This window comes from Streptomyces sp. NPDC059582, from assembly GCF_042735715.1.
Lineage (GTDB): Bacteria > Actinomycetota > Actinomycetes > Streptomycetales > Streptomycetaceae > Streptomyces.
This window is the reverse complement of the sequence record NZ_JBHWCC010000011.1, coordinates 111,279-168,019: the sequence shown is the minus strand read 5'-3', so window position 1 is coordinate 168,019 and position 56,741 is coordinate 111,279. Positions and strand designations below refer to the sequence as shown.

Here is a 56,741-nt window from a genome sequence, read left to right as displayed (position 1 = left end):
GACCTTGTGCAGCTGGCCACGGACGGCTCCGCCGGGGAACTCGGCGGTGTGCAGGTTGGCGTAGAACGCGCCGGGATCGGCCTTCAGCGCGCTGAGCAGCCCCGCGTCCTTGACCCTGACGGTGCCGACCACACTGTGGCCCTTGCCTTTGCCCCTGCCGCTACCGCCGTCGAGCAGCTTGCCGAAGTCGACCTTGACGCCACCGTTGACACCCTTGGCGCCCTGGTGGATGTGCAGGAGGGTCGGCCTGCCGGTACCGCGCCAGGTCACGGCCACGGACACCTTGTCGCCCTTGATCCTGATGAACTCCAGCGCGGCCCCGTCCTTGTCCCCGACGGCCGGCCCACCCGCGACGGGCACCTCACCGGCCCCCCGGAGACTCGCGGCGAGGACGGTTCCCCCGCCGAGGCTTCCACTCTGCGTGACCACACCGTCGCCGACGTGGCCCGCGTGGTCGGCACCTCGCCCCCCGGCGGCGAAAGCCGGAATGACCGCGGCCGCGACCCCACCGACGGCGGCCACCGCGACAGCGGTGACGATCAGACTCTTACGACGCTTCGAAAACGTCCCGTTCACACCCATGACGCGACTTCTCCCCGTATCCCAGCCAACGCCCCCTGCGTCAGCTTCTGGGCATGAGTACGGAGCGGATCTCAGATTGGACTCAGTCCAGGTTTGTGAGGTGGGTCACATGGGAGGGTGTACTGCGGGGCAGGGACGGGACGGAGCGGGATGACGCAGGAGCGCCCTGCCGGGCAGCCGGGACGCCGGAGTCCGGGAACGCCGGCACGCGGAGCCGGAGTCCCGGTGGGGCGCAGGGGACGGAGTCCCGCCGGGGTCCGGGGCGGAGCCCCGGAACGGGGGTCACTTCCCACCAATCGAGTCGGACGGGTGGGCGGGTGGGTGGGTGGGTGGGCAAACTCCCCTACCCCGCCCGATGCACCACCGCATCACACAACTCCACCAGCGCCCGCTTCGCTCCACACTCCCGCAACGGCGCCAACGCGGCCCGCGCATCCTCCGCATACCGCACGGTGTCCCGCCGCGCCTGCTCCAGCGCAGGATGCGCCCGCAGCGCACCCAACGCCTCCGCCAGCCGCGCGTCATCACTCAGGTCGGAGTCCAGCAGCTCGCACAGAGCGACATCCTCCGCCAGCCCCAGCCGTGCCGCCCGCTCCCGCAGCCGCAGCACCGGAAGCGTGGGGATGCCCTCGCGCAGATCCGTCCCGGGCGTCTTCCCGGACTCGTGGGAGTCCGACGCGATGTCGAGCACGTCGTCGGCCAGCTGGAAGGCGACCCCGAGCCGCTCCCCGTACTGCGTCAGCACGTCCACGACCGTCTCGTCCGCCCCGGACATCATCGCCCCGAACCGGCACGCCACCGCCACCAGCGACCCGGTCTTGCCACCCAGCACGTCGAGGTAGTGCTCGACCGGATCCCGACCGTCCTGCGGCCCCGCCGTCTCCAGGATCTGCCCGGTCACGAGCCGCTCGAACGCCTCCGCCTGCACCCGCACCGCCTCCGGCCCGAGGTCGGCCAGGATGTGCGAGGCCCGCGCGAACAGGAAGTCACCGGTGAGGACCGCGACCGAGTTGCCCCAGCGGGTGTTCGCGCTGTCCACCCCGCGCCGCACCTCGGCCTCGTCCATGACGTCGTCGTGGTACAGCGTGGCGAGGTGGGTCAGTTCCACGACCACCGCCGACGGCACGATCCCCGGCGCATGCCGGTCCCCGAACTGCGCCGCGAGCATCACGAGCAACGGCCGGAAGCGCTTCCCGCCCGCCCGCACCAGATGCTGCGCGGCCTCCGTGATGAAGGGGACCTCGCTCTTGGTGGCCTCGAGCAAGCCTTCCTCGACAGCCGCCAATCCGGCCTGGACATCGGCTTCCAGAGCCTGGTCCCGCACGCTCAGCCCGAACGGCCCGACGACGGTCACGAGGGGTCTCCTGTCTGCTGGTGTCTACTGGCGCTTACACGGTTTGTCGATAGGTCGCTGCCCTCACTCAAGTCAGCGTATCCGGTCACGTTTCGATCACCGATAGCCCCCACGGTTACAGGCCAGGCGGTACCGGATCACGCCCGGTATGTCGCCGATCGGACGACATGGGCACACCGCATCGGATTCCCGCCGGTACGACGGGAACTGTCGGCGCACCAGAAAGCAAGGATCCCCGCCCCGCGCCCCGCACCACGCCGCCCCGGGCGGACCTCGCCCAGGTCAGCACCGACACGGGACGACATCCGACCCGGCGCAACGGATCGCCGCACACCGTCACCTGACCGGCCGAAGGCACCCGCTCATCCGCGCCCGCGCGGCGCCCCCGTACGCGCAGGTGCGACACCCCAACAAAGTCGCCCCCCGACAGCGACGCCCCGGCGGCGACCACCGGAACCACCGACGCCACCGACGCCACCGGAACCATCGGAGCCACCGAAGCCACCCTCCACAGAGGACAGCGAAGGCGGAGAGGGTCGAGGCGACGGAGGGGACGGGTGCCGGCACTCCACACCCACCCCGATCAATACCGACCAAATCGGACTAATCCAAGATAAAGGGGCCACCTCAACACCGATGTCCGATTTGCCACGATTAATTAATGAATCCCTCTTGTCGGCAAATGATCCAGCCCCCCAGAGTGCGTGAATTGGGTCACTCGACCCTAGATGGGGGAATATCCACCCCCCACCCCACCGCCCTTCTGCCGCAAGCGATTTGACCCTTGGCAACCGCAAAGGATCAAGCACTCCATATGCCTCAGACCAAGGTCAATCGGTGTGAGATGTGAATTCGGTACTTGTTTCGGACATGTGCTCTCGCATACGTTCCGGGCAATCGGGCGGACGCCTAATCCTGCCGCCGCCCTTCACCACCATCGACGAACTCATTCGTACGGCAGGAGCGGGGGAACCCAGGCAAGCCGCCGGTTCGGACATCGCACCGGAACGGCTAGGGGCTAAGTCGCATCGCCGAAGGGCGCTACGACCGGGCACCTCCCCGCCCGAGCCCGACAGCTCACCTCGCAGGCGCCGGAGAGGAACCTCGACATGCTCGCTATCGGTCAGACTCGTCGCGCCCGTTTCGTCCGCACGCTCGCCGTCGCCGGCACCGGCGCCGCCGTACTCGCTCTCCCCCTCCTCGGCGCGACCTGCGCCTCCGCGGCCACCACGTCCGTGACCTCCAAGCCCGTGACCGCAGCCACGTACAACAAGAACCTCGACGGCTGGATCCGGCAGTCCCTCTCCGTCATGGCGAAGCACAAGATCCCCGGCACCTACAAGGGGATCTACCGCAACGTGATCCGCGAGTCCTCCGGCAACCCGCGCGCCATCAACCTCTGGGACTCCAACGCGGTCAAGGGCATACCGTCCAAGGGCCTGCTCCAGGTCATCGACCCCACGTTCGCCGCGTACCACGTGGCAGGCACGTCGTTCGACATCTACGACCCGGTCGCGAACATCACGGCCGCCTGCAACTACGCCGCCAAGCGGTACGGCTCGATCGACAACGTGTTCAGCGCGTACTGACCGGTCCGATCACGGAAAGAGTCTCTCGAGGACGACGGCGACCCCGTCGTCCTCGTTCGACAAGGTGATCTCGTCGGCCACCGCCTTGAGCTCGGGGTGGGCGTTGGCCATCGCCACCCCGTGGGCGGCCGAGTCGAACATGGGGATGTCGTTGGGCATGTCGCCGAAGGCGAGGGCCCGTTCGGCACCCAGGCCGAGGTGCTCGGCGGCCAGCGCCAGGCCGGTCGCCTTGGTGACACCGCACGGCTGGAGCTCGACGGTCCCCGGACCCGACATGGTGACCGTCGCCAGCGACCCCACCACGGATCGCGCTGTCGCCGCCAACTCGTCGTCGGACAGGGCGGGATGGCGCAACAGGACCTTGCTGATGGGGTCGCACCACAGGTCGTCGCGCCGTCCGACCCGCACCGCGGGCAGGGTCGGGTGGGGCATCAGATAGCCGGGTTCGATCAGCGTGAGGCCGTCGACCCCGTCCTGGTCCACCGCCGCGTACACCTGCCCGACCTCGGCCTCGATCTTGCCGAGGGCGGTCTCGGCCAGCTCCCGGTCGAGAGTGACCGACCACAGCAGCCGGTCCGCGCCGGCGTCGTACAACTGCGCGCCCTGCCCGCACACCGCGAGCCCGGTGCAGCGCAGCTCGTCGAGCAGCGGCCGCACCCTCGGGGCCGGGCGCCCGGTCACCACGAGATGCCGGGCACCGGCGTCCACCACCCGCGCCAGCGCGGCGAGGGACCGGTCGGAGAACGTGTCGTCGCCGCGCAGCAGCGTTCCGTCCAGGTCGGTGGCGATGAGTGAGAATGCGAGGGGAGCGGCCATGATCAGAGAATACGGACACCGCGCCCCCACGACTCACCCCCGTTTCAGCCCCAAGTAGTGCGCGCGGGCTCCTTGATGGTGGTGTTGACGCGGTTGAACATGTTGGTGAGCGAAATGGTCAGAGACTCCTTTCCGGCCCCTCCTCAGCCGTGCGCCGCCGCCAGGTGCTTCGCCAGCCGCGGGGACGCGAACTCCGTACCGCACACGAAGCGCATCACCGGGCCGTACGAAGCCGCCGCCGGGAGGCCGGTGAAGTACAGACCGGGCACGGACGACACATAGCCCGCGCCGAGCTTCGGAGTGCCCCGGCTCACCGCGAGCGCGGTGCGCAGCTCATGGCCGAGGAAGTCCATCGCGGCTATGTCCACCCGGTATCCGGTCGCCGCGATGACGTGGTCGGCGGACAGCTGCCGGGTGCCACCCGCGTGTGGGGCGACCGTCAGCGTCGTACGGTCGTCCGCCGCGGCCGCCCCTACTATCCGCGCGACCTCGCTGACCTGCACCTTGCCCTCGAAGCGGTCGCGCAGCCACCATGCGCCGAGCGGGCCGAGGACCCGGCGGACCAGGTAGTGGCGGGTCTGGGCCGGGAGGTAGCGATAGGGGTGCGGGTAGTAGCTGAGCGCCCACAGCGACCAGGCCCGGCCGAAGGGGGACTCGGGGCGCAGCTTCGGCTGGTCCCACGGAGGTGCGCCGAAGGCCACCCGGCCGCGGCCGCGCGAGACGACGCGCACCTGCGCGCCCGCTTCCGCCGCGAGTGCCGCCGTCTCCAGCGCGGACTGGCCGGCGCCGACGACGATGAGCTCCTTGCCGGAGAACCTGCTGAGGTCGTGGTGCTGGGAACTGTGGGAGACCCGGCCGGTGGGCGCGGGGCCGTCCGCGGCGGCCGCGGCCAGCTCCGGCGGCAGATGGGACAGACCGGACAGGCCCGTGGCCACGACGACCGCCCGGGCGGTGAACAACTCGCCCGAGTCCAGCTTCAGTTCGAATCCGGAGCCGGCCGCCCCGCCGTCGCCACCCGCTCCACCTGCTCCACCTGCTCCATCTGTTCCACCGGCCTTGCGGTCGACGGAGACGACCCTGACGCGCTCCAGCTCGGGCACCAGCTTCTGCTGGAACCACTCGCCGTAGGCGATGAAGCTCTCGGCGGGGATGATGTCCTCGTCCGTCACCAGTCGGCGTATGCCGGCCGCGTCGCAGTAGTCGACGAGGTCGTGGCCCTGCTGCGGGGCGTCGATGTTGGAGGCCACCGGCGTCGACTTCAGGAGCATGCCCGCGGGCATGTGGTCGCGCCAGCTCACCATGGGCTCGCCGAAGACGCGGACAGGGATGCCGCGCGCCCGCAGATGGGCGGCGGTCGACAGGCCGAACGGCCCGGCGCCGATGATTGCTACCGGTCGGATCACGAAGTCCCTCCCCAGGACGTCACTTCGTCACTTCGTGGTGGTGCTGCCGCCGCGGCGGTTGGTGCGCCACAGCTGGTACAGATGCTTCGCGCCCGGCCGCACGAAGCGCGCGAGCATCGTGAAGAACGGCCGCAGGTCGTCCCCTGCCAGCCAGGCCAGCTCCGTCCCGCTCGCCCGCGCCGGTGCGTGCGGCGTCGTATAGCCGCTGCGGCGGTAGGCGAGGAGAGCGGGCAGGTCGATGTTCTCCACGATGTACCGGTGGCCGGCTCGCTGTTCCCCCTCCGGAACGGTGCGGCCCGTCAGGTCCAGATGCATGGCGCGGACCACGTCCACACCCGACTCGTTCTCGAAGAGCCGGAACTGGGCGCCCATACGCGGGTTGAAGTCGAGCAGTTTGTACTGACCGTCGCGCCGGTCGAAGCGCAGGTCGAGGTCGATGATTCCGGTGAAGCCGATCTGTTTGATGAAACGTGTGGCGAGGTCCGCGAGTTCCGGGTTGTCGACGACATACGCGTTCGCCGTCATGCCCGCGTGCGGCGGCCAGGAGCGGACCTTCACACCGGTGAACATCGCCAGCGGGATCGAGTCCCGGTCGAAGTAGGCGTGCACGATCCAGTCCTCCGCCTGCTCCCGCGGCAGGTACTCCTGGAGGATCACGCCGGGGTCGCCGTGCCGCTCGCCCCAGTCGTCGGCGAGCGCGAGCAGGCCCTCCCGGGTGGCGATCCTGGTCGTGCCGTTCACAGCCGGTCGTTTGCGCCGTACGAACGCCTCACGGTTCTTGGCCACCACCGGGAAGCGGGCCTTCTCGGCGAACGCGACGATGTCGTCGTAGGACTGCGGGAAGGCCGCCGACGGGCTCGGAATGCCGTGTTCCACGCACAGTTCGTGCAGGCCCTGCTTGCTGGCCAGGTGGCGCGGCAGGCCGGGCTCGACCCGTGGGAAGAGAAAGCGCTCGGCGAGGGCGTCCTGGTGCTCGGCGATCAGGACCGCGGCCTCTTCGTCGGTCGGGACGAGGACGGCGGGCCGGCCGATGCGACGGCCGATCCGCAGGAGTCCCTCCACCAGGTACTCCGGCTCCTCGGTGCCGGTCGTCGGCCAGACGAACGCGCGCTCGAGATAGCGCGAGGCGGCGGCCGGCGTGTAACGGTCCTCGGTTATCGCATACATCGGGACGCCCAGGCGGCCCAGACTGCGGATCGCTCCGACCCCACCGTGGTGCAGCGGATAGTCGCCGAATTTCACGATCAGACCCGGCACATCACGATCGGCCTCGAAAGGCATGCTGCTGGTGCTCCCGGCCACGGGTCCCCCCACGTGTCCCCCCTACGGACCGGACCCACCCCGTCCGTGTCCCCCAAAGGACGCTAAGCCGGAATTGGCGCCTCCCACAACCCCAAAACGGACATTGCAAACTCTTTAGACACTGCCCAAGACAGGCAACTCAGCCGTAACGTGTGCCGCGGTCGCATGGAACACACCATGTGGCACGACCAAACGGAACGCACCGCACGCATCCGAGAGTGAGGCAGCACCCATGCCCCCCTTCGACGTCCCCGAGGGCGATCCCTTCGGGCCGCACAACCTTCCGTACGGCGTCTTCTCCCCCGCGGGTCCGGACTCCGACGAGCGCAGGGTCGGTGTCCGCCTCGGCGACCACGTCCTCGACGCGGGGGCCGCGGCCCTCGCACTCGGCTCCCCGTACGCCTCCGTGCTCGCCCGGCCGACCCTGAACCCGCTGCTGGCGGCGGGCCGCACGGTGTGGTCGGACGTGCGACGCGCACTGACCGGGTGGGTCACGGTGCCGGCCCACCAGCGGGCCGTCGAGCCCTTCTTCCACCCGCTGTCGTCGGTGACCCTGCACCTGCCCTTCGAGGTCGCCGACTACGTCGACTTCTACGCCTCCGAGAACCACGCCCGCAATGTCGGGCAGATCTTCCGCCCGGACGCGGTGGACTCCCTGACCCCGAACTGGAAGCACCTGCCCATCGGTTACCACGGGCGGTCCGGGACGGTCGTGGTGTCGGGCACGGACGTCGTACGTCCGTCGGGCCAGCGCAAGGCCCCCAGCGACGAGGCACCGGTCTTCGGCCCGTCGGTCCGGCTGGACATCGAGGCCGAGGTCGGCTTCGTGGTGGGAGCGCCGTCGCAGCAGGGCCGGCCGGTGGCGCTCGGCGACTTCACGGACCACGTCTTCGGCCTGTGCCTGCTCAACGACTGGTCCGCCCGCGACATCCAGGCCTGGGAGTACGTCCCGCTCGGTCCCTTCCTCGGCAAGTCCTTCGCCACCTCGGTGTCGGCGTGGATCACACCGCTGGACGCGCTGGACGCCGCCCGGGTGGCGCCGCCGGCGCGCACACACGCGCTGCTGCCGTATCTGGACGACACGGACGAGGAGCCCGGCGGCTACGACCTGCGCATCTCCGTCGCGATCAACGGCCAGGTCGTGTCCGAGCCGCCCTTCTCCACCATGTACTGGACCGCCGCCCAGCAACTCGCCCACATGACCGTGAACGGCGCCTCGCTGCGCACGGGCGACCTGTACGGGTCGGGCACGGTCAGCGGTGCGCACGAGCGTGAACGCGGCTCCCTGCTGGAACTGACCTGGAACGGCCGCGACCCGCTCGAACTGCCCGACGGCAAGCGGGCCTTCCTGGAGGACGGCGACGTGGTCACCATGACGGCCTGGGCTCCCGGACCGGACGGACTGCGGGTGGGGCTCGGGGAAGTGACGGGACGCGTGGTGCCGCGGGACTGACCGACGGAGGTCCGGAGCGCGGGTCCTGAGCGGTCCGGGGCGCAAGGTCCGGAGCGCAAGGTCCGGAGCACGGAGTCCGGAGCACGGAGTCCGGAGCACGGAGTCCGGAGCACGGAGTCCGGAGCACGGAGTCCGGAGCACGGAGTCCGGAGCACGGAGTCCGGAGCGCGGAGTCCGGAGCACGGAGTCCGGAGCGCGGGTCGTGGGCCGCGAGGCACGTAGGTGCCGGCGGGCGGCCCGGCCGAGCCGGGGAGTCCTGGCCGTCCCCGGGGCCAGTCGCCCAAGGACCCTGACTCCGGCCTCCGGCGCCCTCATACTGGCGGTGGGCGGACGACACGCATGCCGGGTCCGCCTCCGCACCGCCCGACCGCACCCCCGTTCCACTCGCATCCACTCGCACCCCCTGACAACCACCCCCTCCGATCAGGATCCGGAGCCCGTGGCATGACCCTCTGCCTGCTCCTGCTGAGCCTCGTCGCCCTGGTGGCCGCCGTGCCGGTTCCGCGCGCGCTGACCCGGGCGGTGTGGCCCGAGCGGGAACCCGTGGTCGCGCTGTGGGTGTGGCAGTGCCTGGTCGCCACCGTGCTGCTGTGCTGTCTCACGGCCCTCGTGCTGAGTGCCGCCGCCGTCTTCCACACCGTCCGCGTCCAGGTCTTCGCCCCCGCGCCGCGCGCCGTGACCGAGGCGTACGACCTCTCGGCCACACCGCCTTGGGCGACGGCCCTGACCCTGCTGCTCGCCTGCGGTGCCGCCTGGACCACGGCGATGCTCGCCCGCGAACTCGTCGAGGCCCGGCGCCGCCGTTGCCTGACCCGCGCCCATCTGCGCGAACGCGCCCCCGACCTGCCGGCCGGCCTTCCCGCCGCCCGGGGGCCGTTGCTGGTGCTGGAGGACGAGTACCCCGACGCCTCGTGGCTGCCCGGCCACCCGCCCCAGCTGGTCGTCACCACCGGCGCCCTGCACCGTCTCACCGCGCGCCAGCTCGACGCCGTCCTCACCCACGAACGGGACCACGCCCGCGCCCACCACGACTGGCTGCTGCATCTGTCCACGGCACTGGCCACCGGCTTCCCCCGCATCCCCCTCTTCGCCCACTTCTGCGACCAGACCCACCGGCTGGTGGAGCTCGCCGCCGACGACACGGCGTCCCGCCGCTGCGGCCACCTGACCACCGCGCTGGCCCTCATCGAGCTGAACCAGCACCGCGGAGTGCTCTCCTGCGCCTCCAGCCACCGTCTCCTGGGCGAGCGGGTCGACCGTCTGCTCGAACCGCCCCCACGCCTGGGCCGTCGGGACCGGGCCCTCACGACGACGGTGGCGGCACTGGTCCCGCTCCTCCCGCTGCTGATCACGTTCGCACCCGGGCTGACCGCGCTCGGCTGACCCGACAGCCGCTCGTCGAGCCCACGACTCGCCGTCTCGCCGGGCGGCCGTCGCCATTCACCGGGCGGCCCCCGATCGACGAGCCGACCCCGGATCGCCGGCCGCGCCCCCACCGCCGAGCTACGTTCCGTCGCCGAGCCCCAGCCCGTCACCGAGACACATCCCGTCGCCCAGCTACATCCAGTCGTCGGGCTCCGGCTCGGCGTCCATCTCGGGCCAGTCGTCCGCACCCGGATCGGCGTGGGCCGCCGTGGTCGGTTCCGCCTGGGGCGTCCCGCCCAGGCCGGCCAGCACCGCGACGACACCTTCGCCGTAGGTGGCCAGCTTCTTCTCGCCGACCCCGCTGATTCCGCCGAGCTGGGCCACGCTCGTGGGCCAGGCCGTGGCGATCTCGCGGAGCGTGGCGTCGTGGAAGATGACGTACGCCGGGACACCCTGTTCGCGGGCCTGTTCCGCACGCCAGGCGCGCAGGGCCTCGAAAGCGGGCAGCAGTTCCTCGGGCAGTTCGATCGCGGCGGCCTTGGCCTTGCGCTCGCCCCGGCCGGAGGAGGCGGTGCGCTCGGTCACCGGCTTCTTCGGTTCCTTACGCAGCGGCACCTCCCGCTCGCGTCGCAGCACCGAACCGCTGTCCTCGGTCAGCACCAGCGTGCCGTAGTCCCCTTCGACCGCGAGCAGCCCCTGCGCCAGCAGCTGCCGTACGGCACCACGCCACTCGCCCTCGGTCAGCTCCTCGCCGATGCCGAACACGGACAGCTGGTCGTGGTCGAACTGGATCACCTTGGCCGTGCGCCGTCCCATCAGGATGTCGACGATCTGCACGGCGCCGAACTTCTGTCCGCGCTCCCGCTGGAGCCGCACCACGGTCGACAGCACCTTCTGGGCCGCGACGGTGCCGTCCCAGGTCTCCGGCGGGACGAGGCAGGTGTCGCAGTTGCCGCAGCCCGCAGGGTCCGGGTCCTGACCGAAGTAGGCGAGGAGCTGTCCGCGGCGGCACTGGGCGGTCTCGCACAGCGCGAGCATCGAGTCCAGGTGCGCGGCGGCCCTGCGGCGGAACGCCTCGTCGCCCTCACCGGACTGGATCAGCTTGCGCTGCTGGATGACGTCGTTGAGTCCGTACGCCATCCAGGCTGTCGAAGGGAGTCCGTCGCGGCCGGCGCGGCCCGTCTCCTGGTAGTAGCCCTCGACCGACTTGGGCAGGTCGAGGTGGGCGACGAACCGCACGTCCGGCTTGTCGATACCCATGCCGAAGGCGATGGTCGCCACCACGACCAGCCCGTCCTCCCGCAGGAACCGCGACTGATGCGCCGCACGCGTGCCCGCGTCCAGCCCGGCGTGGTACGGCACCGCCTCGACACCGTTGCGGGACAGGAACTCCGCTGTCTTGTCGACCGAGTTGCGCGAGAGGCAGTACACGATGCCGGCGTCACCCGCGTGCTCCTCGCGCAGGAAGCTCAGCAGCTGCTTCTTGGGGTCGGCCTTGGGCACGATCCGGTACTGGATGTTGGGCCGGTCGAAGCTGGCCTCGAAGTGCCGGGCCGTCGGCATGTTCAGCCGCTGGGTGATCTCCTGGTGCGTCGCGCGCGTGGCCGTCGCCGTGAGCGCGATCCGCGGCACGTCCGGCCAGCGCTCGCCGAGCAGGGAGAGCGCCAGATAGTCGGGGCGGAAGTCGTGCCCCCACTGGGACACACAGTGCGCCTCGTCGATCGCGAAGGCCGCGATCTTGCCGCGGGAGAGCAGGTCCAGCGTGGAGTCGAGGCGCAGTCGCTCCGGCGCCAGGTACAGCATGTCGAGTTCACCGGCGAGGAACTCGGCCTCGACCGTCCGCCGCTCGTCGAAGCCCTGCGTGGAGTTCATGAACCCCGCGCGCACCCCGAGAGCCCGCAGCGCGTCCACCTGGTCCTGCATCAGCGCGATGAGCGGGGAGACGACGATGCCTGTGCCGGGTCTGACCAGGGACGGGATCTGGTAGCACAGCGACTTGCCGCCGCCGGTCGGCATGAGGACGACAGCGTCCCCGCCCGCGATCACGTGCTCGATGACCGCTTCCTGCTCGCCGCGGAAGGCCCCGTATCCGAAGACCCGGTGCAGCGTGGCCAGCGCCTCGCTGTCCGTCATGTCTGGCATCTCCCTGATCCCACCCGTCCCGCCCATCGTCCTGTCCCCCGCACGTCGTCCCTCGACCACTGCCTCCACGATAGGGGTCCGCACCGACAGCGCCGGAGTTATCCACAGGCTCGCCCCGTCTTCCTCGCTGACGTTCGGCCGTCCTTCCTCGCTCTCCCTCGCTCTTCCGCGCTCCCCCTCGCCGACCTTCGGTCGTCGATCGAACGGCTTCCGTCGTCCGAGCACGCGCGAGGGCCCCGGTCCCCCTCGTGGGTACCGGGGCCCGACGCAGGAGCGCCGCGGGTCAGCGCACGAACACCCCCGCCTGGTTCGCCAGGTCCAGGAAGTACTGCGGGGCGACGCCCAGCACCAGCGTCACCGCCACCCCCACCCCGATCGCGGTCATCGTCAGCGCCGACGGCACGGCGACGGTCGGGCCGTCCGGCCGCGGCTCGCTGAAGAACATCAGGACGATCACCCGGATGTAGAAGAACGCCGCGATCGCCGACGAGATCACACCGACCACGACCAGCGGGGCCGCTCCGCCCTCCGCCGCGGCCTTGAACACGGCGAACTTCCCGGCGAACCCGGAGGTCAGCGGGATGCCCGCGAAGGCCAGCAGGAACACCGCGAACACGGCCGCCACCAGCGGAGACCTGCGGCCGAGCCCGGCCCACTTGGACAGGTGCGTCGCCTCGCCGCCGGCGTCCCGTACGAGAGTGACGACCGCGAACGCGCCGATCGTCACGAACGAGTAGGCGCCCAGGTAGAAGAGCACCGAGGACACGCCGTCCGGCGTGGTCGCGATGACACCGGCGAGGATGAATCCGGCGTGCGCGATCGACGAGTACGCCAGCAGTCGCTTGATGTCGGTCTGGGTGATCGCGACGATCGCGCCGCCCAGCATCGTGATGATCGCAACGCCCCACATGACCGGCCGCCAGTCCCAGCGCAGGCCGGGCAGGATGACGTACAGCACCCGCAGCAGCGCGCCGAAGGCCGCCACCTTGGTCGCCGCCGCCATGAACCCGGTGACCGGAGTCGGCGCGCCCTGGTACACGTCCGGCGTCCACATGTGGAACGGGACGGCGCCCACCTTGAACAGCAGGCCCATGACCAGGAGCGCGGTGCCGACGAGCAGCAGCGCGTCGTTGCCCATGGTGCCGGCGAGCGCCGGATCGACGTTCGTGATCGTGCCGTCGACGACCTGCGAGATGGTCGCGTACGACACCGAGCCGGCGTAGCCGTACAGCAGGGCGATGCCGAAGAGCGTGAACGCGGAGGCGAAGGCGCCGAGCAGGAAGTACTTGACCGCGGCCTCCTGCGACATGAGCCGCTTGCGGCGGGCCAGCGCGCACAGCAGGTACAGCGGCAGCGAGAAGACCTCCAGGGCCACGAACAGCGTCAGCAGGTCGTTGGCCGAGGGGAAGACCAGCATGCCGGCGATCGCGAAGAGCAGCAGCGGGAAGACCTCGGTGGTGGTGAAACCGGCCCTCACGGCCGCCTTCTCACTGTCGCTGCCCGGCACGGACGCGGCCTGCGCCGCGAACGAGTCGACCCGGTTGCCGTGCGCCTGCGGGTCCAGGCGCCGCTCGGCGAAGGTGAAGAGGCCGACCAGACCGGTCAGCAGGATCGTGCCCTGAAGGAACAGGGACGGCCCGTCGACCGCGATCGCGCCCATCGCCGCGATGTGCGCCTTGGTGGTGCCGTAGCCGTTGGCCGCGAGCGCGACCACGGCCGCGAAGGCGGCGATGAGCGCGACCACGGACACGAACAGTTGTGCGTAGTAACGGGACTTGCGTGGCACGAACGCCTCGACCAGCACCCCGATGATCGCGGCACCCACGATGATCAGGGTGGGTGACAGCTGCCCGTACTCGATCTTCGGCGCACCGATCTTCGCGATCGGGTCGGCCGCGGTTGACGCGGTTGTCCACAGGCTGTGGACGGCTGTTGCGCTCACTTGGCCGCCTCCACCTCGGGCTGGGGGTCCTTCTTCTGTACGTCGGACATGGTCTGCTTGACCGCCGGGTTGACGATGTCCGTGAGGGGCTTCGGGTAGACGCCCAGGAAGATCAGCAGAACGATCAGCGGGGCGACGACCACGAGCTCGCGGACCCTGAGGTCCGGCATCCCCTCGACCTCCGCCTTCACCGGGCCCGTCATCGTCCGCTGGTAGAGGACGAGGGTGTAGAGCGCGGCGAGGACGATGCCGAAGGTGGCGATGATGCCGATCACCGGATAGCGCGCGAACGTCCCGACGAGCACCAGGAACTCACTGACGAAGGGCGCCAGACCCGGCAGGGAGAGCGTCGCCAGGCCGCCGATCAGGAAGGTTCCGGCGAGTACCGGAGCGACCTTCTGCACCCCGCCGTAGTCGGCGATGAGCCGGGAGCCGCGCCGGGAGATCAGGAAGCCGGCGACCAGCATCAGCGCCGCCGTCGAGATCCCGTGGTTGACCATGTAGAGCGTCGCGCCGGACTGGCCCTGGCTCGTCATCGCGAAGATGCCCATGATGATGAACCCGAAGTGCGAGATCGACGCGTACGCCACCAGCCGCTTGATGTCGCGCTGCCCGACCGCGAGCAGCGCCCCGTAGACGATGCTGATCAGCGCCAGTACGAGGATGGCGGGCGTCGCCCACTTCGAGGCCTCCGGGAACAGCTGGAGGCAGAAGCGCAGCATCGCGAAGGTGCCCACCTTGTCGACGACCGCCGTGATGAGGACGGCGACCGGGGCGGTGGCCTCCCCCATCGCGTTGGGCAGCCAGGTGTGCAGCGGCCACAGCGGGGCCTTCACCGCGAAGGCGAAGAAGAAGCCCAGGAACAGCCAGCGTTCGGTGCTGGTCGCCATGTGCAACGAGCCGTCCGCGCGGGCCTGCGCGATCTCCTGAAGGCTGAAGTTTCCGGCGACCACGTAGAGGCCGATCACCGCGGCCAGCATGATCAGACCGCCGACCAGGTTGTAGAGGAGGAACTTCACCGCCGCGTACGAGCGCTGCGTCGACGCCGTCTCCTCCCCGTGCTGGTGGGCACGGTCCCCGAAGCCGCCGATGAGGAAGTACATCGGGATGAGCATGGCCTCGAAGAAGATGTAGAAGAGGAAGACGTCGGTGGCCTCGAAGGAGATGATCACCATCGCCTCGACGGCCAGGATCAGGGCGAAGAAGCCCTGCGTCGGACGCCAGCGGCGGCTTCCGGTCTCCAGCGGGTCGGCGTCGTGCCAGCCCGCGAGGATGATGAACGGGATCAGCAGGGCGGTCAGCGCGAGCAGCGCCACCCCGATGCCGTCCACGCCCAGTTCGTACCTGACGCCGAAGTCCTTGATCCAGGCGTGGGACTCGGTGAGCTGGTAGCGGTCGCCGCCCGGGTCGAACCGGACCAGGACGACGATCGCCAGTGCGAGCGTGGCGAGCGAGACGAGCAGCGCCAGTGCCTTGGCGGCGTTGCGCCGGGCGGCCGGTACGGCGGCCGTGGCCACCGCCCCGACGGCCGGGAGCGCCGCCGTCACTGTCAGCAGAGGAAAGGACATCGGTATCAGACCGCCCTCATCAGCAGGGTCGCGGCGACGAGGAGTGCCGCACCGCCGAACATCGAGACCGCGTACGACCGCGCGAAGCCGTTCTGCAGTCGGCGCAGCCGTCCGGAGAGCCCGCCGACCGAGGCCGCCGTGCCGTTGACGACGCCGTCGACCAGGGTGTGGTCGACGTACACCAGGGAGCGCGTCAGATGCTCCCCGCCGCGTACGAGGACGACGTGGTTGAAGTCGTCCTGGAGCAGGTCGCGGCGGGCTGCCCGGGTGAGCAGCGACCCGCGCGGGGCGACGACCGGGACCGGACGGCGGCCGTACTGGGCGTACGCGACGGCGACACCGACGACGAGCACGACCATCGTGGCCAGGGTGACCGTCGTCGCGGTGAGCGGCGAGTCGCCCTCGGCGTGCCCGGTGACGGGCTCCAGCCAGTGCAGGAAGCGGTCGCCGATGCTGAACAGACCGCCCGCGAAGACCGAACCGAAGGCCAGCACGATCATCGGGATCGTCATGGACCTGGGCGACTCGTGCGGGTGCGGCTCGTGGCCCTCCGCGTCCGGCTGCCAGCGCTTCTCGCCGAAGAACGTCATCAGCATCACGCGCGTCATGTAGTACGCCGTGATGGCCGCGCCGAGCAGGGCCGCGCCGCCGAGGATCCAGCCCTCGGTGCCGCCCTTCGCGAAGGCCGCCTCGATGATCTTGTCCTTGGAGAAGAAGCCGGACAGGCCCGGGAAGCCGATGATGGCGAGGTAGCCCAGACCGAAGGTCACGAAGGTGACCGGCATGTACTTCCTGAGGCCGCCGTACTTCCGCATGTCGACCTCGTCGTTCATGCCGTGCATGACCGAACCGGCACCGAGGAACAGCCCGGCCTTGAAGAAGCCGTGGGTCACCAGGTGCATGATCGCGAAGACGTAGCCGATGGGGCCGAGGCCCGCGGCGAGCACCATGTAGCCGATCTGCGACATGGTCGAGCCGGCCAGCGCCTTCTTGATGTCGTCCTTCGCGCAACCGACGATCGCACCGAACAGGAGCGTGACCGCGCCGACGACGGTGACGACGAGCTGTGCGTCGGGCGCGCCGTTGAAGACCGCCGCGGAGCGGACGATCAGGTAGACGCCCGCGGTCACCATCGTCGCCGCGTGGATGAGGGCCGAGACCGGGGTCGGGCCCTCCATCGCGTCCCCGAGCCAGGACTGCAGCGGGACCTGAGCGGACTTGCCGCAGGCGGCGAGCAACAGCATCAGGGCGATGGCGGTGAGCTTGCCCTCGGTGGCGCCGCCGACCAGGCCGGGCTCGGCATGGGTGCCGAGGACCGGGCCGAAGGCGAACGTGCCGAAGGTGGTGAACATCAGCATGATGGCGATCGACAGGCCCATGTCGCCGACCCGGTTGACCAGGAAGGCCTTCTTGGCCGCGGTGGCCGCGCTGGGCTTGTGCTGCCAGAAGCCGATGAGGAGGTACGAGGCGAGACCGACGCCCTCCCAGCCGACGTACAGCAGCAGGTAGTTGTCGGCGAGGACGAGCAGCAGCATCGCCGCGAGGAACAGGTTCAGATAGCCGAAGAAGCGGCGGCGGCGCTCGTCGTGCTCCATGTACCCGATCGAGTACAGGTGGATCAGCGAGCCGACGCCCGTGATCAGCAGCACGAACGTCATCGACAGCTGGTCGAGACGGAAGGCGACGTCCGCCTGGAACCCCTCGACCGGGATCCAGCTGAACAGGTGCTGGGTCAGCGTCCGGTCCTCGGCACCCTTGCCGAGCAGGTCGGCGAAGAGGACGACACCGAGCGCGAAGGAGACGGCCGCGAGGGCCGTGCCAATCCAGTGGCCGACGGCGTCGAGCCGCCGACCGCCGACCAGCAGGACGGCCGCTCCGAGCAGGGGCGCCGCGATGAGCAGCGCGATCAGGTTCTCCACGATTCTTCCGACCCCTTACAGCTTCATCAGGCTGGCGTCGTCGACCGAGGCCGAGTGGCGGGAACGGAACAGCGACACGATGATCGCGAGACCCACCACGACCTCCGCGGCGGCGACGACCATCGTGAAGAAGGCGATGATCTGGCCGTCGAGATTGCCGTGCATCCGGGAGAAGACGACGAACGCGAGGTTGCAGGCGTTCAGCATGAGCTCGACGCACATGAAGACCACGATGGCGTTGCGTCGGATCAGGACGCCGGTGGCGCCGATCGTGAACAACAGGGCGGCGAGGTAGAGGTAGTTGACCGGGTTCACTTCGACGCCTCCTCGGCCCGCTTGAAGGTCGTCGGCTCGATCTCGGTCCGCTCCAGGCGCTCCTGCGCGCGCTGTTCCAGCGCCCGCAGGTCGTTGAGCGCCTCGGCGGACACGTCACGGATCTGGCCGCGGTCCCGCAGCGTCTTGCTGACCGTGAGCTCGGACGGGGTGCCGTCGGGCAGCAGACCCGCGATGTCCACGGCGTTGTGCCGGGCGTAGACACCGGGCGCCGGCAGCGGCGGCACGTGCTTGCCCTCGCGCACCCGCTGTTCGGCCAGTTCCCGCTGCGTCTTCGCCCGCTCGGTGCGCTCACGGTGGGTGAGCACCATCGCGCCGACGGCCGCGGTGATCAGCAGTGCGCCGGTGATCTCGAAGGCGAAGACGTACTTGGTGAAGATGAGGGCGGCCAGCCCCTCCACGTTGCCGTTCGCGTTGGCCTGGCCCAGGCCGTTGAACTCGGTCAGGGAGGCGTTCCCGATGCCCGCCATGAGCAGGATGCCGAAGCCGAGACCGCTGAGGAGGGCCAGCCACCGCTGGCCCCTGATGGTCTCCTTCAGCGAGTCCGCCGCGGTGACGCCGACGAGCATCACCACGAACAGGAACAGCATCATGATCGCGCCGGTGTAGACGACGATCTGCACGATGCCGAGGAAGTAGGCGCCGTTGGCGAGGTAGAACACCGCCAGGACGATCATGGTCCCGGCGAGACAGAGCGCGCTGTGCACGGCCTTCTTCATGAAGACGGTGCACAGGGCGCCGATCACGGCGACCGAGCCGAGGACCCAGAACTGGAAGGCCTCTCCGGTGGAGGTGGAGTAGGCGGCGAGCTGCGCGCTCATGCCCCCACCTCCTGCTCCCCGGGCAGTTCGCCCTGGGAGACGGCGACCTGGCGCTCGGTGCCGGGCGCGGCCTCGGTGACGAGTCCCCGGTAGTAGTCCTGCTCGTCCATCCCCGGGTAGATGGCGTGCGGGGTGTCCACCATGTCCTGGTCGAGACCCGCGAGCAGTTGCTCCTTGGTGTAGATCAGGTTGGCGCGGCTGGAGTCGGCCAGCTCGAACTCGTTGGTCATCGTCAACGCACGCGTGGGGCACGCCTCGATGCACAGGCCGCACAGGATGCAGCGGGCGTAGTTGATCTGGTAGACGCGGCCGTACCGCTCGCCCGGCGAGTAGCGTTCCTCGTCCGTGTTGTCCGCGCCCTCGACGTAGATCGCGTCGGCGGGGCAGGCCCAGGCGCACAGCTCGCAGCCGACGCACTTCTCCAGGCCGTCCGGATGGCGGTTGAGCTGGTGCCGTCCGTGGAAGCGCGGAGCAGTGGTCTTCTGCTGTTCCGGGTACTGCTCGGTCAGCCGCTTCTTGAACATGGCCTTGAAGGTCACGCCGAAGCCGGCCACGGGGTTCTGGAAACCGGGCTTGGTCTCCTTGGGCTCCTCAGCCATCGGACGCCTCCTTTCCGTCACGAGATCCGCCGATCGATCCGTCACTCGCAGTATCGGATCCACCACTGACAATCAACTCCCGCTCGCGGTGCGGGCGGCGCCGGGGCACCGGCGGTAGCTCCTGTCCCGGCAGCGGGGGTACGGGGAATCCGCCGGCCATCGGGTCGAAGCCGACCGGTTGTTCGGCGGGCTGCTCGGCCCGGCCGGCCTTGTCGCGGAAGATGTCGGCGACGAAGGACAACAGCAGCAGGACGAGGACCCCGCCGCCGACGTAGAGGGCGATGTCGGCGAAGTCGTAGTTCTCGTTCTTCAGGGTCCGCACGGTGGCGACGAGCATCAGCCAGACCACGGAGACCGGGATGAGGACCTTCCAGCCGAGCTTCATCAGCTGGTCGTAGCGGACCCGGGGCAGCGTGCCGCGCAGCCAGATGAAGCCGAACAGCAGCAGCTGCACCTTCACCACGAACCAGAGCATCGGCCACCAGCCGTGGTTCGCGCCCTCCCAGAAGGTGCTGATCGGCCAGGGAGCCCGCCAGCCGCCGAGGAAGAGCGTGGTCGACACGGCCGAGACCGTCACCATGTTCACGTACTCGGCGAGCATGAACAGCGCGAACTTGATCGACGAGTACTCGGTGTTGAAGCCGCCGACCAGGTCGCCCTCGGACTCCGGCATGTCGAAGGGGGCACGGTTGGTCTCACCGACCATCGTCACGATGTAGATCACGAAGGAGACCGGCAGCAGGAGGATGTACCAGCGATCGTGCTGCTGCTCGACGATCGTCGACGTCGACATCGAACCCGAGTAGAGGAACACCGAGGCGAACGCGGCGCCCATCGCGATCTCGTACGAGATCATCTGCGCGCAGGACCGCAGGCCACCGAGGAGCGGGTAGGTGGAACCGGAGCTCCAGCCCGCCAGCACGATGCCGTAGATGCCGACCGAGGCGACCGCGAGGATGTAGAGCATCGCGATCGGGAGGTCGGTGAGCTGCATCGTGGTGCGCTGGCCGAAGATCGAGATCTCGTTGCCGGCCGGGCCGAAGGGGATCACCGCGATCGCCATGAAGGCCGGGATGGCCGCGACGATCGGCGCGAGGACGTAGACCACCTTGTCCGCGCGCTTGACGATGAGGTCTTCCTTGAGCATCAGTTTCACGCCGTCGGCGAGCGACTGGAGCATGCCCCAGGGGCCGTGCCGGTTGGGTCCGATGCGCAGCTGCATCCAGGCGACGACCTTGCGCTCCCACACGATGGAGAACAGCACGGTCACCATGAGGAAGGCGAAGCAGAACACCGCTTTGACGACGACCAGCCACCAGGGGTCGTGGCCGAACATCGAGAGGTCTTCAGCGGCGAGATACGGGCTCATGCCTCCACCTCCTTGGGGGCTTCGGCGAGCGTCGCCGGACCGATGCGGACGAGGGCGCCGGGCAGCGCCCCGGTGTCGGAGGCAACGCCGCCGCCGGCGGAGTTCAGCGGGAGCCAGACCACCCGGTCGGGCATCTCGGTCACTTCCAGGGGGAGTTCGACCGTTCCGGCCGTGCCGGTGACGGCCATGACGTCGCCGTCCTTGACGCCCGCCTCGGCGGCCGTGGCGGCCGACACACGCACGTGTGCCGCGTGCCGTGTTCCGGCGAGCGCCTCGTCGCCCTCCTGGAGGCGACCCCGGTCGAGCAGCAGCCGGTGTCCGGCGAGTACCGCCTCACCGGCCGCCGGACGAGGCAGCACGCCCGCGGTGCCGAGCGGATCGCCGGCCCGCGGTCCGTCCCACGCGCCGAGCCGGTCCAGCTCCGCGCGCGCGGTCCGCAGGTCCGGCAGCCCGAGGTGGACGTCCATGGCGTCGGCGAGCATCTGCAGCACGCGCGCGTCGGTGGGTGCCAGCCGGCGGGTGACCTGGTCGGGCTTGAGCGCGGCCTCGAAGGAGCGGACCCTGCCCTCCCAGTTGAGGAAGCTGCCCGCCTTCTCGGCGACCGCGGCGACCGGGAGTACGACGTCCGCGTGCTCGGTGACCTCGCTGGACCGCAGTTCCAGCGACACCAGGAAGCCCACCGCGGCCAACGCCTCACGCGCGCGTGCCGGGTCGGGCAGGTCCGCGACCTCGACACCGGCCACCACCAGCGCCTGGAGTGCGCCGCCGGCCGCTGCCTCGACGATCTGTCCGGTGTCACGGCCGAAGCCGTGCGGCAGTTCGGCCAGGCCCCAGACGGCCGCGACCTCGTCCCGCGCGCGCGGGTCGGTGGCCGGACGCCCGCCCGGCAGCAGAGTCGGCAGCGCACCCGCCTCGATCGCACCGCGCTCCCCCGCCCGGCGGGGGATCCAGACCAGCTGCGCGCCGGTCGCGAAAGCGGCCCGTACCGCCGCGGTCAGTCCGCCGGCCACACCGGCCAGCCGCTCACCGACGGCGATCACCGCGCCCTCGGCGCGCAGTGCCTCGGCGGCCTTGGCGCCGCCGTCCTCCAGACCGAACCCGCTCGCGAGCGCGTCCAGCCACTCGGTCTCGGTGCCCGGAGCCGCCGGCAGCAGCGTGCCGCCCGCCTTCTCCAGGCCGCGCGTGGCGTACGTCGCCAGCGAGAACACCCGCTGGCCGTGCTTGCGCCAGGCCTTGCGCAGCCGCAGGAAGACGCCGGGGGCCTCCTCCTCGGACTCGAAGCCGACCAGCAGGACGGCAGGCGCGTTCTCCAGGGACGTGTACGTGACGCCCGCGCCGTCGAGGTCACGGCCGCGACCGGCGACCCGGGCGGCCAGGAAGTCGGCCTCCTCGCTGCTGTGCACGCGCGCGCGGAAGTCGATGTCGTTGGTGTCGAGCGCCACGCGCGCGAACTTGCTGTACGCGTAGGCGTCCTCGACGGTGAGGCGGCCGCCGACGAGGACACCGGACCGGGAGCGGGCCGCGGCCAGTCCCTGGGCCGCCGCCTCCAGGGCCTCCGGCCAGGACGCGGGCTCCAGGGCACCGGCGGCGTTGCGCACCAGCGGCGTCTCGATCCGGTCGCGCTGCTGCGCGTACCGGAACGCGAACCGCCCCTTGTCGCAGATCCACTCCTCGTTGACCTCCGGGTCGGGGGCCGCGAGTCGCCGCATGACCTTGCCGCGCCGGTGGTCGGTGCGCGTGGCACAGCCGCCGGAGCAGTGCTCGCACACCGAGTGCGAGGAGACGAGGTCGAAGGGGCGGGAGCGGAAGCGATACGCCGCCGAGGTCAGCGCGCCGACCGGGCAGATCTGGATGGTGTTGCCGGAGAAGTACGACTCGAACGGGTCGCCCTCTCCGGTGCCGACCTGCTGGAGCGCGCCCCGTTCGAGCAGCTCGATCATCGGGTCGCCCGCGACCTGGTTGGAGAAGCGGGTGCAGCGGGCGCACAGCACGCACCGCTCGCGGTCGAGCAGCACCTGCGTGGAGATCGGGACGGGCTTCTCGTACGTGCGCTTCCGGCCCTCGAAGCGGGACTCGGCGTTGCCGTGGGACATCGCCTGGTTCTGCAGGGGGCACTCGCCGCCCTTGTCGCAGACCGGGCAGTCCAGCGGATGGTTGATGAGGAGCAGCTCCATCACACCGTGCTGCGCCTTCTCGGCGGCCGGGGAGGTGAGGTGGGTCTTCACCACCATGCCGTCCGTGCACGTGATCGTGCAGGACGCCATGGGCTTGCGCTGGCCCTCGACCTCGACGATGCACTGGCGGCAGGCGCCGACCGGATCGAGGAGCGGGTGGTCGCAGAAACGGGGGATCTCGATGCCGAGCTGCTCGGCGGCCCGGATGACCAGGGTGCCCTTGGGCACGCTGATCTCGGCGCCGTCGATGGTCAGCGAGACGAGGTCCTCCGGCGGGACCGCCGCTTCTCCCCCTCCGGAGGGAGCGCTGGTGGTCACGGTCATGCGTTCACCTCCGTGCGGTCGGCCCAGGCCGTCGACCGGGCGGGGTCGAAGGGGCAGCCGCGGCCCGTGATGTGCTGCTCGTACTCCTCGCGGAAGTACTTCAGCGAGGAGAAGATCGGCGAGGCGGCACCGTCGCCGAGGGCGCAGAAGGACTTGCCGTTGATGTTGTCGGCGATGTCGTTCAGCTTGTCGAGGTCGGACAGGGCGCCCTTGCCGGCCTCGATGTCCCGCAGCAGTTGCACCAGCCAGTAGGTGCCTTCGCGGCACGGCGTGCACTTGCCGCAGGACTCGTGGGCGTAGAACTCGGTCCAGCGCGTGACGGCGCGGACGACACAGGTCGTCTCGTCGAAGCACTGAAGAGCTTTTGTGCCGAGCATGGAACCCGCGGCGCCCACTCCTTCGTAGTCAAGAGGGACGTCGAGGTGCTCGTCGGTGAACATCGGCGTCGAGGAACCGCCGGGCGTCCAGAACTTCAACCGGTGCCCCGGGCGCATCCCGCCGCTCATCTCCAGGAGCTGGCGCAGCGTGATGCCGAGCGGGGCCTCGTACTGGCCGGGGCTGGCGACATGGCCGCTGAGCGAGTAGAGCGTGAAGCCCGGGGACTTCTCGCTGCCCATCGACCTGAACCATTCCTTGCCCCGGTGCAGAATGGCGGGAACCGACGCGATCGACTCGACGTTATTCACCACAGTCGGGCACGCGTAGAGGCCCGCGACCGCAGGGAAGGGGGGACGCAGCCGCGGTTGACCACGGCGGCCTTCGAGCGAGTCGAGCAGCGCGGTCTCCTCACCGCAGATGTACGCGCCCGCCCCGGCGTGCACGGTGAGTTCGAGATCGAGGCCGCTGCCCAAAATGTTCTCGCCGAGGTAGCCGGCCGCGTAGGCCTCGCGCACGGCCTCGTGCAACCGCCGCAGAACTGGGACGACCTCACCACGCAGATAGATGAAGGCATGCGACGACCTGATGGCATAGCACGCGATCACAATGCCCTCGATGAGGCTGTGCGGGTTCGCGAAGAGGAGCGGAATGTCCTTACAGGTTCCGGGCTCCGACTCGTCGGCGTTGACAACTAGATAATGCGGTTTTCCATCACCCTGGGGAATGAACTGCCATTTCATTCCCGTCGGGAATCCCGCGCCGCCGCGCCCGCGCAGACCGGAGTCCTTGACGTACGCGATCAGGTCGTCCGGCGACATGGCGAGCGCCTTGCGGAGCCCCTCGTATCCATCGTGCCTTCGGTAGACGTCCAGCGTCCAGGACCCCTCCTCGTCCCAGAAGGCCGACAGGACGGGTGCGAGCAGCTTCTCGGGGCTGGTGTCTTTCAGCTCGGGTGCCAAGGTCATCACTCCCCCTCCTCGGCGGCGGGCCCTGCCGGGTGGGCGGGGTCGGAGGCCGACGTGTCCTGCGGCGCGTCGTGTGAGCTCAGATGCTCGGTGGGCGAGGGCTCGTGCACGGCCCCGTCCTGCGGCTCGTCGTGCGGGCCGCCGTCGCGCGGATGGACCACGCGCGCGGGTGCGGCCTCTCCCCTGGCCAGGCGGAGTCCCACCAGCGACGCGGGTCCCGCACTGCCGCCGGCCTCGACCGCGCCCTCGCGCTCGTCGGGGAAGCCGGCCAGGATCCGCGCGGTCTCCTTGAAGGTGCACATCGGCGCCCCGCGCGTGGGCTCGACGGGCCGTCCCGCGCGCAGGTCGTCCACGAGGCGCTTGGCGCTGCCCGGGGTCTGGTTGTCGAAGAACTCCCAGTTGACCATCACGACCGGCGCGAAGTCGCAGGCCGCGTTGCACTCGATGTGCTCCAGGGTGACCTTGCCGTCGTCGGTGGTCTCGCCGTTGCCGACGCCCAGGTGCTCCTGGAGCGTCTCGAAGATCGCGTCGCCGCCCATCACCGCGCACAGCGTGTTGGTGCAGACGCCCACCTGGTAGTCGCCGCTCGGCCTGCGCCGGTACATCGTGTAGAAGGTCGCGACCGCGGTGACCTCGGCAGTGGTCAGATCCAGCGCATCCGCGCAGAAGCGCATGCCGGTGCGGGTGACGTGTCCCTCCTCCGACTGCACGAGATGCAGCAACGGCAGGAGGGCCGACCGGGAGTCCGGATAGCGCGCGATGATCTCGCGGGCGTCGGCCTCGAGCCGGGCGCGGACGTCGTCCGGGTAGCCGGGCGCGGGCAGTTCGGGCATGCCCAGACTGACGCCCCGCTCCGAAGAACTGGTGGTGGTCACCGGTCGACGCCTCCCATCACGGGGTCGATGGACGCGACGGCGACGATGACGTCGGCGACCTGGCCGCCCTCGCACATCGCCGCCATGGCCTGAAGGTTGGTGAAGGACGGGTCACGGAAGTGGACCCGGTAGGGACGGGTGCCGCCGTCGGACACGGCGTGCACCCCGAGCTCGCCCTTGGGCGACTCGACCGCCACGTACGCCTGTCCCGGCGGTACGCGGAAGCCCTCGGTGACGAGCTTGAAGTGGTGGATCAGGGCCTCCATGGAGGTGCCCATGATCTTCTTGATGTGGTCGAGGGAGTTGCCGAGACCGTCCGGCCCCAGGGCGAGCTGGGCGGGCCAGGCGATCTTCTTGTCGGTGACCATGACTGGGCCGGGCTGAAGCCGGTCCAGACACTGCTCGACGATGGCGAGCGACTGGCGCATCTCCTCCAGCCGGATCAGGAAGCGGCCGTAGGAGTCGCAGGAGTCGGCGGTCGGGATCTCGAAGTCGTACGTCTCGTAGTCGCAGTACGGCTGCGTCTTGCGCAGGTCGTGCGGCAGGCCGGTGGAGCGCAGGATCGGGCCGGTGGCTCCGAGGGCCATGCAGCCGGCCAGATCGAGATAGCCGACGTCCTGCATGCGGGCCTTGAAGATGGGGTTCCCGGTGGCGAGCTTGTCGTACTCCGGGAGGTTCTTCTTCATCTTCTTCACGAACTCGCGGATCTGGTCCACCGCGCCGGGCGGCAGGTCCTGGGCGAGTCCGCCGGGGCGGATGTACGCGTGGTTCATCCGCAGGCCCGTGATGAGCTCGTAGATGTCGAGAATCATTTCACGATCACGGAATCCGTAGATCATGATCGTGGTGGCGCCGAGTTCCATGCCGCCGGTGGCGATGCACACCAGGTGGGAGGACATCCGGTTCAGCTCCATCAGGAGCACCCGGATGATCTTGGCTCGCTCGGTGATCTGGTCCTCGATGCCGAGCAGCTTCTCGACGGCGAGGCAGTAGGCGGTCTCGTTGAAGAAGGACGTCAGGTAGTCCATGCGCGTGACGAAGGTGGTGCCCTGCGTCCACGTGCGGAACTCGAGGTTCTTCTCGATCCCGGTGTGCAGATAGCCGATGCCGCAGCGGGCCTCGGTGACCGTCTCGCCCTCGATCTCCAGGATGAGACGGAGCACTCCATGGGTGGACGGGTGCTGGGGACCCATGTTGACGACGATGCGTTCGTCGTCGGCACGGGCCGCGGACTGGACGACCTCGTCCCAGTCGCCACCGGTGACCGTGTAGACGGTGCCTTCGGTGGTCTCCCGCGCCGAGGCCGCGGACTCGGCGGATGCTGGCTGCGTGCTCACGAGTACGACCTCCGCTGGTCCGGAGCCGGGATCTGGGCGCCCTTGTACTCGACGGCGATGCCGCCGAGGGGGTAGTCCTTGCGCTGCGGGTGGCCCTGCCAGTCGTCCGGCATCATGATCCGCGTCAGGGCCGGGTGACCGTCGAAGACGATCCCGAAGAAGTCGTAGGTCTCCCGCTCGTGCCAGTCGTTCGTCGGGTAGACGGAGACCAGGGACGGGATGTGCGGGTCGCTGTCCGGCGCGCTGACCTCGAGCCGGATCAGCCTGTTGTGGGTGATCGAGCGCAGGTGGTAGACGGCGTGCAGCTCTCGGCCCTTGTCGCTCGGGTAGTGGACCCCGCTGACGCCGGTGCAGAGTTCGAAGCGCAGGGCCGGGTCGTCGCGCAGGGTGCGGGCGACGCGGACCAGATGCTCGCGTTCGATGTGGAAGGTGAGTTCGTCGCGGTCGACGATCGTGTTCTCGATCGCGTTCCCGGCGAGGAGGCCCTGTTCCTCCAGCGCGCCCTCGAGCTCGTCGGCGACCTCGTCGAACCAGCCGCCGTAGGGACGGCTCGCCGGTCCCGGAAGCCGGACCGAGCGGACCAGGCCGCCGTAGCCGGAGGTGTCGCCGCCGTTGTTGGCGCCGAACATGCCGCGCTGGACGCGGATCTCCTCACCTCCCTCACCGCGCTGTCCGGGGAGGTTGTCGGCGGCCAGGTCCTTCTCGGGGTTGACCCCGTCGGCGCCGCCGTTGCCGTTCGCGCCGCTCATCGCAGCAGCCCCTTCATCTCGATCGTGGGCAGGGCCTTGAGCGCCGCTTCCTCCGCCTCCCGGGCCGCTTCCTCGGCGTTCACGCCGAGCTTGGAGGACTGGATCTTCTGGTGGAGCTTGAGGATCGCGTCCATCAGCATCTCGGGCCGCGGCGGACAGCCGGGCAGATAGATGTCGACGGGGACGATGTGGTCGACGCCCTGGACGATCGCGTAGTTGTTGAACATGCCGCCGGAGGAGGCGCAGACACCCATGGAGATGACCCACTTGGGGTTCGGCATCTGGTCGTAGACCTGCCGCAGCACCGGCGCCATCTTCTGGCTCACCCGGCCGGCGACGATCATCAGGTCCGCCTGGCGTGGAGAGCCCCGGAAGACCTCCATGCCGAAGCGCGCCAGGTCGTAACGCCCGGCGCCGGTGGTCATCATCTCGATGGCGCAGCAGGCCAGGCCGAACGTGGCGGGGAAGACGGACGCCTTGCGCACCCAGCCCGCGGCCTGCTCGACGGTGGTCAGCAGGAAGCCGCTCGGCAGCTTTTCTTCGAGTCCCATGTCCTTTGGCCCCTCAGTCCCATTCCAGCCCGCCGCGCCGCCACACATACGCGTAGGCGACGAAGACGGTGAGCACGAAGAGCAGCATCTCCACGAGCCCGAACACACCCAGGGCGTCGAAGGTGACGGCCCACGGGTAGAGGAAGACGATCTCGATGTCGAAGACGATGAAGAGCATCGCCGTCAGGTAGTACTTGATGGGGAAGCGCCCGCCGCCGGCCGGCGTGGGGGTCGGCTCGATGCCGCACTCGTAGGCCTCGAGCTTGGCGCGGTTGTACCGCTTCGGACCGATCAGCGTGGCCATGACCACGGAGAAGATCGCAAAGCCTGCCCCGAGGGCTCCCAGTACGAGGATGGGCGCATACGCGTTCACCGCTCCTCGCTCCTCTCAGTCGGCACTGACTGGTGGCGGTTGCGTCAGGCCCGTGACACCCGCCCTGACAGTCCCGCGGGCTCCGCCCGTCCAGACGAAGATCGCGAACATGTGAAGCAGGTCACAAGCCCAACCGCCTCGCATCCTATGCCCGCCGGTCTGTGATCTGCGACACGGGGTATTGCACAAGCTTTGTGATCTCCACCACCTGACGAAGGATCATGAAGTCGGATGAGCGGTGATCTTCGTACGTGAAGCGTTCGAGTGGTCACCAGAGGTGACATTTCCGCTCGTCGCCGCAGGTGAAGAGGGTCGTCTCCATATCAAGAGACTTCTCTTGCATGCAAATTGGCACCGGACCCGAACTCTTGATAGAGGTCCGCGTTCACACATCAGAGGGAGGTGCGCGGCGAGGTGTGGACGCGTGCACGCGTTCACGAGCTCACCCGGATGTGGGTCAGGGGTGAACGAGAGGTGACCCCCGCGCGGGACGCGACGGACCGGGTGACCGTTCCGTGACCTCCGCCACATCCATGAGAGTCGTCTGAGAACGGGTGTTGGCCAATGGCCTCAACCGGTGGTAAGTCGGGGGCAATTCGGGCGTAACAGCGAAAGTACATGATCACAGGCTTGATCACGTGTGCCCGCAATGTCCGTTACGGCGTCAATAAAGAGTGACGCGACCGGTATTGAGGGGCCCCATTGAACAATTGTGGCGCAGCACACGTTCCTTGAAGGTATGGAGGAGCCCCTGATACCGCTTGTACCCATGTCCCACACCGCTCACATACGTAGCCACCGGAAACCCCGCCGCAGCGCGTCGACCATCGCGATGCGGGCCGGAGTCGCCGGTGGCGTCCTCAGCACCCTGGCCGTCGCCGGGGCGTCCGGCGCGAACGCCGCCGAACCGGTCACGCAGACCATCGAACTGCCTGCCCTGACCGCCGACCTGGCCGCCCAGGTCGCCCAGTCCGCGGACGCCACGCAGCAGACCGCCGCGAACTATGAACTCCAGGCCGAACGCGACGCGGCCGCCGCAAACGCCGCAAAGCAGGCCAAGGCGGACCTCGCTGAGGCGAAGCTGAAGGCGCAGGCCAAGAAGAAGGCCGCCGAGACCGCCCGCAAGGCGGCCGCGGAGCGCGCCTCGCGCAACGCTGACCGGACCACGCTCGGCGTCTCCGCGAACGTCTCCACGGGCAGCTCGTCGAGCAGCTCGTCGACGGCGACCGGTTCGGCCGCGGCCGTCATCGCCTTCGTGAAGGCCCAGATCGGCGACGCCTACGTCAGCGGCGGCACCGGCCCCAACTCGTGGGACTGCTCCGGCATGGTGCAGGCCGCCTTCAAGCAGGTCGGCATCAACCTGCCGCGCGTCTCCCAGGACCAGTCGGTCGCCGGCACCCAGGTCTCGCTGAGCAACCTTCAGCCGGGCGACATCCTCTACTGGGGCAGCGCGGGCAACGCCTACCACGTGGCGGTGTACGTCGGCGACGGCATGTTCGTCGGTGCGCAGAACTCCTCCACGGGCGTCGTGGAGAAGCCCCTGTCGTACGACCCGCCGACCGGCGCGGTGCGGGTGCTCTGAGGCACGCGCACAGCCGTACGGGCTGAAGGGCCGCAGCCGCTCGGGGGCAGCGGCCCTTCCGGCACATCCGGATCCGGGAGCGACTCCTCCCGGCAACGACCCATGCGCCCGTATTGTCCACATCGCGTGATGTGTTGACGCCTTTTCGCGGGCGACCGCCCGCATTCCGCTCCCGCCCCGCCCGGACACGCAGGGGTTCCGGATGCCGGACACGCAGGGGCTCCGGACGCCCGCCGGGCAGAGGCTCCGGACGCCCGCCAGGCAGAGGCTCCGGCATCCCGGAGCCTCCGGCCGGGGGTCAGGCCTTCGGGGCCACCTTGCTGAGGCCGTTGATGATGCGGTCCATCGCGTCGCCGCCGGTCGGGTCCGTGAGGTTGGCGAGGAGCTTGAGGGTGAACTTCATCAGGAGCGGGTGGCTCAGGCCCCGCTGGGCCGCGATCTTCATGACCTTCGGGTTGCCGATGAGCTTCACGAAGCCCCGGCCCAGCGTGTAGTAGCCGCCGTAGGTGTCCTTGAGGACGCGCGGGTAGTGGTGCAGGGCCGTCTCGCGCTGCGCCGGGGTCGAGCGGGCGTGGGCCTGGACGATGACCTCGGCGGCGAGCGCGCCGGACTCCATGGCGTAGGCGATGCCCTCGCCGTTGAAGGGGTTCACCAGGCCGCCGGCGTCGCCGACGAGGAGCAGGCCCTTGGTGTAGTGGGGCTGGCGGTTGAAGGCCATGGGAAGGGCCGCACCGCGGATCGGGCCGGTCATGTTGTCCGGGGTGTACCCCCAGTCCTCGGGCATGGACGCGCACCAGGCCTTCAGGACCTCGCGCCAGTCGAGCTCCTTGAAGGAGTCCGAGGTGTTGAGGACGCCCAGGCCGACGTTCGACGTGCCGTCGCCCATGCCGAAGATCCAGCCGTAGCCGGGCAGCAGGCGGTCCTCGCCGGGACCTCGGCGGTCCCACAGCTCCAGCCAGGACTCCAGGTAGTCGTCCTCGTGGCGCGGCGAGGTGAAGTACGTGCGCACCGCGACGCCCATCGGCCGGTCCTCGCGGCGGTGCAGGCCCATCGCCAGGGACAGCCGGGTGGAGTTGCCGTCGGCGGCCACCACGAGCGGGGCACGGAAGGTGACCTCCCGTTTCTCCTCGCCGAGCTTGGCCGTCACGCCGACGATACGGCCGGTGCGGTCGTCGAGGACCGGGCCGGAGACGTTGCAGCGCTCGTAGAGGCGCGCACCCGCCTTCTGCGCCTGGCGGGCGAGCTGCTCGTCGAAGTCGTCGCGCTTGCGGACGAGTCCGTAGTCGGGGAAGGAGGCGAGATCCGGCCAGTCGAGCTGGAGGCGCACGCCTCCGCCGATGATCCTGAGCCCCTTGTTGCGGAGCCAGCCCGCCTCCTCCGAGATGTCGATGCCCATCGCGACGAGCTGCTTCACGGCCCGCGGGGTGAGTCCGTCACCGCAGACCTTCTCGCGCGGGAACTCGGTCTTCTCCAGCAGGAGTACGTCGAGGCCGGCCTGGGCCAGGTGGTAGGCGGTGGTGGAGCCGGCTGGCCCCGCGCCCACGACGATCACGTCGGCGCTGTTGTCGGAGAGGGGCTCGGTCACGGCGGGAACTCCCCAAGGTTCGAAATCTGCGTGCCGACCGGCACTGGACACGGGCAGTCTATTCAGCAGAATTGATCACCCGGCTGAAGGGCTGCCCAGTGAACCGAGCTCTGCCCGTAGTACGCCTGCGTGTTCCCACCGACGAGGACGCCGTCGCCTGGCACCGGATCTTCGACGATCCGGACGTCATGGAGTTCCACGGCGGCAGATCAGCGGAGTTGTCCGTCTACGAGGAACTCACGGCCCGCCAGCGCCGGCACGACGCGGAACGTGGCTTCTGCCTCTGGACGATGCTGGACGAGTCCGACCAGGTCATCGGTTTCACGGGTGCGCAGCCGTGGCCGCAGGACTGGGGCCCGAAGGGCGAGATCGAGATCGGCTGGCGGCTCGCGCGGGAGTACTGGGGCCAGGGATACGTGACCGCGGCCGCGTGGATGACGCTGGAGCGGGTGCGGGCGGCGGGGGTGCCGAGCGTGGTCGCGATGGTCCTCGCCCAGAACGCCCGGTCGATCGCGGTCACCCAGCGGCTGGGTATGAACCTCGCCGAGGTCTTCACGACCCCCACGTCGAACAAGGAAGGCCACTGCTACCGGCTCGACCTGTGACCCCGGAGGGTCCGACCGGACCGACCGGACCGACCGGCTCGACCGGCTCGACCGGCTCCATCGGCTCCATGGGCTCGACCGGACCGTCGACAGAAACGATCAGTGACGCACAGTAGTCGTTGGTTACAGAAAGACATCCACCGCTTCCGGACCTCACCCCTGGGCGGTTACCCTTCCAGTACCGCTGGGGGTGACATCTGTGCGCATAACACCCAAAACACCCGAAGTGCGCGTGCCCAAGTTCGTCGGCCTGATGGCCGTGGACGCACGCGAGGCCGCCGCGGCCCACGGCGTGCTGCTGGCCGCACCCGACCGGCCCGAGTTCCACCGCACGGTCGTCGACTACGTCGTACGGCAGTACCCGCCGCCCGGTGTCGAGGTGCCACGCGGCGCCGTCGTCACCGTGTGGTTCGACCTCGGCGAGGGAGAGGGCGGCGGAGGCGCCGGCGTGCGCGAGCCACGCATCCCGAACCCGTCCGGGGGCGGACTCCAGCGTGAGCTGGGCGAACCCGGGGACGCCTTCGAGGTGACCAGGTAGGACCAGGGACCAGGCACCACCGGCCGGGACCCATGACCGTGACCGGCACCGTCTCCGCCCGGGACCTGGGACAGACGGTCCGGCCGGCCGGGACCTGGGACAGGCGGCCCGGCCGGACGGCCCTCAGGCCTGCTTGAAGCCCCGGTGCAGGGCGACGATGCCGCCGCTCAGGTTCCGCCACGCCACCTTCGACCAGCCGGCCCCGCGCAGCCGCTCGGCGAGCGCGGGCTGGTCGGGCCAGGCGCGGATGGACTCGGCGAGGTAGACGTAGGCGTCGGGGTTGGAGGACACCGCGCGGGCGACCGGCGGCAGGGCCCGCATCAGGTATTCGGTGTAGGCGGTCCGGAAGGGCGCCCAGGTCGGATGGGAGAACTCGCAGATCACGACCCGGCCGCCGGGCTTCGTCACCCGGTACATCTCGCGCAGGGCGGTGTCGGTGTCCTGCACGTTGCGCAGCCCGAAGGAGATCGTGACGGCGTCGAAGGTGTCGTCCTTGAAGGGCAGCCGCGTCGCGTCGCCGGCCGTGAAGGGCAGCCAGGCGTTGCGCTTCTTGCCGACCTGGAGCATGCCGAGGGAGAAGTCGCAGGGGACGACGTACGCGCCGGTGCGGGCGAAGGGCAGCGACGACGTCGCCGTACCGGCGGCCAGGTCGAGGATCTTCTGCGCCGGACGGGCGTCCACCGCCGTCGCGACCTCCCTGCGCCATCGGCGGTCCTGGCCGAGGGACAGCACGTCGTTGGTGAGGTCGTACCGTTCCGCCACGTTGTCGAACATCGAGGCGACTTCGTGCGGCTGCTTGTCCAAGGATGCGCGGGTCACGGGCTCATTGTGGCAGTACGGGCCGGACGCGCCCGCGCCCGGCCCACCCGCCGACGTGTCACGGCAGCAGTCTCGGCCTCTTCCTCGCCGCCACGTCCTCGACCCATCCGCACATCAGCACGCGAAGCGGCGTTTGTTGCGCTGTCTGTAGTGGCGGCGGGCCAGGATCAGCATCATCCCGAAGCGGCCCATGACGCCGACGCCGACGACCATGAGCCCCACCGAGAGCACGGGTACCGTCCACTCGGAGACGGCGACCGCCACGATCAGGGCCCTGCCCTCGTAGAGGGTGGCGCCGGTGGCCTCCCGGTGGGCGGCCTGGAGCCGTGAGACGGTGCCGGTGGTGCCGCCGTCGCCGTTCGGCCGGGTCCCGCCGGGCTGCTCGCCGGTCACCCCGGCCCCGGCGACACCCGCCGCCTGCTGCCCACTCGAACCGGTACCCGAGGCCGACCCCGAACCGGTACCCGTACCCGAGCCCGAGCCCGTACCCGAGCCCGAGCCCGCGCCCGCGCCCGCCGCGTTGCCCTCCTGCATGACGCCGCTGATGGTGGTGAAGGTGTAGCCCTTCGCCTTCATCTTCTTGATGTACTGCGGCAACGCCTCGATCGTCTGCGAGCGTTCGCCACCCGCGTCGTGGAACAGGACCGACGCCCCGTCGGTGCCGCTCGGCGTGGCCCACTTGACGATGTTCGAGACGCCCGGTTTCTTCCAGTCGTCGCTGTCGGTGTCGACGAAGACGCTGGTGTAGCCGTCCTCGCCGAGCTTCTTGTAGACGGGCCAGCTGTAGTTGTCGATCGCGTCCGTCTCCGAGGAGTACGGCGCGCGGAACAGCGTGGTCGTGATGCCGGCCGCGCCCGCCAGCGCGAGTTGTGTCTGTTCCAATTCCCGGTCGACGCGGGCGTCACTCTGGTACGAAAGGTCGACATGGGTGAAAGTGTGGATACCGACCTCGTTGCCCTGATCGACCATCGTCCTCACGATGCCCGGGTAGCGCGAGACCATCGAGCCGACCAGGAAGAACGTGCCAGGCACGTCGTTCTCCTGGAGGATCTTCAGGACCTGGGGGGTCCAGGTGGGGTTCGGGCCGTCGTCGAAGGTGAGGGCGATCGTCTTGTCCGGCACGGAGACGCTCGTGGCCTGGCCGCCGCGGAAGGTGAGGATCGGGCCGGCGTCGAGGACCTTGTCGGGGACCTTGCTCGCGCTCGCTCCGTCACGCACCCGCTCGTCGCCGCCGACCTCGGCACGCAGATAGCCGTCGAGCAGCATCACGCAGGTAAGGGCGAGCAGGAGCAGCAGAGCGAGGATGACACGCGGTTTCTGCAACGCCGCGGCCCTGCCCGCCGCACGTTCGATACGGGTGGGGGCGCGCCGTCGGCCGCGGGATGAAGTCGTCGTCATGAGAGTGACCGCGTTCCGGTCAGTTGGCGGCCGCGACGGCGGACGCGGAGGAGGTCGGCGGGGTGGCGGCGCCCGAGGCCGGCGCCGACGGGATGCCGCTGGGCCGGCCGATCCGGCTGCCGACACCGCCGTCGGGCTGGAGGCCGCCCGGACCCTGCCCGCTGCGCGCGTCGCCGCCGAACGGCAGCAGCGAGGACGGGCTCAGCGCGGTCCCCCAGCCCGTGAAGGCGGCGCCGAGCACTCCCGCGTATGCGAGGCAGACGACGCCGAGAAGGAGGCCGATCCGACGCAGCAGCTTCGATCTGCGTCCCGAGTTGTCAACGAACACGGGCCCCTCGGCGGCGGCGTTGCCGCGTTTGCGACGGCGACCACGGTCGGCGCCACGACTTTCGATGGCAGTCTCTGAATGCATTCCACGGATATTAGGGAGTCTTTGTGTGCCGACTTCTTTGGCTTACTTATGAGGCGGTCATGAGGAACACGCCAACCTGTCTTTTGCCTGAGAGAACCCCGGAATACCCGCGCGACCCGACATCGAAAGGGCAGGACTGAATGCCCCCTTTACAAGGGCGATTTGCCCTCATCGCCCAGGCTTTCCCATGGACGGCCTGTGCGTCCCCTGTCTCCCCTGTCCATGAAAGACCACAGCCTGGTGTGAGACATTTCCACTCGGCAATCACGCTTCGTTTCCATTCTGCGACAGAAATCACGAGAGCGGGTGCATACGCGATGAGGAGTCTCCTGAGGCCGGCGGCCGGGCTGACCTGCCTGTTCGCCCTGGCCACGACAGGGTGCTCCGCGGGGTCCGGCGATATGTCGGACGCGGCACCCGCAGCACCGAAACAGACCAGCGCCGCCCCCTCGCCGAGCGCATCCGAGAGCGCTGCGTCGAGCACGGCGTACGAGCCGTACGTCAGCGCGGGAGAGGCGTCCGGCAACGACTCCGCGGGCTCCCCGAGGACGTACAACCTGGCTTTCGTGATCTCGGACGGCAGCAGCTGTACGCCGAAGTGGAACGGCACCGAGGCCATCGGGGACTCAGCCGTGAAATCCCGCGTCTCGAAGCTGGCCGAGTCCGGCGCCGAGGTGCGCGTCTCCTTCGGCGGGGCCTCCGGCAAGGAACTGGCGTCGGTCTGCCACAGTGCCTCGGAGCTCGCGGACGCCTATGGCGCGGCGCTGGACGCGGCGGGGGCGACCCGGGCCGACTTCGACATCGAGGGCACCCAGCTGACCGACGCCGCTTCGGTCGCCCTGCGCTGCGAGGCGATCGCCTCGCTGCAGAAGGACCGCCCCGGCCTCGAAGTCTCCTTCACCCTCCCGGTGATGCCGAACGGGCTCGACTCCGACGGCCTGGCGCTGCTGGATTCCGCCAACGAGTACGACGTCCAGGTCTCGGTGGTGAACATCATGACGATGAACTACGGGGAGTCGTACGCCGCCGACATGGGTGACTACGCGCTCACCTCGGCCAAGGCCACCCACGCCCAGCTGAAGGACGTCTTCGGCCTGTCGGACGCGGCCGCCTGGCGGGGCATGGCCCTCACCTCGATGATCGGCGTGAACGACGTCGACAACGAGACGTTCTCGCTGTCGGACGCGGCCGAGGTGCGGACGTTCGCCGAGGAGAAGGAGATCGCCTGGGTGTCCCTGTGGTCCACCTTCCGCGACCAGCAGTGCGAGGACGGTCAGGCGTCACAGGACGACGCGGCGACCAATTGCAGCGGGGTGAAGCAGAGTTCGGGGGCGTTCGCGCAGGCGTTCTCGGGCTGAGGACTTGCAGGGAAGCAACACGTTGATTCCCTGCAAGTCCTCAGGGAGGCCCTACCTGCGCCGGTGCACCAGACGTCCCGCGACGACCGTCGCCACACAGGTCGCGGCTCCGCGCTCCAGCAGCGCCGCCTCGTCCGGGACGTCGAACACGGCGAACGTCGCGACCCCCGCGGACGGGAGCGGCCGCAGGGCCGCCTCCACCGGCCGCCACAGCCCGGCAGAGGCCGACGGTCCCTCGCCCGCATCCCCCGGACCCCCGACGGACGGCAACGGTCCCACGAACACCGCCGTCAGGCTCTCCGCCGAGGCCAGCGGGTCGAGGGACGGGGGCCCGGTGGGAGGTGCGAGGCGTGGCCCGGTGGTGATCCCCGCCCGGCGCACCGCGTCGAGCACCGCGGGCCGCCGCCCCAACTCGCCCGCCACGGCGACGGTTCCGTGCGCCAGCATCCGCTGCACCCCGCGCCGCGCGCTCGCGCCCCAGCGGGCGTCGGTCATGGCGAGCGCGGCGAGTGCCTCGCCGGTGAGCGGTTCGACGCCCAGCCCGTCGGCCTCGCGCGGGTCGGGATGGTAGGCCCGCTCCAGCAGTTCGGGCCCGTACGGGTTCAGCAGGCCGGGTGTGAGCAGCCCCGGCCAGCGGCGGACGCGGGCCGTCGGGTGCCCGGCCGCCAGTTCCTCGTGGTGACCGACGGCCGCGAGTCGCGGGCCGTCGACGAGTACCGCGCCGCCCGGCCGTGCGGGCCGCCCGTCCCCCGTGGCCACCAGGTCGGCGGCGTGGATCGTCAGCACGCGCGGGTCAGTTGGGCGCGAGCAGCTTCAGCTCGGGATGTGCCGTGCCGCCTTCGATCGCCGTGGACGAGATGTGCGACATGACGCGCTCGTCGACGGGGTCGTTCGCCGGGTCGTCGTGCACGACGATGTGCTCGTACGTCGTGGTCCGCTGGGCCGGGACCCGTCCCGCCTTCCGGATCAGGTCGATGATCTCCAGGCGGTTGGAGCGGTGCTTGGCGCCGGCGGAGGAGACGACGTTCTCCTCCAGCATGATCGAGCCGAGGTCGTCGGCGCCGTAGTGCAGGGACAGCTGGCCGACCTCCTTGCCGGTGGTCAGCCACGAGCCCTGGATGTGGGCGATGTTGTCCATGAACAGCCGCGCGATGGCGATCATCCGCAGGTACTCGAAGAGCGTGGCCTGGGTGCGGCCCTTCAGGTGGTTGTTCTCGGGCTGGTAGGTGTACGGGATGAAGGCGCGGAAGCCGCCCGTACGGTCCTGGACGTCACGGATCATCCGCAGGTGCTCGATGCGCTCGGCGTTGGTCTCGCCGGTGCCCATGAGCATCGTGGAGGTGGACTCGACGCCCAGCTCGTGCGCGGTCTCCATGATCTCCAGCCAGCGTTCGCCGCTCTCCTTCAGCGGGGCGATCGCCTTGCGCGGACGCTCCGGCAGCAGCTCGGCGCCGGCGCCCGCGAAGGAGTCGAGACCGGCCTCGTGGATCCGGGTGATGGCCTCCTCGACCGACACCTTCGAGATCCGGGCCATGTGCTCGACCTCGCTCGCCCCCAGGCTGTGGATGACGAGCTGCGGGAACTCCTTCTTGATGGCGGCGAAGTGCTTCTCGTAGTACTCGACGCCGTAGTCCGGGTGGTGGCCGCCCTGGAACATGATCTGGGTGCCGCCCAGTTCGACGGTCTCGGCGCAGCGGCGCAGGATGTCGTCGAGGTCGCGGGTCCAGCCCTTGGCGGTGTCCTTGGGGGCCGCGTAGAAGGCGCAGAACCTGCACGCCGTGACGCACACGTTCGTGTAGTTGATGTTGCGCTCGATGATGTACGTCGCGATGTGCTCCGTACCGGCGTACCGGCGGCGGCGTACGGCGTCGGCGGCGGCGCCCAGCGCGTGCAGCGGGGCGTCACGGTAGAGGACGAGCGCCTCTTCCGGCGTGATGCGTCCGCCCGCCGCCGCGCGGTCGAGCACGGCTGTGACATCAAAAGACGTGAGCTCGGCCTTCTCGGTCACCGGAGCGTCCCTTTCGTCAAGGCTTGTGGACGGACCGAACCAGCCTACGCCAGCCGTTTCGTCCCGCCTGCGTCAGGCCGCGTACGCGCCGATCAGCAGTCCCGTGAAGGCCCCCGCGATCAGGAACGGCCCGAACGCGATGGACGTCTTGCGTCCGGCGCCCCTGGCGACGACGAGGACACCGCCGTACACGGCACCGAACAGGAATCCGGCGAAGGTGCCGAGCATCAGCGTCGGCCAGCCGTACCAGCCGAGGACGGCGCCCGTGCCGAGGGCCAGCTTCACATCGCCGAAGCCCATGCCGCCGGGGTTGATGAGGAACAGCACGAAGTAGCCGCCGCCGAGGGCCAGCGCGCCGTACAGCGCGGTGAGCCAGTCGCCCGCGTGTTCCGGCAGGAGGGCGGCCACGCCCAGCAGGGCGAGGGCGGCGGCCGCGAACGGCAGGGTCAGGGCGTCGGGCAGCCGCTGCACCCGGAAGTCGACGACCGCCAGCAGCACGCCGACGGGCGCGAGCAGCAGCCACACGACGAGCTCGGGCCGGGTGCCGGTGGCGGCGGCGAGGGCGGCGCACGCCAGCGCGGTGGAGAGGGAGAGCAGCGCGGTGGCAGGGCCGTACCAGGACTCGGCCCGCGGACACCGCGCGCACCGTGCCACTGCGACCCACCCCCGGACGGGATGTCCGCCGGGGCAGTCCTGGCGCCACGCCTCCCCGGGCGGCACGGAGAAGCGGTGAGCGGGCCGGGGCAGCAGCAGGCCGGTCGCCGCCCCCCACAGGGCGGCGACCAGGACGACCGCCAGGAGGGTGCTCATCCCGCCGCGGCGACGCCGTCGCGCCAGGTCGGCAGCAGTTCGTCGAGCAGCGCCTCGGTGCGCGGCGGCAGGCCGCGCGCCCCGCTGCGACCGATGAGGTCGGCGGCCAGCGCCGTCAGCCGCTCCGTGTCGTCGGTGGCGTGGGTGGCGCGCAGCAGTTCGTGCCAGAGCCGCTCGTCGGCCGGGGCGGTCCGCACGGCCGCGTTCAGCGCCTCGATGGCCTTCTCGGCGCGGTTCTTCTCCAGGTGGAACTCGGACAGCGCGAGCCCGATGTCGGCCACGAGCAGCGGCAGCTGGGCGTCGACGATCTCGTGGGTGAGCCAGCGGTAGCGGCCCTCGGCCCGGTCGGCGAGCAGCGGACCGCGCACCAGCACCAGCGCGTCGGTGAGCAGCCGGCCACGCACGACCCGGCTGTCGACGCCCTTGCCCTGGGTGGCCTCGTGGTAGAGCGAACGCAGCACGTCCAGGTCGGAGACGACGGACTCGGCGAGGGTGAGCCGTCCGGCCGCGTCGGCGGTGAGCCGGGGTGAGCCGTCCGGGTCGGTGCCCAGCCAGTCGCGCAGCCGGTCGAGCAGCGCGTCACGCACGTCGTCGGTGACACCGCGCGGCCACAGCGCGGAGGACAGCACGCGCGGGTGCACGCCCTCGCGGTGCAGGAGCAGCAGGGCCAGCGCCTCGTGCAGCAGCGCGCTGCGCTCCCCGTCGGGAGCGTCCAGACCGATGATCTCGTACGAGCCCACGAGCCGCGCGTACACCGCGGGCCGCCCCTGCTCGCTGATGTCGACGAGGAACGGCGGGCTGGTCGTCGGCCCGTCCGGGCCCTGCTCGGGGTCGGCCTGCACGAACAGCTCGACCACGGCACGCTGCTGGGCCACCGGCAGCATCTGGGCCGCCAGTTCCAGGCCGAGCAGCGGGGCACGCAGCGTGCCCTCGCCGGTGATCTCCATCTCCCAGGCGGCGCCGGGCAGTTGGCCGCTCTCGGCGCCGACGAGGTAGCCGATGCCGAGACGGCTGGCGTCGGAGGCGAGTTCGGCGAGTTTGACGGCGTCCTCGACGGACGGCTGGGCGGCGAGCAGCACCAGGTGCGGGGCCCAACGGGTGTGCTGGGCGGGGCCGGTGCGTCCGACGAGGACGGAGTCGTGTCCGGCGGCGCCGAGCGCGCCGCGCCGCTGCCGGGTCTCGGCCTCCATCGTCTCGATCAGCGCCTCGATGCCGTCGAGGTGGCGCAGCCGGTTGGGCGCGAGCGGGGTGAGGTCCTGCCCGAACCCGACGAGCGTGATGGTCATCCGGTCCGACCAGCCGTTGGTGGCGAGTTCGGCGGCGACGGACGCGAACACGGCGGCCCGGTCGGCCTCGCGGCCGCTCAGCGAGACGATGCCGGGCACGGCCTCCAGGTTGAGCAGCAGCCGCGAATCGTCCATGGTGCCGAGGCTGACGAGGCCGGGGTAGGGAGCGGCGGTGTCGAGGTCGCCGTACCGCTCGGCGTCGCTGCGGGCCAGCACCCAGAACGTCTGGTCCTGGCCGAGCTGCCACGGCGTGGGCGGCTTGCCCGCGGGCTGGGCGAGCTGGAGGTGCAGGTCGCCGTTGCTCAGCCAGGCCGCGTACACGGTGGGCAGGGCGCGCGACTCGTCGGCGAGGGAGGCGGCCAGGCCGCGCAGCGACCGGTCGAGCAGCCGTACGCCCTCGGGGTCGGCGCCGACGAGCAGCGCGTCCTGGACGTCCAGGGCGTCGCCGGTCGGGATCGGCGGCTCCATGCCCCGACGGCCGCCGAGGGTCCCCATCGCCGACTGCCACAGCGCCTGCCGGCGCCGGCGGCCGAGGGCGCCGAGCAGCCCGGCGGCCAAAAGCGGCGCTCCGAGCAGGGCTTCGGGCAGCCCGAAGGAGGAGCCGTCCGAAGCCTGGGCGGGCGCCTGCTCGTGGCGCTGTCCGCCGTCCCCGGCGGGCCGCTGCTCGGGCAGCGACACCTGGGAGGCGCCGGCTCCCTGCTGGTGCCCGCCGCCCTGCGCGTGGTCCCCCGACTTCGCGTAGTCGTGGATCTGCTGCTGGACCTCGGGCGAGACCGTGGCGGGGGTGTCGGGCATCTCGACGAGGTCGCCGCCCCGCGCGTCCCCGGGCATCTCCATGATCCAGCCGGGCCGGATGAGACTGGCCTCGGACAGCCGCGAACCGTCCGGCTGCACCCGGTCCTTGTTGAGCTGGTAGATCTCCTTGTACCGGCGCCCGTCACCGAGGTGCCGCTGGGCGATCTCCCACAGGGAGTCGTGGTGGCGCCCCTCGGGCGGCTGGATCCGGTAGTACTTCGTGTCACCGGCCTTGGCCGTGCCGCTGTCGGCGTCGGCCTGGGCGTGGGACGCCTGCTCGGCGAGGGCGGCCGCGGTGGACGCGGCCTGCTCCTGCTGCTGCGCGAACAGCCCGGGCGTCGCCTGCGCGGCGGCCACGGTGCCCTTCTGGTTGCCCTCGATGCTGTGCCCGAGCTGCGAGAGCCCCGGCGTGAGGCTCGCGGCCGTGGCGCCGACCAGCAGCAGCGCGGCGACGAGCTGGCGGGCGAGCAGCTGGCTGGGCCCGGACCCGGGCACCCGCCCCGGCACGCCCACACCCGACATGGCCGCCTTGACCTCGACGAGCACACACGCGGTGAACTGCGCCCAGGCGAGCCAGACGATGACCGTCAGGATGTGCAGGAACGTGGAGACCGTGATCTCCTGCTGCAACCAGTCGAGGCTCGGCGCCCCGCTGGGCAGCGGCCACCCGACCGTCACGGCCAACGCCCCAGGTACGCCGACGACCAGCGCCAGCAGGGCGACGAAGGCGAAGAACGCCTTCACGAAGTCGCCGAACGTACGCCGCCGCAGCCGCACCGGCTGCGGAGTACGGTTCCGCGGGCCGGTCGGGCTTCCCGTCGAGCTTGGAGTGCTGCGTCGCGCCATGGCGGGTGTCCTGGGTCGTTTGGAGAGGCGGTGGGTGAGGTGGTTCGGGGGTGCAGTGTTCAGGGTGGGGCGTTCAGGGTGGGCTGAACAGACAGAGCGCTAGGGAGATCTTATGAACTCCCACTGACAGCGGGTGAGGGAGGCGGCGGCCGTCACGGCTGTCCGACGCCGAGGGCCGATCCGAGCGCGGAGCGGAACGCCGACCCGTCCCGGGTGGGGACGGTCAGGGCCTCGCCGCGGCGGGTGCTGATCACCACGCTGTCCATGCCCATGGGAACGGCCCAGCCGCCGCCCACCAGACGTGCGTTGACGGGTCCGGGGAACGGCGCGTGCACGGTCGACGGGTCGAGGTCGGCCAGCGGGATCCGCTCCCGGCCGACCCGCAGCGTCTGTCCGTCGATCTGGATGCGGTTGTAGACGTACTTCGACAGCGGGACCGCGTTGAACGGCGCCCAGATCAGTACGAGGAACATCGCCGACAGACCGAGCCACAGGCCTGTCTCGTCGGGCACGGTGCCCACGGCCATCCAGCCGATGCCGACGACGTAGAGGACCGTGGTGACGGTCAGCCAGGTCTTGGGGATCTTCTCTTCGTACCGCATGGGGTGATTCCGTCCCTCTGTCATCTCTTCTGCCGGCCGGCTCGCTGTGCCTCTTCCACCGGCTTCCGCCGGATCGCACCCGCCGGTTGTCATCCGCGGGTTCTTCTTCGCCGGTTCTCTTTCGCCGGCGGGTCGTGGGTCAACCGACCTCGTTCTCCGCCACCGCCCGGCCGTGCACCACCACGTCCCCGCCGTAGAACATGCCGGTGAAGACCGGCGAGTACGTCAGCTGGATGTCGACCTGGACCTGTTGGGCGTCGGCCGCCACACAGTGGCTCGCGCCGATGTCCGCGCCGGTCATGTCCATCTCGCGGGCGAAGGTCTTCACCCGGTCGTTGCAGTTCTGGTAGTTGATCGGCGCCGGCCCGTTCTCGTTGTCGTAGAGGGCCTCGCGGTCGATGTCCTGGGCGGCGAAACGGGCCGCCTGTTCCGCGATGTCCGCGGCCCGCTCCCGCTTGGAGATGGACATGCCGCCGTCGATGACGAAGGCCGAGAGGGAGAGGAAGACCAGCGCGAAGATGATGACCGCGCCGGCGCCGGAGCCCCGGTCGTCCAGCCGCCGGCTCCGGGCCGCCCACCAGGTGCGCCCCGCGCGCACGAGTTCTCTCACGCCGTCCTCCGGAAGGGGTCCAGCGGTGAGCTGAAGCTCGCCGTCAGCGTCGTCGGTACGTCCAGGCCCAGCATCGCCAGGCCGCGCACCTCGCAGCTCACCTGGACCGTGAAGATGGTGTCGGGCTCGAAGCCCGCGCTGGTCTGCGTCACGGACACCGGCCCGGAACAGACGTCCGCCAGGTCCGCCTCCGCCGCCTTGCGGGCCTCCGCGATCGCCGTCCCGTGGTCCTTCTGGATCGAACCCGCGCGGGCCGCGTCCCGGGCCGCGCCGTCGAGCGCGCCCCGGCCGTCGACCAGCTGGCCGAAGGCCACCAGGACGAGGATGAACAGGATCATCACCGGGGCGAGGATCACGACCTCGACCGTGGACAGACCGCGGTCGTCCCGCGTGAGACGCTCCCGCCGGGACGCGAGACGCCTGCTGCACGAGGAGTCCATCTAGTTCACCCCGTCCCGCACGAACCGCTCCACCGGCCCCGACGACTGCGCGTGCACCGTCAGGTCCAGCCCGGGGAACACCGCCGGCACCCGGGCCGTGATCTCCACGCCCACCGTGTTCTGCTCCGGCTGGAGCATCGTCACGTTCGGCGAGAGCACGAGCTGCGGACCGAGCTGGCGGATGTACGTGTCGACCACGTCACCCGCCTCGCCCCGCCAGGCACCCGGCTGCTGGTCGGCCGTGGCGCGGGCCTTGCGGGCACCGGCCTGGGCGGCCGCCTGGGCCACGTGATCGGCGAAGAAGTACAGCGCGAACTGGACCGTCGCGAAGATCATGAAGAAGAGGACGGGAGTGAGCAGCACGAACTCGATCGCCGTCATGCCGGAGTCGCCGCGGGTGGACGTCGCGTCACGCGCCATGTCCACCCTGCGGCGTATCCATCTGCCTACGCCCACGAGCAACCCCGTATCCCCGTCGACCCCGTTGTTCGTTCGCTCAGCAGGTGCCGCTCGCGTTCGCACCCTTGATGCAGTCACCGACCTTGTTGGCGCCGTCGCTGAGCGCGGCGTTGATGATCGCGGCCACCACGCCGACGATCGCCACGACGACGGCGGAGATGATGACCCACTCGACCGCGGAGGCACCGCGGTCCAGTTCGCCGGAGCGAGCGCGCTCCACGCGGGCCTGGAAGAAGGTGACCAGGAAGTCCACGGCTGGGATCCCGGTGCTGATGTTCCGTCCGTTCATGATGAGTTGTCCTCTCGAAGCGATTCGCAGCTGATCCAGCCGGTTGAGGCTATTCGCGGCAGTTCTGGAAACGGTCTCGGCTCTGCGTCACACCTGGAACACCCGCATCGCCGCGGGAAAGATCAGGAACACCAGGAAGCCGGCGCACAGCAGCAGCTGGGCCACGAGCATCGACTGCGACTTCTCGCCCGCGCTGCCCTCGATCTCGGCCAGTTCGCGGTGCCGCATGGTCTCGGCGCGGGAGGCGAGCGACTCGCGCACCTTCGCGCCGTCGTCGGCGACCAGGGCGAGGGAGGCGGAGAGGTCCTTGAGCTCCTCCACACCCAGCTCCTCGCCCAGTTGCCCGAGCGCCTGCCACTGGCTGATGCCGGTGATGCGGGCGTCGGCGAGCGCGTTGCGGATACGGTGCGTCGCCCAGCCGTCGGAGACCTCCGCGGCCGCCATCAGCGCCTCGGGCAGACCCCGGCCGCCGGCCAGGCTCATCGACACCAGGTCGAGGTACGCGCCGATCACCCGCCGCAGGTCGCGCCGCTTCTCGGCCGCGTCCCGCCGCACCTCCAGGTCGGGCAGGAAGAAGAACAGCGCCCCGCACAGCAGCGCCAGCCAGACCGGGATGACCGGGCTGGAACTGAAGCCCAGCTGCCAGACGATCGCGAACAGGAAGGGTCCGAAGAACAGTCCCGCTGTCGCCAGCAGGACCTTCGTCGCCAGGAACTTCTCCCAGCTGCGGTCCAGCACGGCGAGGTCCGCGCGCAGCGAGCGCTGCTCCCAGCCCTGCTGGAGGTAGAAGTCGGAGACTCGGGCACCGACCTCGGCCCGCAGCGAGCCGAGACGTCCGGTGTCCTGGGTCTGGCGGGCCGACTCGTACGCCGACCCGCGCGCCCGCATCGCGTCGATCCGCGCGACCTGCGCGACGGCACTCCGCCTGGACGGCATGAGCGCCCGTACGAGGGCGTAGATGCCCAGGCCCAACACCGCGCCGACCGTGATCGGCATCGTCAGGTTCACCGGCGTACACCCTCCTCCGGACGGAACGGCTGGGCCTGGCCCGGCGGAACCTGACCCGGCAGGGGCTGACCCGGCTGGGCCTGACCCGGCTGGGCGGGCATCCGCGGCCGTACGAACTGCACCGCCGACTCGTCGCGCACCAGGAAGCGTTCGGGCGTCTCGATGGTCGACAGCTTGCGCAGCCACCAGAAGCCGAGCGCGAACAGGCCGCAGACCACGGCCAGGACCAGCTGGCCGACCGCGGTGCCGTACGGCTCCACGAAGTCACGGTTGAAGACGGACAGACCCAGCACGAAGGCGACCGAGACCGCAACGACGATCTGCACCGAGCGCCGCGTCGAGGCACGCTGGGCCATCACGCGCTGACGCATGTCGACCTCCTCGCGCGCCGACTTGGCCAGCGCGCCGAGCACCTGGCGCAGACCCGGGCCGCGCAGCCGTGCGTTGAGGATCAGCGCCGCGACGATGATGTCGGCGGACGCGTCGTCGATCTCGTCGGCGAGGATCTGCAGCGCGTCGGGCAGCGGGGTGCGCGAGCGCAGCCGGTCGACCAGGGAGTCCAGGTGGGGCCGCAGGACCGGGGCCGCGGCTCGTGCCGACGCCGGGATGGCCTGCTCCAGGCCGACCGCGCCCGCGATGGTGTCACGCAGCGACTCCGTCCAGGAGGCGAGGGCCTCCACGCGGCGCATGGCGGCCCGCTCCTCACCGGCGCCGCCGAAGAGACGGTCCCAGAAGAAGACGAGCACGCCGGCCGCGATACCGGCCACCGCCCAGCGGGTGAGCAGCAGCACGACGAGGCCGACGAGAGCGGCGAGCGAGCCGCGCTGACCGGCGAACCGGATCAGTTCGCCGGCACGCTCGCTGGCCCTCTGCTTCTCGTGTTCGGGCTTGGCGGGCAGTCCGCGGATCGCGACAGCGAGCAGCGCGAGTCCGCCTCCGACAGCGACACCGGCGCCGATCGAGAACAGGACGGTGGTGGAGAACAGTCCACCCATGGAGCCGAGCGAGCCGAGAGCCGAGTACGTCGTCATCGCGCTCACCCCCAGCTTCCGTGGGGCTGGTAGCCGTAGGCGATCAGTTCCTCCAGGCAGGCTATGGGGGCGTGCGCCAGGACCCGGCCGTCGGGCGCCTCGGCGAAGACCTCGCTGGACAGCACACGTCCGTCGACGCCGTTGACCTCGCGCACGGAGGTCACCACGCGCTGGAGGCGGCCGCCGCTCTGGTAGTTGTTGCGCCGCTGGATGAAGACGACGAAGTTCACCGCGCCCGCGATCAGCATCTGGCTGGCCTCGATGGGCAGCCGCTCCGACGCCTGGAGTGCGTACGTCGAGATGCGGTTGAAGACCTCGTGGGAACTGTTGGCGTGGATCGTGGACAGCGAGCCGTCGTTGCCCTGCGACATCGCGTTGAGCATCGTCACGATCTCGTCGCCGAGCACCTCGCCGACGATGACGCGGGAAGGGTTCATACGCAGCGACCGGCGTACGAGCTCGGCCATGGCGATGGAGCCCTGCCCCTCGGAGTTGGGCAGCCGCTCCTCGAACGCCACGACGTTGGGGTGGAGTTCGGGGAACGTGTCGAGGCCCAGCTCCAGCGCGCGCTCGACGGTGATGAGCCGCTCCTGGGGCGGGATCTCGTTCGCGAGGGCCCGCAGCAGCGTCGTCTTGCCGGCGTTCGTGGCCCCCGCGATCATGATGTTCTTGCGGGCCCGCACGGCACAGGCGAGGAAGTGCCCGAGCTCCGGGGCGATGGTGCCGTTGCCGACGAGGTCGGAGATGAACACCTTGCCCATGCGGGCCCGACGGATGGAGAGCGCCGGGCGCCGGGCCACGTCCATGACGGCCGACAGTCGCGAACCGTCCGGCAGCCGCAGGTCGAGCTGCGGGTTCGCGGAGTCGAAGGGACGGGACGACAGACCCGAGTACGCGCCGAGCACCTGGATGAGCTCGATGAGCTCCTCGTCGGTCTCGGCGACGGGATCGCCCTTGACCTCGCGGCCGTCCGCGTACCCGACGAAGACCTGGTCGCAGCCGTTGATGTCGATGTTCTCGACGTCGGGGTTGTCGAGCAGCGGCTGGAGCCGTCCGACGCCGAACAGCGCGGCGTGCACGGCGGCCGCGTACTGCTCCTCGGTCTCGGCGTCCAGCGGCGTGCGGCCCGCGTTGATCTCGGTGCGGGCGTGGTCCTCGAGGATCTGGGCTATGACCGCGCGGGCGTACTGCCGTTCGTCCTCGTTGGACATCGGCGTGACGCCGGAAGTCTGGTCGAGTCGGCGCTGCTCGGCGATACGGTCGCCGGCGTCCTGCCGGAACCGCTTGACCAGCTGGTGGTCGACAGCGGTCATCGGCCGGCTCCCGCATGACCGGTGACCGGCCCCTGCTGCGGTACGGTCCAGGCGGCGCCGTACTGCTGGTAGAGGTCCGCGGCCACCTTGCGGGCCGAGCGGATCAGCAGCGACTTGTCGAGCCGGCCGCGCTTGCGCCCGGCCAGCTGCTCGGCTCCGGACGGGTCGTCGGCGATGGTGCCGACCACCCGGGCGCCGGTCTGGGCGTGTACGAGCATGTCGTTGACCTGGTTGACCAGCTTGCCCGCGTCGGCCGGGTCGGCGACGAGGACGACACCGATCACCGGGTTGCCCAGGCTCGCGGCGCCGCGCGGGCCACCGTGCAGCTTCGCCGAGAGGGCGGCGGCGCGGTCGCGGACCCGGGCGATGGCCTCGGGCTCGGTACGGGAGATCAGCAGCACCAGCGCGGCCTGCGGGAACAGCTCCACGGCCGGGGTGTCTCCGCTGACGCGACCGCAGTCGGCGATGACGTCGGCGGGCGCGTTCGGGGAGTCGGCGAGCGAGGCGAAGGCCTGCCCGAGGGTCGGCCACACTCCGGTGAGACCGGCGGCCTGCTCGGCGATCCCGAGCCCCACGACGACTTCGAGGCCGCCGCTCAACGGCTGGACGTGGTCCCAGAGTTGGTCCGGGACCAGACCGCGGCGGGCGGTCGCCGCGATCGACAGCATGCCGATGTTCGGGTTGAGCTGCCCGCCGTGCGCGGCGGCGCTGCGGTACACGAGGTCGCCGCCCGCCGGGTCGGCCTCGACCAGCAGGGAGCGTCGCGGCCAGACCGCCGCGAGGGCGACGGCCGCGGTGGTGACGCCGGGGGAACCCTTGTCGGCGGCCAGAGCGATGAGAGCCATGGGTCTGGTGCCGCCTTCTAGTTGCCGGAGACGTGCACGACAGCCACCGCGCCGGCGGAGGCACTGCGGGCGACGGCAGCGGCATCGGCCTGGTCGACGAGCAGCGTCAGCGAGAGATTGCCGGTACTGACGGTCGCGTCGCTGTCCTCGGCCTTGGTGTTGACCTTCGCGTTGTCGACGATGAGACCGCCGGACGCCGTGGAGGTCGACTCGGACTTGTCCGAGGCGGCGCTGGTGTCCACGTTGTAGACGGCCACGGTGTCGCCGGGCTTGATGTCCGACGGGTACTGGCCTTCCTTCAGGGCGACGCCGACGGAGGCCTTCCCGGCGGGGAGGCTCTCGCCCTCGGCGAACATCTGCCCCATCACGACCGTGTCCTTGTAGATCGTGGTCTTGGCCTTGAGCTCCTTGAGAGCGCCGAGCTGCGACCACTTGACGTAGTTGATGCTGTCGTCGTCGGCGACCATGACGGAGGTGACGTCGCTGCCGGTGACGGACTCGCCGGGCTGGATGTCCCTGGTCACCTTGACGACCTCGACCCGGTCTCCGGCCTGCAGCACGAGCATGGTCGCGCCCAGCGCCCCGACCAGGATCAGCAGCACCGCCAGCGCGGCCAGCGCGGGCTTGCGTTCACGCGGTGGCGTGGGAAGCCGGTCACCGACCGACGGCTGAACCGGCCCCGCGGAACGACCCGCGCCCGCCCCCGTACGCTCCTGGATCTTCACGCAACAGCTCCCCGTACAACCAAGAAATCGTCTGCCAATTTCTTTGCATCCACTGCATTTACAGCATTCATCGCAAATCCGGACACTCTCCTCGTGGCCCCGCATGCGGGGTGCCCCGGACATCGGGCCCGATCCGGGCAATTGGCCGACGCGAAGGCGAGTGTCAAGCGATCGCACGGTATCAGCCGCACATAAGCCCCTCAAGGTGAGTCGGGCCCCGCGAACCACGCCGTACCCGTCGTTATCCAACTGCAACGGGTCGTGCAGACAGCCCAGTTGGGCCCGACGCCCGAGCGGCCCCCGTCTGGTGTGCGGCTGCGAATCTGTTGCCGCACCGACATCTTGGCCGCCCGGCGGCACACCCGACTCTTCGTCACCTACCGGCCACGAGGCCTGCACGATTCGCTCACGGGGGACCGAATCCCACCCGCCGTGCACTTTGCTCACCACCAACGCCGCCTGGCGCACGGCCCCGCGGACCCTATCCCGACCACGACCTTCGCCCTCACGGCCGTACGCGCTCATCGCGGGAGGCGAGTTGACTCTCGGGACGCGGACCGGTGACCGTCACCACAACGGATGAACCATCGGCATATGCCGGACGCTCCACGGCCACCGCCCCTACCGTCCACCGCATGGTCAGCTCATCCCACGAGGCGATGCACCGCATCTTCCAGGAGGATCCCGGGGTCTTCGCCCGGACCTTCCGGGCCCTCGATCTGCCCTTCCCTGACCCGGTCGCCGTGTCCTTGATGCCCACGGACCTCACGGAGACCAGACCCACGGAACGGCGCGTGGACACTCTTCTGAAAATCGACACGGCGTCGGGCGAGAGCCATCTCCTGATCGTCGAGGCACAGGGGAAGAAGGACCCCGGAAAACCTGCCAGCTGGGCCTATTACGTGGCCCACCTGTACGCGAAGTACGGCATTCCGCCTGTTCTCCTGGTGACATGCCAGGACAGGGCAACGGCCGCGTGGGCGGCGAAGCCCTTCGCCATCGGCCCTGCTCAATGGCCCGCGCTCACCCTGCGCGCCCTCGTCCTCGGGCCCCACAACGTGCCCACCATCACCGATCCGTCCGCCGCGGCCCGGGACATCCCACTCGCGACCCTGAGCGCGGTCACGCATGGTAAGGAACCGAATGCTCCTGCCATACTGAAGGCCCTGGCCACGGCTCTGAAGACCGTCGACGAGGAGACCGCGAGGATCTTCGCCGAACTCACCGAACTCGGTCTGGGCACCTGCCCCGCCGCCGAGACCTGGAGGCAACTGATGTCCGTCGACCTCTCCTTCTTCCGCTCAGAGACCTCTCAGCGTCTGCGTGCCGAAGGCCGGGCGGAAGGCCGGGCCGAGGACATCCTCCTCATCCTCACCACACGCGGCATCGAGGTCCCGGAGCACGTCCGCGAGCGGATCGCCGAGTGCACGGACCTCGACACACTCCGGTCATGGCTCACCAACGCCCTGACCGCTGAGACCGCCGAGGATCTGTTCACCGAGGGACCCGCCTGACTCCACCCGGGCAACGGGGTCGGTGACCGGGACTGTCGGCCCCGTGGATGGGCGTGAACCCCCTCGCCGGGGACGAGGAGGCCACGCCGCGTCGGCGCGTTCGTTCCTAGCGATTGACGGCCTGGATCTCGTGCACGGTCACGTTCTGCTCGAACGTCGACAGCCCGTCCGGCAGCCCCGGCTGCCGCGCCGGCCCGTCCGGGTCGGCCGAGTCGGTCCAGGTGACCTTCCAGGTGATCGACGCCTTGAACGGGTAGGTGCCGTCGCCGGAGGAACGGCGGTACGTGACGTTGCAGCCCGCGTCCGAACTGTCCACCGTGTAGCCGCCGTTGCCCTTGACCAGGTCGTACGTGCAGGTCTGCGGATCGGCGTCGGCGGTGCCCGCGTCGACCTTGAGGGCCACGGGGGTGGCGACGGTGGTCGCCGCCATCCGTACGCCCTTGTAGTCGATGCTCGCGGTCGTCCAGACCCGGTCGAAGTCGCCCGCGAACTTCACCCGCGTCCCGAGGTTGACCACGAGCCGGTCCTCGCCCGGGCTCAGCACCACGGGCGGGGTCGGCAACTTGGTCGAGTTGTAGGCCAGTTCGGACAGGATCTCCGGGGTCAGCTTGTTCGGGTCCGGCCGGGGGTCGGCCGGCGGAACCCAGATCTCCCAGTTGTCGGTGGTGACCGGGCAGGCCTCGGTGTAGGTGTCGTCACGGAACTTCACCTGCCACCACAGACCGTCGTCGCCCTTGTGGTACTTCTCCTTGTCCCGCTTCTCGGCGTAGCTCGCCGCGGGCTCACCGGCGCCGTTGTACGCGGACTTGATGAACTTCTCGTACTCGTCCGCGTCGTACATCGGCTCGTACCAGCACACCGGGGGCTTCCAGTTGGCGTTGGAGGAAGTGGCGGTGCTGGAACCGCCGCCCGACCCGGTCTTGCTCTGGTGGATCTGGATGTGGGCGCCGATGGTGCCCTTGCCTGAGTCGGCGCCGGAGTCCGGGGCGGGCTCGTCGGTGTTTCCGGAGCCGCCGCCGACCTGGCCGTCACCCGCGTACGCCGGGAAGCTCACTCCCACGACCACGACGAGCCCGGCGGCCACGATCGTTCCGAGCACCGGGCGGGCGATCCTTGCTCCTATCCCTGCACGCATGACGCGTCCCCCTTCTTCCAACTCTGGCGCTGCACCTGCCAATCACCCGCGGAGTCCTTGGACGCCTGGAGCGTGTAAAGGATGTAGTCCTGGTCGCTGGGGTTGGTGTGCAGCACCTTCTGGGTCTTGATCTCTTTGCTGTATCCCTTGCTCTGGTCCTCGCAGTAGCGGACCGCGGCGGTCTTGCCGTTCTCGATGTCGGTGACTTCGAAGCCGTAGAACCGGTAGTCGCCCGAGACGGTGAGCCCGTCCTTCTTCACGGACGCGACCCGCTCGGTCCAGTAGGTCAGGGCGGACGCCGCGAAGTACCGGTTCATGTTGGCGGTCCGGGCGTCGCCCTTGGCGAAGGCCTCCAGGCGGGTCCGGGCCGAATGCGCCACGTCCCGCAGAACCGCGTCCTTGGCGGCATCCCCGGTCGAATCGTTCTCGACCGTCACCTTGATGTCCGCCGGAAAGGCGAAGGTCGGCGCGTTCTTCTCGGCCGAAGCGGAGGCGGACGGCGAAGCGGAGCTGTTCTCCTGTGAACCGGCACCCTCGATCTTGTCACCGTCCGAGCCGCCGCCCGAATCGCTGCTGCAACCAGTCACCGCAAAGGCGACGGCAGCAAGAAGACCGGCCGTGGCCGCCCTCTGTCGCTTGGTCAGCATGACGTTCGTCCCCCGTGGTAGTTGATCGGTGCGCAATAGGATGATTCCACGAGGAACGTGTGCGCGGCCAAGTACCCTGTGGCACTGATGCGACTCTGTGAACTTCGTGAAGTGTCCTTCACGCAAGAAGCACTTGACGCACGCGCGGCGGTGGCGGGCATCAGTCGCCCAGCCGGTCCATGAGCCTCCCCGGTGCTGAGATCAACGCCCCCCGCAGTGACAGATTGCGCGTGTACACACCCTCGAAGAGGATCGCGACACTGATGTCGACGGAGTCCACGGCTCCCTCGGCCGATCCGGAGATGGTCTGCGGATCCGTCCAGTGGGAACGGGTCATGACGACCCGGGACTCCGGCCGCTCCAGCACGTGGTGCCGCCGGTCCCCCTCCTCCCGGTACCGGTACTCGCGCCCCACAGCCCAGACCCTCAGCGCTCGGCCACCTCTGCTCGTACGCAGCGTCCGCCGAGAGAAGGACGCGTCCCGCCCGGCGACGCTCAGCCGCCCCCGGGCAAGCCGAGGCCGTCCGCCGTACGGCAGCCCCGTGAAGGTGGAAGGGGGGATGTTGTCGCCGGTCACCATCGCACCCTTGCGGCTGCTCCGGTCGGCGACGGGAACAACTTCAAGGGCGGGAACGACGAGCTCCACCGGCCCCAACCGCCCGACGTCGCCTCGCCAGAAGGACACGTGGTGCTGATTCATCGACGTCACGGTGTTCGTGAAACGTCGGAGCTCGAACGTAAATCCGTTCATGTGCCTTTCACCCGATTTAGTCGAAGAGTCCGCCGATGGCATTACCGATGCTCTTCGCACCGTCTGCCAGTTTGCTGGCCCCCTCACCGATCTTCCTACCGGTCCATGCTCCGGCGTCGGCGACTTTCCCCGGGAACTTCTTGACCGTGTCCCAGTTGTCGACGATGGTGGCGACCCCGTACACGGCGCCGGTGACCACGGCCGCGCCGATGGTCACGGGGTTGGGCGCGATCATGGCGGCTGTCAGTGAGGCATTGAAGGCGACGCCGGACACCTTCGCGACGTATCCGGCCTTGTCCCGCTTGAACGCATCAACAGGATTGCCTTCCTGATAGACATCGAAAGCGCCGATGCCCGTGGCCAGGATGCTGCCGCCGATACCGGTCGCGCGCCAGAAACCGGCCGTCCGCATCGCCGCTCCGGCTCCGGAGGCGAAGGCACCCATACGGCCCGCTCCGGTTGCCTTGCTCAGCGCCGACGCGTTTTTCCCCACCTTGAGCAGGTTCGCCTCCCAGGCGAACTCCTTTCCGGCAAGTGCCGCCAGGCCGTCCTTTCCGGTAAGCACGTTGAGAATCGGCGCTGGGGTGCGTGCGCCGATTCTCGCACCGAGCCGGGCGATGCTGCCGGGAATGTATGACGGCGGCCGCCCCTTGAGGATCTGCGCAAGGGTCGTACCGGGTGCCTTCAGAAACTTGACCTCGCCAGGGGTCTTGAGACTCTTGAAGTACTTGACCAGGCCGAGGGTGCCAGCAGCAGCCATCTTGAAAGCGCCCGGGACGGTCGAGGCGAGCGCGGTGATGTTGATGTAGTCACCGACGACCTCGCCGAGATTCTCGTTGCCGCTGACCTTCGCGACGGCATCGCCAGGGATGCGCTGCAACCAGTCCTGGTACGTCTCACCCGGTTTGCGCTTCAGCCAGCCCGCGTCGAACTTGTCCCCGCCCGCGACTGAGGCGTTGGCTATGAGCATGGCCTCCGGCGGCAGGGTCGCGCCCTTGAGGTCCTCCGGCTTGAAGCCGGCGTACAGCGCGGCGGCCCGCGGATCGCCGTCCTCGGCGCGCAGGATGGCCGCACGTCGCCGCAGATCGACCGCGGTGTCGTCGGTCCAGTGCATCATCGGCTTGAGAGAACTCAGCTTGTCCCGCACCCCCAGGCCGGCCGCCCGGGTGAAAGCCTCGTCCAGCCGGTCGCGCAGATTCCCTCTGCCGTCGAGCAGTTTGGCCAGGTGCTCAAGGTCCGACGGATTGCCCATGCGCTTGGAACTGTCGCTCATTTTCCCCGTGCTTCCCCGTGATCGTCTACTGCGCTACGCCGTACAAGGACAGAACTGTCAAGGGCAAGGCCTCAGATGGCCGCGGCCTCGGCGAGCTGCGGCCCGTCCGGAAGCAGATCGGTGATCATCCGCCAGAGCTCCTTGGCCGAGGTGCGGCGCACGCGCAGCTCGCTGCCGGCGTCCACCTGGCCCTCGACGACGGGTTCGGCGGGCAGTTCGCGCAGCCAGTACCCCTCGAGTCCGCAGTCCCAGACCGCCAGCGCGGAGACGGCAAGTCCACCGCTCCCGCGCGTGGGCCCCTCCCCCTGCCAGGCCACGGTGATCCGCCACATGCAGTTCAGCTGGGCCAGCACCTCGGCCAGGCGTACGGGTGCTCCGGCCGCCTCGGCAATGGCCTCCGGCTGCTCGAACTCACCGGCTTCCATACGCTCCAGTACGTCGTCCAGGGTGCCCATGGTCGAGGCGATGACCTCGCCGGAGTCGACCTCGGCGGTGAAGTCCCGGTGCAGGTCGACCATCCGGGCCAGGGCCCAGACCAGCGTCTCGGGCTCCGCGGGTACGTACTCGGACTCCGCCTCGCCGGGCCAGTTCTCGTGCGTGAAGATGAAGTCGTCGCCGACGACGGCACCACTGCTGGTGACGCCCTGCGGACCGGTCATCTCGACCCGGGCGATGACTCGCGGCTCCATCAGCGTAGCGACGAGCGGATACAGGTCGGCCGAGATCTTGCCCTCGGCGTCCAGGATCTTCGCTCCACTCAACTCGTCCCGAGCGGATACGAGTTCCTCCGGGATTCGCCCTTCCTCCACCAGCAGGCCCAGCACGCTGACATGGGAGTCGGACAGCCGCAGCCGGCGTCGGGCCGCATCTATCGAAGGCATTCTGTGGTGTCCCCCTGAAATCTAGAGATCGTTGAACCGATTGAGGAATCGCCCGGGCAGCGACACGAGCGCACCGGGTGTCGAGAGGTTCCGCGTGTACACGCCCTCGAGAACGAGCGCGAGGCTGATGTCGAGGGCATCGGCCGTGCCGAGGCAGGTCCCGGTGATGGTCCGCGGATTCGTCCAGCTCGAACGCGCCATCCGCACGCCCGCGCCGTCCCGGACCAGCTCGTGACCACGCTTGTTGCCCGACTGCGCGTAGGTCCACGAAAAGACGTCGCCCCGCGGCCCCTTGGCGGACGCGGCCGCACGCTGAAGCTCGAAGGGAACCCCGCTCATACGTCCGACGCCTCTCGTTTCTCCGGGACTTGGCCGCACTACGGACATACGGCACACAGCTCCGCACCCACCGAAGCAGCCGAAAAGGACTTACCGGAAAAGACTCCAGCACCCCTGGCAAGCAACCGCAGCACAGACCACGAGCCCCGCATCAAGCCACAGTAAAGCCAGAGTAATCAATACGCATAGCGCACCTCACGCGGCCCCCTCACGCCCTGCACAAGACACCCATCACGTCACGCCGCATCGCGCCGCCCCCATCGGCGACAGCCAACAGGAACTCCGCCGCGCGGGCCCCGGGCCCACCCCCAAAAGGACCTTGCACCGCGCCCCCGGCGATGACGACACGGCCCGCCCAACCACTGACAAACCGCGGCAAGCCGAGGGTCAGGAGCGCCTTCTCTGGAGCTGATGTTTGCGGAGCAGGTCGATCTCGGACAGACGCCGCTGCCCGGCATAGAAGAGGGCTGAACCCGTCACCACGAACAGCCCTGCTGTGGTCGCCAAGCCGACGCCATCAAGGGCTCGGTCACCGGGCATGGCCTCGATCCACG

At 69.8% G+C, this 56,741-nt stretch carries 52 protein-coding genes, 1 pseudogene and 1 riboswitch (2 of these 54 cut by a window edge); of the genes and pseudogenes, 8 read left to right on the top strand and 45 right to left on the bottom strand.

Going from position 1 to position 56,741, the window contains the following annotated elements; genetic code table 11:
- Positions 1–582 carry the 5' portion of a CHRD domain-containing protein gene (locus ACFV0T_RS13255; RefSeq protein ID WP_385777745.1) on the bottom strand. It extends 435 nt beyond the left edge of the window, so 582 of the gene's 1,017 nt are visible here — the first part of the coding sequence; it begins with the start codon at positions 580–582; its stop codon lies off the left edge, out of view.
- Between the two features lie 343 nt (positions 583–925).
- On the bottom strand, positions 926–1,936 hold the full coding sequence (locus ACFV0T_RS13250) for a polyprenyl synthetase family protein (RefSeq protein WP_385777742.1): 1,011 nt from the start codon (positions 1,934–1,936) through the stop codon (positions 926–928).
- 928 nt (positions 1,937–2,864) lie between these two features.
- A riboswitch (cyclic di-AMP (ydaO/yuaA leader) is annotated at positions 2,865–3,042 on the top strand.
- A 3-nt stretch (positions 3,043–3,045) separates the two neighbouring features.
- On the opposite strand from ACFV0T_RS13250, the gene ACFV0T_RS13245 reads away from it, so the two are divergent.
- Positions 3,046–3,525 (top strand): transglycosylase SLT domain-containing protein, encoded by a 480-nt coding sequence (locus ACFV0T_RS13245; RefSeq protein WP_385777739.1) that lies wholly within the window; start codon positions 3,046–3,048, stop codon positions 3,523–3,525.
- A 9-nt stretch (positions 3,526–3,534) separates the two neighbouring features.
- On the opposite strand, the gene ACFV0T_RS13240 is transcribed toward ACFV0T_RS13245, so the two are convergent.
- From ACFV0T_RS13240 to ACFV0T_RS13230, 3 genes are all read right to left on the bottom strand, one after another.
- Positions 3,535–4,341 carry an HAD family hydrolase gene (locus ACFV0T_RS13240; protein ID WP_385777736.1) on the bottom strand — a complete coding sequence of 269 codons (807 nt, stop codon included), beginning with the start codon at positions 4,339–4,341 and terminating at the stop codon, positions 3,535–3,537.
- A 143-nt stretch (positions 4,342–4,484) separates the two neighbouring features.
- Complete coding sequence (locus ACFV0T_RS13235; RefSeq protein ID WP_385777733.1) at positions 4,485–5,744, bottom strand: FAD-dependent oxidoreductase; 1,260 nt, start codon at positions 5,742–5,744, stop codon at positions 4,485–4,487.
- 27 nt (positions 5,745–5,771) lie between these two features.
- Positions 5,772–7,025, bottom strand: a complete 1,254-nt coding sequence (locus ACFV0T_RS13230; protein WP_385777730.1) for an ATP-grasp domain-containing protein — start codon at positions 7,023–7,025, stop codon at positions 5,772–5,774.
- A 253-nt stretch (positions 7,026–7,278) separates the two neighbouring features.
- On the opposite strand from ACFV0T_RS13230, the gene fahA reads away from it, so the two are divergent.
- Entirely contained in the window at positions 7,279–8,499 is a 1,221-nt protein-coding gene (gene fahA / locus ACFV0T_RS13225; RefSeq protein WP_385777727.1) for a fumarylacetoacetase, read from the top strand.
- Positions 8,500–8,943: 444 nt separating this feature from the next.
- Positions 8,944–9,882 carry a M56 family metallopeptidase gene (locus tag ACFV0T_RS13220; protein ID WP_385777724.1) on the top strand — a complete coding sequence of 313 codons (939 nt, stop codon included), beginning with the start codon at positions 8,944–8,946 and terminating at the stop codon, positions 9,880–9,882.
- A 174-nt stretch (positions 9,883–10,056) separates the two neighbouring features.
- Here ACFV0T_RS13220 and recQ read toward each other — a convergent pair whose 3' ends face one another.
- The 15 genes from recQ to ACFV0T_RS13145 all read right to left on the bottom strand — a co-directional run bounded on the left by recQ (position 10,057) and on the right by ACFV0T_RS13145 (position 28,283).
- On the bottom strand, positions 10,057–12,033 hold the full coding sequence (recQ, locus tag ACFV0T_RS13215; protein WP_385777721.1) for a DNA helicase RecQ: 1,977 nt from the start codon (positions 12,031–12,033) through the stop codon (positions 10,057–10,059).
- Between the two features lie 256 nt (positions 12,034–12,289).
- Positions 12,290–13,948, bottom strand: coding sequence for an NADH-quinone oxidoreductase subunit NuoN (gene nuoN / locus ACFV0T_RS13210; protein WP_385777718.1), 1,659 nt, complete (start codon positions 13,946–13,948; stop codon positions 12,290–12,292).
- Positions 13,945–15,516, bottom strand: coding sequence for an NADH-quinone oxidoreductase subunit M (locus ACFV0T_RS13205; RefSeq protein WP_385777715.1), 1,572 nt, complete (start codon positions 15,514–15,516; stop codon positions 13,945–13,947). The genes nuoN and ACFV0T_RS13205 overlap by 4 nt, the downstream gene beginning before the upstream one ends.
- Positions 15,517–15,521: 5 nt before the next feature.
- The gene (nuoL, locus tag ACFV0T_RS13200) at positions 15,522–17,435 is read right to left on the bottom strand and encodes an NADH-quinone oxidoreductase subunit L (RefSeq protein WP_385777712.1); all 1,914 of its coding nucleotides are present in this window, start codon (positions 17,433–17,435) and stop codon (positions 15,522–15,524) included.
- 15 nt (positions 17,436–17,450) lie between these two features.
- Entirely contained in the window at positions 17,451–17,750 is a 300-nt protein-coding gene (nuoK, locus tag ACFV0T_RS13195; RefSeq protein ID WP_018568277.1) for an NADH-quinone oxidoreductase subunit NuoK, read from the bottom strand.
- The gene (locus tag ACFV0T_RS13190) at positions 17,747–18,589 is read right to left on the bottom strand and encodes an NADH-quinone oxidoreductase subunit J (RefSeq protein ID WP_385777707.1); all 843 of its coding nucleotides are present in this window, start codon (positions 18,587–18,589) and stop codon (positions 17,747–17,749) included. Before ACFV0T_RS13190 ends, nuoK begins: the two co-directional genes overlap by 4 nt.
- Positions 18,586–19,188, bottom strand: a complete 603-nt coding sequence (gene nuoI, locus ACFV0T_RS13185) for an NADH-quinone oxidoreductase subunit NuoI (RefSeq protein ID WP_385777704.1) — start codon at positions 19,186–19,188, stop codon at positions 18,586–18,588. Before nuoI ends, ACFV0T_RS13190 begins: the two co-directional genes overlap by 4 nt.
- Positions 19,181–20,557: an NADH-quinone oxidoreductase subunit NuoH gene (gene nuoH / locus ACFV0T_RS13180; RefSeq protein WP_385777701.1), complete on the bottom strand. Its 1,377-nt coding sequence runs from the start codon at positions 20,555–20,557 to the stop codon at positions 19,181–19,183. Before nuoH ends, nuoI begins: the two co-directional genes overlap by 8 nt.
- A complete protein-coding gene (locus tag ACFV0T_RS13175; RefSeq protein ID WP_385777698.1) occupies positions 20,554–23,055 on the bottom strand; it encodes an NADH-quinone oxidoreductase subunit G in 2,502 nt (833 codons plus the stop codon). The genes nuoH and ACFV0T_RS13175 overlap by 4 nt, the downstream gene beginning before the upstream one ends.
- Positions 23,052–24,398, bottom strand: a complete 1,347-nt coding sequence (gene nuoF, locus ACFV0T_RS13170) for an NADH-quinone oxidoreductase subunit NuoF (RefSeq protein ID WP_385777696.1) — start codon at positions 24,396–24,398, stop codon at positions 23,052–23,054. Before nuoF ends, ACFV0T_RS13175 begins: the two co-directional genes overlap by 4 nt.
- Positions 24,398–25,231, bottom strand: coding sequence for an NADH-quinone oxidoreductase subunit NuoE (gene nuoE, locus ACFV0T_RS13165; RefSeq protein ID WP_385777790.1), 834 nt, complete (start codon positions 25,229–25,231; stop codon positions 24,398–24,400). Before nuoE ends, nuoF begins: the two co-directional genes overlap by 1 nt.
- Before the next feature lie 38 nt (positions 25,232–25,269).
- Positions 25,270–26,610 (bottom strand): NADH-quinone oxidoreductase subunit D, encoded by a 1,341-nt coding sequence (locus tag ACFV0T_RS13160; RefSeq protein ID WP_385777693.1) that lies wholly within the window; start codon positions 26,608–26,610, stop codon positions 25,270–25,272.
- A complete protein-coding gene (locus ACFV0T_RS13155) occupies positions 26,607–27,359 on the bottom strand; it encodes an NADH-quinone oxidoreductase subunit C (RefSeq protein WP_385777691.1) in 753 nt (250 codons plus the stop codon). The genes ACFV0T_RS13160 and ACFV0T_RS13155 overlap by 4 nt, the downstream gene beginning before the upstream one ends.
- Positions 27,356–27,910, bottom strand: a complete 555-nt coding sequence (locus ACFV0T_RS13150; protein ID WP_007383964.1) for an NADH-quinone oxidoreductase subunit B family protein — start codon at positions 27,908–27,910, stop codon at positions 27,356–27,358. Before ACFV0T_RS13150 ends, ACFV0T_RS13155 begins: the two co-directional genes overlap by 4 nt.
- 13 nt (positions 27,911–27,923) lie before the next feature.
- Positions 27,924–28,283 carry an NADH-quinone oxidoreductase subunit A gene (locus ACFV0T_RS13145; protein ID WP_007383963.1) on the bottom strand — a complete coding sequence of 120 codons (360 nt, stop codon included), beginning with the start codon at positions 28,281–28,283 and terminating at the stop codon, positions 27,924–27,926.
- Between the two features lie 769 nt (positions 28,284–29,052).
- Here ACFV0T_RS13145 and ACFV0T_RS13140 point away from each other — a divergent pair.
- Positions 29,053–29,865, top strand: a complete 813-nt coding sequence (locus tag ACFV0T_RS13140; RefSeq protein ID WP_385777689.1) for a C40 family peptidase — start codon at positions 29,053–29,055, stop codon at positions 29,863–29,865.
- 298 nt (positions 29,866–30,163) lie between these two features.
- Here the strand turns inward: ACFV0T_RS13140 and ACFV0T_RS13135 are convergent, their stop codons facing one another.
- Complete coding sequence (locus tag ACFV0T_RS13135; protein WP_385777686.1) at positions 30,164–31,450, bottom strand: geranylgeranyl reductase family protein; 1,287 nt, start codon at positions 31,448–31,450, stop codon at positions 30,164–30,166.
- Between the two features lie 98 nt (positions 31,451–31,548).
- On the opposite strand from ACFV0T_RS13135, the gene ACFV0T_RS13130 reads away from it, so the two are divergent.
- On the top strand, positions 31,549–32,055 hold the full coding sequence (locus ACFV0T_RS13130) for a GNAT family N-acetyltransferase (RefSeq protein ID WP_385777683.1): 507 nt from the start codon (positions 31,549–31,551) through the stop codon (positions 32,053–32,055).
- Positions 32,056–32,281: 226 nt separating this feature from the next.
- The gene (locus ACFV0T_RS13125; protein WP_385777680.1) at positions 32,282–32,593 is read left to right on the top strand and encodes a PASTA domain-containing protein; all 312 of its coding nucleotides are present in this window, start codon (positions 32,282–32,284) and stop codon (positions 32,591–32,593) included.
- Positions 32,594–32,716: 123 nt separating this feature from the next.
- Here the strand turns inward: ACFV0T_RS13125 and ACFV0T_RS13120 are convergent, their stop codons facing one another.
- The 3 genes and pseudogenes from ACFV0T_RS13120 to ACFV0T_RS13110 all read right to left on the bottom strand — a co-directional run bounded on the left by ACFV0T_RS13120 (position 32,717) and on the right by ACFV0T_RS13110 (position 35,222).
- Positions 32,717–33,412, bottom strand: a complete 696-nt coding sequence (locus ACFV0T_RS13120; RefSeq protein WP_385777677.1) for a demethylmenaquinone methyltransferase — start codon at positions 33,410–33,412, stop codon at positions 32,717–32,719.
- A 120-nt stretch (positions 33,413–33,532) separates the two neighbouring features.
- Positions 33,533–34,810, bottom strand: a pseudogene (locus tag ACFV0T_RS13115) (polysaccharide deacetylase family protein); the annotation flags it as partial.
- 19 nt (positions 34,811–34,829) lie between these two features.
- Positions 34,830–35,222 carry a hypothetical protein gene (locus tag ACFV0T_RS13110; RefSeq protein WP_385777674.1) on the bottom strand — a complete coding sequence of 131 codons (393 nt, stop codon included), beginning with the start codon at positions 35,220–35,222 and terminating at the stop codon, positions 34,830–34,832.
- 317 nt (positions 35,223–35,539) lie between these two features.
- Here ACFV0T_RS13110 and ACFV0T_RS13105 point away from each other — a divergent pair, with 317 nt between their 5' ends.
- The gene (locus tag ACFV0T_RS13105) at positions 35,540–36,580 is read left to right on the top strand and encodes a chitinase (RefSeq protein WP_385777671.1); all 1,041 of its coding nucleotides are present in this window, start codon (positions 35,540–35,542) and stop codon (positions 36,578–36,580) included.
- A gap of 51 nt (positions 36,581–36,631) precedes the next feature.
- On the opposite strand, the gene ACFV0T_RS13100 is transcribed toward ACFV0T_RS13105, so the two are convergent.
- The 14 genes from ACFV0T_RS13100 to ACFV0T_RS13035 form a co-directional block, all read right to left on the bottom strand.
- The gene (locus ACFV0T_RS13100) at positions 36,632–37,366 is read right to left on the bottom strand and encodes a hypothetical protein (RefSeq protein ID WP_385777669.1); all 735 of its coding nucleotides are present in this window, start codon (positions 37,364–37,366) and stop codon (positions 36,632–36,634) included.
- 7 nt (positions 37,367–37,373) lie between these two features.
- Positions 37,374–38,588, bottom strand: a complete 1,215-nt coding sequence (mqnC, locus tag ACFV0T_RS13095; RefSeq protein WP_385777666.1) for a cyclic dehypoxanthinyl futalosine synthase — start codon at positions 38,586–38,588, stop codon at positions 37,374–37,376.
- A 72-nt stretch (positions 38,589–38,660) separates the two neighbouring features.
- Positions 38,661–39,398, bottom strand: a complete 738-nt coding sequence (locus ACFV0T_RS13090) for a prepilin peptidase (RefSeq protein WP_385777662.1) — start codon at positions 39,396–39,398, stop codon at positions 38,661–38,663.
- Positions 39,395–42,325 carry a BTAD domain-containing putative transcriptional regulator gene (locus ACFV0T_RS13085; RefSeq protein WP_385777659.1) on the bottom strand — a complete coding sequence of 977 codons (2,931 nt, stop codon included), beginning with the start codon at positions 42,323–42,325 and terminating at the stop codon, positions 39,395–39,397. Before ACFV0T_RS13085 ends, ACFV0T_RS13090 begins: the two co-directional genes overlap by 4 nt.
- Positions 42,326–42,477: 152 nt before the next feature.
- Entirely contained in the window at positions 42,478–42,927 is a 450-nt protein-coding gene (locus ACFV0T_RS13080) for a hypothetical protein (RefSeq protein WP_385777656.1), read from the bottom strand.
- A 139-nt stretch (positions 42,928–43,066) separates the two neighbouring features.
- Positions 43,067–43,537 carry a TadE/TadG family type IV pilus assembly protein gene (locus ACFV0T_RS13075; RefSeq protein WP_385777653.1) on the bottom strand — a complete coding sequence of 157 codons (471 nt, stop codon included), beginning with the start codon at positions 43,535–43,537 and terminating at the stop codon, positions 43,067–43,069.
- Positions 43,534–43,977 (bottom strand): TadE/TadG family type IV pilus assembly protein, encoded by a 444-nt coding sequence (locus tag ACFV0T_RS13070; protein ID WP_385777650.1) that lies wholly within the window; start codon positions 43,975–43,977, stop codon positions 43,534–43,536. The genes ACFV0T_RS13075 and ACFV0T_RS13070 overlap by 4 nt, the downstream gene beginning before the upstream one ends.
- Positions 43,978–44,397 (bottom strand): TadE family protein, encoded by a 420-nt coding sequence (locus ACFV0T_RS13065; protein WP_385777648.1) that lies wholly within the window; start codon positions 44,395–44,397, stop codon positions 43,978–43,980.
- 76 nt (positions 44,398–44,473) lie between these two features.
- A complete protein-coding gene (locus tag ACFV0T_RS13060) occupies positions 44,474–44,725 on the bottom strand; it encodes a hypothetical protein (protein ID WP_385777646.1) in 252 nt (83 codons plus the stop codon).
- An 87-nt stretch (positions 44,726–44,812) separates the two neighbouring features.
- Positions 44,813–45,733: a type II secretion system F family protein gene (locus tag ACFV0T_RS13055; protein ID WP_385777643.1), complete on the bottom strand. Its 921-nt coding sequence runs from the start codon at positions 45,731–45,733 to the stop codon at positions 44,813–44,815.
- A complete protein-coding gene (locus tag ACFV0T_RS13050; protein WP_385777788.1) occupies positions 45,730–46,728 on the bottom strand; it encodes a type II secretion system F family protein in 999 nt (332 codons plus the stop codon). The genes ACFV0T_RS13055 and ACFV0T_RS13050 overlap by 4 nt, the downstream gene beginning before the upstream one ends.
- A gap of 41 nt (positions 46,729–46,769) precedes the next feature.
- Positions 46,770–48,077 carry a CpaF family protein gene (locus tag ACFV0T_RS13045; protein WP_385777640.1) on the bottom strand — a complete coding sequence of 436 codons (1,308 nt, stop codon included), beginning with the start codon at positions 48,075–48,077 and terminating at the stop codon, positions 46,770–46,772.
- Complete coding sequence (locus ACFV0T_RS13040) at positions 48,074–48,922, bottom strand: hypothetical protein (RefSeq protein WP_385777637.1); 849 nt, start codon at positions 48,920–48,922, stop codon at positions 48,074–48,076. Before ACFV0T_RS13040 ends, ACFV0T_RS13045 begins: the two co-directional genes overlap by 4 nt.
- A gap of 17 nt (positions 48,923–48,939) precedes the next feature.
- Complete coding sequence (locus tag ACFV0T_RS13035) at positions 48,940–49,647, bottom strand: hypothetical protein (protein WP_385777635.1); 708 nt, start codon at positions 49,645–49,647, stop codon at positions 48,940–48,942.
- Positions 49,648–50,282: 635 nt separating this feature from the next.
- Between ACFV0T_RS13035 and ACFV0T_RS13030 the strand changes: the two genes are divergently transcribed.
- Positions 50,283–51,161 (top strand): hypothetical protein, encoded by an 879-nt coding sequence (locus tag ACFV0T_RS13030; protein ID WP_385777632.1) that lies wholly within the window; start codon positions 50,283–50,285, stop codon positions 51,159–51,161.
- 106 nt (positions 51,162–51,267) lie between these two features.
- On the opposite strand, the gene ACFV0T_RS13025 is transcribed toward ACFV0T_RS13030, so the two are convergent.
- From ACFV0T_RS13025 to ACFV0T_RS12995, 7 genes are all read right to left on the bottom strand, one after another.
- Positions 51,268–52,296 carry a hypothetical protein gene (locus tag ACFV0T_RS13025; protein ID WP_385777629.1) on the bottom strand — a complete coding sequence of 343 codons (1,029 nt, stop codon included), beginning with the start codon at positions 52,294–52,296 and terminating at the stop codon, positions 51,268–51,270.
- The gene (locus ACFV0T_RS13020; RefSeq protein WP_385777627.1) at positions 52,281–52,943 is read right to left on the bottom strand and encodes a hypothetical protein; all 663 of its coding nucleotides are present in this window, start codon (positions 52,941–52,943) and stop codon (positions 52,281–52,283) included. The genes ACFV0T_RS13025 and ACFV0T_RS13020 overlap by 16 nt, the downstream gene beginning before the upstream one ends.
- Before the next feature lie 160 nt (positions 52,944–53,103).
- Entirely contained in the window at positions 53,104–53,643 is a 540-nt protein-coding gene (locus tag ACFV0T_RS13015; protein WP_385777624.1) for a hypothetical protein, read from the bottom strand.
- 67 nt (positions 53,644–53,710) lie between these two features.
- Positions 53,711–54,967: a mucin-2 gene (locus ACFV0T_RS13010; RefSeq protein ID WP_385777621.1), complete on the bottom strand. Its 1,257-nt coding sequence runs from the start codon at positions 54,965–54,967 to the stop codon at positions 53,711–53,713.
- A gap of 71 nt (positions 54,968–55,038) precedes the next feature.
- The gene (locus ACFV0T_RS13005) at positions 55,039–55,848 is read right to left on the bottom strand and encodes a hypothetical protein (protein ID WP_385777618.1); all 810 of its coding nucleotides are present in this window, start codon (positions 55,846–55,848) and stop codon (positions 55,039–55,041) included.
- A gap of 21 nt (positions 55,849–55,869) precedes the next feature.
- Positions 55,870–56,187 (bottom strand): hypothetical protein, encoded by a 318-nt coding sequence (locus ACFV0T_RS13000; protein ID WP_385777615.1) that lies wholly within the window; start codon positions 56,185–56,187, stop codon positions 55,870–55,872.
- 387 nt (positions 56,188–56,574) lie between these two features.
- Positions 56,575–56,741: the 3' portion of a hypothetical protein gene (locus tag ACFV0T_RS12995; RefSeq protein ID WP_385777613.1), read on the bottom strand. The gene runs 430 nt beyond the window's last position; 167 of the gene's 597 nt are visible here — the last part of the coding sequence; the start codon falls outside the window, past its right edge; it ends in the stop codon at positions 56,575–56,577.

Excerpts from the sequence above, each read along its gene's own strand:
- ACFV0T_RS13040 (WP_385777637.1), bottom strand. The coding sequence starts at position 48,922 with ATGGCTCTCATCGCTCTGGCCGCCGACAAGGGTTCCCCCGGCGTCACC.
- recQ (WP_385777721.1), bottom strand. The coding sequence starts at position 12,033 with ATGGGCGGGACGGGTGGGATCAGGGAGATGCCAGACATGACGGACAGC.
- ACFV0T_RS13140 (WP_385777689.1), top strand. The coding sequence starts at position 29,053 with ATGTCCCACACCGCTCACATACGTAGCCACCGGAAACCCCGCCGCAGC.
- nuoE (WP_385777790.1), bottom strand. The coding sequence starts at position 25,231 with ATGCCCGAACTGCCCGCGCCCGGCTACCCGGACGACGTCCGCGCCCGG.
- nuoF (WP_385777696.1), bottom strand. The coding sequence starts at position 24,398 with ATGACCTTGGCACCCGAGCTGAAAGACACCAGCCCCGAGAAGCTGCTC.
- ACFV0T_RS13090 (WP_385777662.1), bottom strand. The coding sequence starts at position 39,398 with ATGAGCACCCTCCTGGCGGTCGTCCTGGTCGCCGCCCTGTGGGGGGCG.
- ACFV0T_RS13220 (WP_385777724.1), top strand. The coding sequence starts at position 8,944 with ATGACCCTCTGCCTGCTCCTGCTGAGCCTCGTCGCCCTGGTGGCCGCC.
- ACFV0T_RS13240 (WP_385777736.1), bottom strand. The coding sequence starts at position 4,341 with ATGGCCGCTCCCCTCGCATTCTCACTCATCGCCACCGACCTGGACGGA.
- ACFV0T_RS13190 (WP_385777707.1), bottom strand. The coding sequence starts at position 18,589 with ATGAGCGCGCAGCTCGCCGCCTACTCCACCTCCACCGGAGAGGCCTTC.
- ACFV0T_RS13005 (WP_385777618.1), bottom strand. The coding sequence starts at position 55,848 with ATGCCTTCGATAGATGCGGCCCGACGCCGGCTGCGGCTGTCCGACTCC.
- ACFV0T_RS13110 (WP_385777674.1), bottom strand. The coding sequence starts at position 35,222 with ATGCATTCAGAGACTGCCATCGAAAGTCGTGGCGCCGACCGTGGTCGC.
- ACFV0T_RS13010 (WP_385777621.1), bottom strand. The coding sequence starts at position 54,967 with ATGAGCGACAGTTCCAAGCGCATGGGCAATCCGTCGGACCTTGAGCAC.
- ACFV0T_RS13205 (WP_385777715.1), bottom strand. The coding sequence starts at position 15,516 with ATGTCCTTTCCTCTGCTGACAGTGACGGCGGCGCTCCCGGCCGTCGGG.
- nuoH (WP_385777701.1), bottom strand. The coding sequence starts at position 20,557 with ATGAGCCCGTATCTCGCCGCTGAAGACCTCTCGATGTTCGGCCACGAC.
- ACFV0T_RS13080 (WP_385777656.1), bottom strand. The coding sequence starts at position 42,927 with ATGCGGTACGAAGAGAAGATCCCCAAGACCTGGCTGACCGTCACCACG.
- ACFV0T_RS13070 (WP_385777650.1), bottom strand. The coding sequence starts at position 43,977 with ATGGACTCCTCGTGCAGCAGGCGTCTCGCGTCCCGGCGGGAGCGTCTC.
- ACFV0T_RS13105 (WP_385777671.1), top strand. The coding sequence starts at position 35,540 with ATGAGGAGTCTCCTGAGGCCGGCGGCCGGGCTGACCTGCCTGTTCGCC.
- ACFV0T_RS13025 (WP_385777629.1), bottom strand. The coding sequence starts at position 52,296 with ATGCGTGCAGGGATAGGAGCAAGGATCGCCCGCCCGGTGCTCGGAACG.
- ACFV0T_RS13015 (WP_385777624.1), bottom strand. The coding sequence starts at position 53,643 with ATGAATCAGCACCACGTGTCCTTCTGGCGAGGCGACGTCGGGCGGTTG.
- ACFV0T_RS13230 (WP_385777730.1), bottom strand. The coding sequence starts at position 7,025 with ATGCCTTTCGAGGCCGATCGTGATGTGCCGGGTCTGATCGTGAAATTC.
- ACFV0T_RS13030 (WP_385777632.1), top strand. The coding sequence starts at position 50,283 with ATGGTCAGCTCATCCCACGAGGCGATGCACCGCATCTTCCAGGAGGAT.
- ACFV0T_RS13045 (WP_385777640.1), bottom strand. The coding sequence starts at position 48,077 with ATGACCGCTGTCGACCACCAGCTGGTCAAGCGGTTCCGGCAGGACGCC.
- ACFV0T_RS13085 (WP_385777659.1), bottom strand. The coding sequence starts at position 42,325 with ATGGCGCGACGCAGCACTCCAAGCTCGACGGGAAGCCCGACCGGCCCG.
- nuoI (WP_385777704.1), bottom strand. The coding sequence starts at position 19,188 with ATGGCTGAGGAGCCCAAGGAGACCAAGCCCGGTTTCCAGAACCCCGTG.
- ACFV0T_RS13000 (WP_385777615.1), bottom strand. The coding sequence starts at position 56,187 with ATGAGCGGGGTTCCCTTCGAGCTTCAGCGTGCGGCCGCGTCCGCCAAG.
- ACFV0T_RS13020 (WP_385777627.1), bottom strand. The coding sequence starts at position 52,943 with ATGCTGACCAAGCGACAGAGGGCGGCCACGGCCGGTCTTCTTGCTGCC.
- ACFV0T_RS13065 (WP_385777648.1), bottom strand. The coding sequence starts at position 44,397 with ATGGCGCGTGACGCGACGTCCACCCGCGGCGACTCCGGCATGACGGCG.
- ACFV0T_RS13060 (WP_385777646.1), bottom strand. The coding sequence starts at position 44,725 with ATGAACGGACGGAACATCAGCACCGGGATCCCAGCCGTGGACTTCCTG.
- ACFV0T_RS13050 (WP_385777788.1), bottom strand. The coding sequence starts at position 46,728 with ATGGGTGGACTGTTCTCCACCACCGTCCTGTTCTCGATCGGCGCCGGT.
- ACFV0T_RS13175 (WP_385777698.1), bottom strand. The coding sequence starts at position 23,055 with ATGACCGTGACCACCAGCGCTCCCTCCGGAGGGGGAGAAGCGGCGGTC.
- ACFV0T_RS13150 (WP_007383964.1), bottom strand. The coding sequence starts at position 27,910 with ATGGGACTCGAAGAAAAGCTGCCGAGCGGCTTCCTGCTGACCACCGTC.
- fahA (WP_385777727.1), top strand. The coding sequence starts at position 7,279 with ATGCCCCCCTTCGACGTCCCCGAGGGCGATCCCTTCGGGCCGCACAAC.
- ACFV0T_RS13245 (WP_385777739.1), top strand. The coding sequence starts at position 3,046 with ATGCTCGCTATCGGTCAGACTCGTCGCGCCCGTTTCGTCCGCACGCTC.
- ACFV0T_RS13155 (WP_385777691.1), bottom strand. The coding sequence starts at position 27,359 with ATGAGCGGCGCGAACGGCAACGGCGGCGCCGACGGGGTCAACCCCGAG.